The organism is Sphingobacteriales bacterium, assembly GCA_016719635.1.
Taxonomy (GTDB): Bacteria; Bacteroidota; Bacteroidia; order Chitinophagales; family JADIYW01; genus JADJSS01.
In genome coordinates this window covers 1-57,671 of the sequence record JADJYT010000012.1, presented here as the reverse complement: position 1 = coordinate 57,671, position 57,671 = coordinate 1, and the positions used below count along the sequence as shown (strand labels likewise).

Here is a 57,671-nt window from a genome sequence, read left to right as displayed (position 1 = left end):
ACTCATCGGGAATTCCGGTTCAGAAGGAGGTACCTCATTTTGTATCGGTTTTAATGTGCGGATATATGCAATGATGGCAATGATGTCCTCCTTGTCCATATGTGCGTAATACGGGTAAGGCATGACGGGGAAAAACGCTTTGTTGTCGCGGTTTACGCCGCAGGAAATGGCTCTCAGCAATTCACCGTCTGTCCATTTTCCGACACCTGCCGGTGTAATGTTTTTTGCGTAAAAGCTGCCGGGGAATCCAAACTCTTTTGTAAAGGCGTCGCCGCCCATTCCTTCTGTCCCTTCCACCGGCGGGCCGGAGAATTTAGACCAGTCTCGTTTGGAGTGGCAGTCAATACACACCGATACGTGGTTGGCTAAATAGGCGCCTCGGGCAATCACTTCAGGAGTCGCCTCGATTTTCAGGTCATCCGGTTTGCCAACATTGGGTAATGCCAGCGTAAGATAGCCCAGTGCAATTGCTATCAGGAGAACTAAAACAACTGCTATTCGTTTAATCCATTTTATCATAGTTTCTATTTTTGTTAGTGAAAATTATAATTTGTTTAGATAAAATCCAAATTATTATACACTAGGTTCAACAAAATGAACCAAAGGCTGGTTGTTTTGTTTACTATTAATGCAATTCTACAGTTATCTGAAAGTTTTTGGGATTATTCTGCTGTTTATGTACGGTATTTTTTTACTGGCACAGCTGAAAAAGAATAATTCAATCGTCGATATTTTCTGGGGTATGGGATTTGTTGTGATTGTTGTCTATTTTCTGCTTTCTGTAAATGCGTACATTGAAAGCAAACATGTGTTTTTGGTAAAACATGTCGTTAATTTCCTGGTAATTATCTGGGGGCTTCGCTTAGCTTCGCATATTTTCGTTCGCAACATCGGTCAGCCGGAGGATTGGCGATATATTAATTTCCGGAAGCTTTGGACAAAGCACAACATTCCGCACTGGCTGGGTGCATTGCTGCAGGTATTTTTATTGCAGGGCTTCTTTATGTTCATCATAGCACTTCCTGTAATCCATATAAATACCTCGTTCATAAGCATCAGTTTCCTCACTTTTTTAGGATTAATAGTTTGGCTGGCAGGTTTCTTTTTTGAGGCGGTCGGAGATTATCAGCTGACAGTATTTAAAAAGAACCCGGCAAACAAGGGCAAAGCTATGCGCTACGGATTATGGAAATTTACCCGACATCCGAATTATTTCGGTGAAATGATGATGTGGTGGGGTATCTGGATCATGTCAGTAAATTTCTTTGCACCACTACAAACAATCATTGGCTTGTTAAGCCCCGTTACTGTTACCTGGCTGCTTACAAAAGTATCAGGGGTGCCGATGCTGGAAAGCAAATACAGAGATAACCCGGAATACCAGGAGTATATAAAGAATACGCCTGCTTTCATTCCGAAATTTTGGTAAGTAGATAATCATGAAGCAATTTTCTGATATTTATCATGATTATTTATCGCGTCACCTTAAGGTATATCCCGACTATTCTTTTTATTTTTAAAAAATAATTATTCAGTTCGATTGAGAATTGTTGCTGGTTATTTACGATAAGGATTTGAAAAGATGGATATAGACATACAAACGGCTTATAAGGCACCTGATACAAAATATTTTCAGACTAAAGAAGAATTTGATGAAGCCGTTGCCCGTGATTTCTTCTATCATGCCAATCGCTCATTAAAAAGAGGTTATAAGTTTCTGGTCGGTTTATCACACGGGCAGTCACCGGCCGGAGCGTATCAGTATATCATTGATCATTACGGAGAACTCACCAGTTCGCATAATATCTTTTTTTCGTTTGTCAATTCTCCGCTGAAAAGTCAGGAAGGTCTGCAGGGAGTGATGGATGCCGGTTCCTTTTTAAGGACATTGGTGAAGAAAGGATTGATAACAGCAGAGCAGGTGATTGGCAGGGACATTCATACAGATACGTTGGAAGAATATGCTGCAGAGTTCAATGAGCTGCTGGGTCAGTTTCTGCAGCAGAACAATAAAAAGGGATTTGATTATGCTTTTCTGGCCTCCAATCCAAGAGGAAGGGTGGCAGGAATAGAACGCAATTCTAAAACGTTTGGATCAAAGGAAATAGCGGAAATAGTCACTATCAATAAAGAAAAGGAATTAACCACCACTCCCTATTTTTTAATGCAATCCAGACATATCGCATTTTTCGCGACTAAGGCAGATAAACGCCGGCCATTGGCATGGTTGTACTGTACAACAGGTAAACCCGATGAAAGTCCGAGTTTTATAAGGTTTATAGACAATCTGAAGAACAGGGTAACGGTATTCATTGATTATAAAGCACTAACATGGCCGCAGATTGAAATTAACAGGGAAACACCTTACGGCACCAGTACCATACGTTTGGATGTAGCTTATCCATATAAGGAAAATGCTAAGGAAAAATTACCGGTCATTGTTTTAATTCACGGATTTTTAGGCCTCAACTCTTTTGACGGATTGTTAACCTCCATACCATCCACCAGGTATATCGCTGCCGCTATGCATTACGGAACGATTCCGTCGGAATTGCCGGTAGACGACTATTCCAAACATGTGATGAAAAACATAGATGCCGTCGTCGATTATTTTGGTTCCAAAGGGCACCCGGTCTATATTTTTGACCATTCCATGGGCAATATCTATTTCCTGATGATGGACAGGGAGTTTGAAAACCTCAACGGCATTAAAAAGTATTTACACGGAAGGATTGGCGCCAATCCTTTTTTCGGCGAGGAATCCAAACACGCCCTGCTGGGATTTCTGGATAATGTCATTGTTCCGTCCATGAATTTTTCGGATGCGGTCATTCAGAAGCCATTCCTGCTGGCATTCCGAAGGATTATTCCATTGGACAGTAAGGCCGGTGTGCGTAAAAGAGGGATAAACCTTTCCGAGATGCTGATTAACCGGGAAGCCACCGAAAAAAGCAATATCTGGACTGCGGTGAAATCTAGGATTATTTATTTAATGACCAATATGGACTCGTTGCCGCACCTGAACAGGATTCCGATAGAACGGGCATTGAACAAGACACCGTCAAAGGTATTTGCCATACAGACACATTCCGCCTTACAGGAATCTATCGCTTATGACAGTCAGAGAGGCCTGGTAAATATACCAAAATACAATATTCCGGTTCTTATACTGAAAAGCGAACGGGACAGTGTTGCCAAATTTGTACCCAGGTTATACGAAGGAATGAATATTGAAGTGGTCGATATTACCAATTATGAAGAAAATGACCTTTTCCGGGAGCACTTGTATCATATGGTGAACCCGCGGAAAACGGCTAAGATCATAGATGAGTTTGTTGAAAAGGCTGAATTGCTGAGAACGCTGCATCCGTCTTCTTAATTACTTAATATGGACGAAAGAGGCAAAAATCCATTTTACATGTGTAATTTTGTGTCTCAATGAAATTTACAGAACAACAGATATTGCATGCACTTTCTCAGGTAGAAGACCCCGATTTCAAAAAGGATCTGGTTTCGCTGGGAATGATAAAGAATCTATCGTTTAGCGAGGATGAAATAAGATTTACCATTGAACTTACCACACCGGCTTGCCCGCTGAAGGAGCAATTGGAAAATGATTGCCGGAATGCCATCGCCCAGCTGGTTTCCAATGATGTAAAGGTGATAATTGATTTCACCTCGAGGGTTACGACCTTGCGGAATGTGAAATCAGATATTTTACCGAACGTAAAAAACATTATCACGGTAGCTTCCGGAAAAGGAGGGGTGGGGAAGTCTACCGTCGCCGTGAACTTAGCGTTAGCGCTCCTCCGAGCCGGAGCAAGAGTTGGATTAATCGATGCGGATATCTACGGACCGTCTGTACCGACTATGCTCGGGCTGCAAAGTTCCAGACCCGGAATTCAGCAGGTGGACGATAAGAACAAAATTGTTCCGGTAGATTACCTCGGTATGCAGGTGATGTCTATCGGTTTTCTGATACAGGACAAACAGCCTGTTGCCTGGCGTGGCCCGATGGCAACTTCTGCCTTACGCCAGATTATTACCGATGCCTTGTGGAATGACCTGGATTATCTGGTGCTGGACTTGCCACCTGGAACAGGAGACATCCATCTTACATTGGCGCAGTTGGTACCAGTAACCGGAGCCATCGTGGTGACGACACCGCAGGAAGTGGCCCTGATAGATGCACGTAAGGCAATTGCCTTTTATCAGTTGGAATCTGTCAATGTGCCGGTATTGGGTGTGGTGGAAAATATGTCTTATTTCACACCACCGGAATTGCCGGATAAGAAATATTATATTTTTGGAAAAGGCGGTGGCAGGTTGCTGGCACAGCAGTTTGAGGTGCCGTTCTTAGGCGAATTGCCCATTGAACAGGATATCAGGGAAGGGGGAGATTTCGGAAAGCCCATTGCATTGCAAACGGCTACTGCTGCAGCCGTAGCTTTTGAGCAACTGGCACAAAGTGTTGCACAACAAATTGCCATTATTAATAACGCAAGTGTCTCCATAAATTAGTACTTTTATGGTTGCCATGACAATAGACAGTAAGATAGAATTGATGGAAAAAGTACAGGATGCGCTGAATAATATCCGTCCGTTCCTGAATTCAGACGGCGGGGACATCGAGCTGATAGATATTACCGATGACATGGTAGCTCAGGTAAGGCTTTTAGGGAATTGTGATGGTTGCAAGATGAGCGTTTCCACCATGAAAGCAGGCGTAGAGAGTACGGTTAAGAATTTCGTTCCGGAAATAAAATCGGTAGAAGCCATATAACTCATTGCGAGCAGCGCGAAGCAATTGCTATGACCAGAAAACAACTCATTCAGCAGATTAAAAGTAAAAAATCGTATTTGTGTGTCGGGCTCGATACCGATATCGCCAGGATTCCCCCTCATCTGCTGAAATATAAGAACCCGATACTGGAATTCAATAAGCAGATCATAGAAGCCACGCAGGATGTCTGTGTAGCCTATAAACCCAATCTGGCCTTTTATGAAATGTACGGCGCTAAAGGATGGGAGACATTGGATAAAACGATGCAGCTGATACCCGATTCCAATTTCAAGATTGCAGATGCAAAACGCGGAGATATTGGCAATACGTCCAATATGTATGCAAAGGCATTTTTGGAGAATATGAACTTCGATGCGATTACCATTGCTCCCTATATGGGCGAAGATTCCATTAAACCGTTTCTGGAGATCAAAAACAAATGGGTGATTGTGCTGGGGCTGACATCCAATAAGGGTTCCCGGGATTTCCAATTCCTTCAATCCGGTAAGAAACCGCTTTACCAGAAAGTGATAGAGAAATGCATGCAATTTGGCACACCTGAAAATATGATGTTTGTAATCGGTGCCACACACGAAGAGATATTTAAAGCGATTCGTCAGTTTTGCCCGGATCATTTCTTACTGGTGCCCGGCGTGGGTGCCCAGGGCGGAGATTTGCAGAAGTTGTCACAATTCGGCTTGAACAAGGATATCGGCTTGCTGGTGAATGCCACACGCAGTGTCATTTATGCCGGCAATGGAAAAGATTTTGCAGAAAAGGCCCGTGCGGAAGCCCTTCGCATGAATCAGATCATGAAGACATTTCTGTAAGGATGAACGCTCCGGACTCCATACTATCTCAGGATGAACAGCAGCGCTATGCAAGACAGATAGCTATACCGGCAGTTGGATGGCAGGGACAGGAGAAATTAAAAAAAGCAAGCGTCCTGGTCATTGGCTGCGGAGGCCTGGGGTGTCCTTTGCTGCAATATTTAACGGCCGCCGGTATTGGTACGATTGGTATCGCAGACGATGATATTGTTTCACTGTCGAATTTGCAGCGGCAGATATTATTTACACAAGAAGATATCGGAAAACAGAAAGTGGAGGTGGCAAAACATAGATTAGCGCAACTCAATCCGCAGGTGAAAATAGAGATATTTACGGAGCGTTTGACTTCAAAGAATGCATTGAGGTTGTTCGCCGATTATGATATTATTTGTGACGGAACGGATAATTTTCCCACCCGTTATCTGGTGAACGACGCTTGTGTACTGTCCAATAAAATAAATGTGTTTGCCGCTGTCAATCGGTTCGATGGGCAGGTTTCGGTATTTAATCACCAATCAAAAATTAATTACAGGGATTTATTTCCACATCCGCCCAATCCGGATGAAGTACAGAACTGTGCCGAAGCCGGTGTGCTGGGCACTATGTGCGGAATCGTTGCCTCCATACAGGCTAATGAAGTCATAAAACTGATTTTAGGAATAGGCGATACCCTGGATGGAAAATTGCTGAGGATAGATGGATTATCTTTGAACCAGTCAGTTTTTACAATTTCTAAGAATTCAAATATCATTATTGATACATTAATCGATTATGAACACTTTTGTAATATGCAACGGCAGCCGGCTGTAAAAGAAATTACGGCAGATGAACTCCGGAAAATGATAGAGAACAAGCAGGACTTTCAACTAATAGATGTACGGGAGCTTCATGAACATGAATTGCAGCATATTGGCGGGGAATTAATGCCCATGCAATCCATTTTGTCCAATCAGCATATGATTTCCAAAGAAAAAAAAGTGGTGATGTTTTGCAAATCCGGTTTGCGGAGCGCCAATGTTATCCGTTATCTGGAAAAAGAAGGGTATTCTAATTTATATAACTTACAAGGCGGGATAGATCAGTTCTTGAAATAAATGATAAATAAATCCGTTTATACTTTAACTTTGACCCAAATTCATAAAATCACAATTATGCAAAAGACATTTTTCAGCGGATTCATATTTTCATGTATCTGCCTCTTCATTTCCTGTGCCAAAACGGACGACCCTGGCATTGATGATCCGGATGTATATTCGGTTCAGGTGGATTCCACGCTTAAAAGTTTTTATACCGGTCCGGATAATACTTATGAAGCGATTTTTGGATGGGATTTCAATCAGTTTCCATTAAATTTAGATTGCACCATGTTTATCGATTTGTATTGGTATGGCAGCACTTCGATTCACGGCATCTATATCCATTTTAACAATTTGGACGGTGACGTGCTGATGGATAATAATGGATTTGTCAAGGCATTTGATTCCGGTGTAACGATTGATTCGACAACTGCAGGTACCTGGAGCGGTCCGAATGATGCCGTTGTGGCGTATGATTATGTTTCACACCCATCTGCCGATTCGGGGAATCTGGCAGGTAAAGGAGATAAATACATCGCGTTCAGCGCACATACCGGAAATGCAGCCACGTCACATCTGAAACACTACGGTTGGATGCGGGTTCAGGTTTCTGGAACCGGCCGTGTTATGAAGGTATTAGCCATCGGTTTCCAGAAGAAGTCCAATACATCCCTGTACACCGGAGAAATATAAGTATTGTTTCTTGTATATGACATCTAATTAAATTTCATTTTTATGGCCTTACCAAATATGTATGCTATTTCTGTTGCAGATGATTTCATCAGCAGAATAAACAAATTAACACCTGAAACATCCGCAAAATGGGGCAAGATGAATGTCTCTCAGATGCTGGCACATTGCTGTGTAACATATGAATATATTTTTGAGGAACGCTCAGACAGGCCAAACTTCTTCCTGAAGCTGATGCTGAAAACAATGGTAAAAAGTAAAGTGGTCAGTGAAACACCGTACACGCAAAACGGACCTACAGGCCCTGCTTTCATTATTGCCGATGTCAGAGATTTTCAAAAAGAAAAGACACGTTTACTTAACTACATCTGTAAAGTGACGGAAAGAGGCGCAGCTTTCTTTGAAGGGAAAGAATCGGTATCTTTTGGCGAACTCACATCTCATGAGTGGAATAACATGATGTATAAACACCTCGATCATCACCTCAGACAGTTTGGGGTATAATAAAAAGATATTTCCGTGATTTACCTCCCGGAAATATCTTTACAGAGGATATCATTAGTTTATTTTAGCCGCCAGATTGAGCTGTTCGCCAAAAGGGAATCCTAATGTTAATATTGATATTGCATTTGCGGTAAAAGTGTAATTGATGTCACCTTCTTCATTCAGACTGTTTTTCAGGCGGATAACCCCCGGACTTTTCACGAACCAAACAAATGTTTCAATTCTTTCATTTGAAATGACACCTCTGTTGCTGGTGAATTTTCTTTCTACTCCTGTTCCATTTGCTTTAAAGGTAAATTCATGTTTATCCTGAACCCCATTCGAATTTAAACTTGTTACTATCTTTTCCCAGTTGCCCACTAAATTTGTATCAATCAATTTGTCTTCTTTTTTACAGGATGTCGTTCCTGCTAACGTAAAACATACCGCCAATATGGCCAATACACTTTTTGCTAATTTTATTGTTTTCATACTGTTTGTCTTTTTTGTTTTAAATAATTTGATGATGTAAAGTTCGGCAACAACTGCACCAAAGAAATAATGGTAAACAACCGTAAAAAAAATTCAGGGTTTTCCGCCAGGTACTTCCTTGCCATCAAAGTCTCCTGAACGGGACTCTGCGTACAAAAGAATATATACTAATTTTGCAGAGTCCTCTGCAAGAGACTCCTGTTTGGAAACAAGGGTGAGATCGCTTCGTTCCTCGAGATGATGGTTACAAAACAAACTGGACCCGCTGGAAAAACTGCTGGAGATAGAAGGACACTTTATTGCTTAATCCTTATTGTTTACTCCTTCTTTCAAACATGCAGCGCCCTGTTTTCCGTAGCTGCCAATGCCGCTTCTTTAAATGCTTCGGTATAGGTTGGATGCGCGTGGGAGATGCGCCCGATGTCTTCCGCACTGGCACGGAATTCCATGGCTACTACAGCCTCTGCTATCATATCGGCAGCACGCGCACCAATCATGTGTACGCCCAATATTTCATCTGTATCGGCATCCGCCAACACCTTTATCAAGCCATCGATATCCATACTGGCACGGGAACGCCCCAATGCACGCATTGGGAAGGAGCCAACCTTATAGGCAATGCCGTTTTCTTTCAGTTGGTTTTCCGTTTGTCCTACGCTCGCCACCTCCGGCCACGTATATACCACGCCCGGAATTAAGTTGTAGTCGATATGCGGTTTTTGTCCGGCAATGATTTCAGCCACCAGCACACCTTCCTCTTCCGCCTTATGCGCCAGCATCGCGCCGCGTATCACATCACCAACGGCATAAACATTAGGTACAATGGTCTGCAGATGGTCATTCACCTCTATCTGTCCGCGTTGGTTGGGTGTGATGCCTATATTTTCCAATTCTAACCCATCGGTATAGGCTTTTCTGCCAATTGCCACCAGGCAATAATCCGCTTGGATTTTTATTTCCTCGTCTTTTTTATCCAGTGCCGTTACCGTTACCGAATCGCCGTTATTGACCGCGCCCGTCACCTTGTGTGACAGGTGAAATTTAATGCCGAGTTTCTTCAGTGAACGCTGCAGTTCTTTGCCCAAGTCATCATCCATGGCAGGAATGATTTTATCCATAAATTCTACTACGGAAACCTGAGTTCCGAGGCGCTGATACACGGAGCCCAATTCCAGTCCAATGACACCGCCGCCGATAATCACCATGGATTTTGGCAATTCCGGCAATGCCAGCGCTTCTGTGGAAGTGATGATTCTTTTTTTATCGATAGGTAAGAACGGCAGAGTGGATGGTTTGGAGCCGGTAGCAATGATGGCATATTTCGTTTCAATCTGATCTTCCGATCCGTCTGCTTTCTTAACGGCAATGGTTGTGTTGTTAATGAAAGAACCCTGTCCACGGTACACCGTCACCTTATTTTTCTTCATCAGGTAATCGATTCCGCCGCTGGTGGTTTCCACCACTTTGGCTTTCCGGGAAATCATCTGCTGGAAATTGACTGTTGCAGAAGGGATTTCGATGCCATGCTCCCTGAACGTATGCATGGCATTATGATAATGTTCGGAAGAATCCAGCAATGCCTTGGACGGAATGCATCCGACATTCAAACAGGTACCGCCCAGTGTGTTATATTTTTCTATGATGGCGGTATTAAATCCTAATTGTGCGCAACGAATGGCTGCCACATATCCGCCGGGACCGCTGCCTATAATAGTGATATCGTGTTGTGTCATGGTTAATGTGATAATGTGATATTTTGATGATTAGCTAATTAGCTAATTTTATAATTCTAACAGCGCTTTTACCGGATCGCTGCCTGTCAGCATCTTTTCCGGATTTTCCAGAAAGTCTTTGACCATCACTAAAAAACCTACGCTTTCCTTTCCGTCTACGATTCGGTGGTCATACGACAATGCCAGGTACATCATGGGGCGTATTTCCACTTTACCGTTGATGGCCATGGGTCTGTCCTGAATTTTATGCATCCCTAAAATGGCACTTTGCGGCTGATTGATGATGGGGGTACTCATCAGTGAGCCGAACACACCGCCGTTGGTGATGGTGAAGGTGCCGCCCTCCATATCTTCCATTGACAGATTTCCGTCCCTGCCCAGTAATGCCAGGCGTTTCACTTCTTTTTCAATCCCGGCAAACGATAAGCTTTCCGCATTCCGTATAACGGGAACCACCAATCCTTTAGGAGTCGATACGGCAATGGAAATATCGCAGAAATCATGGTAGATGATGTTCTCATCATCGATATAGGCATTGATGGCTGGAAACTTTTGTAAGGCCAGTGCGCACGCCTTGGTGAAAAAAGACATGAAGCCCAGCCCAATGCCGTTCTTTTCCTCAAAGGTTTTTTTGTATTGGTCGCGAATCTGGTGAATGCGAGTCATATCCACTTCGTTGAATGTCGTTAACATCGCAGTTTCATTTTTCACTGCAACCAAACGACGAGAGATGGTTTTACGCATACGCGTCATTTTTTCTACACGTTCGCTACGCGAAAATTTGTCCAAGGTCCACAGCCCAAGGTTCGCCGTTTCTTTAGCTATTTCTGTTTTTTTGTCTGTCGACTGTCGACTATCGACTGTCGACTGTTCTGCTTTTAGCGCATCTTCCTTCGTAATTCTTCCATCCACACCGGTGCCTTTTATTTCAGTGGTTTCTATTCCTTTTTCTTCCAGTATTTCTTTAGCGGATGGGGAAGGTGTTCCGGAGGCGTAAGTTTTTTGGTCAATGGTTGATAGCTCATTGTCAATAGTTTCTTTTTTATCGGACTCAATTTTCTCCGTCACTATTGACTGCTGACCATCGACTGAGGACAGATTTTCTTCTTTTTTCTGTGGACTGTCAACTGATGTCTGTGGACTAAGCACTGCCGGCTTTTCCGGTGCAATTGCATCCGTATCAATATAGGCAACCAGTCCGCCAATTTTAATGTCATCACCTTCCTTTGCCACGCGGGTAATGACGCCTGATACTTCGGCAGGCATTTCAAAGGTAGCTTTATCGGATTCAAATTCTGCCAGCGGCTGATCCAGCTTTACATAGACACCATCTTCCACTAACCAGGCTGCCAGCGTTACTTCTGTAACGGATTCGCCAACGGTTGGTACTTTTATTTCTACTTTGCTCATTATTTATATTGTTAGATGTATGGATTCAAGAATGTTAGACAAATTTAGTGCTTTATTTAGCTTTTGTTGATTGGTGTTTTTTATCGCTTAATAAGATTAGATTATTTTGTTACAACAAAACAAGATTTCTCGCTGCGCTCAAAATGACAGAATGGTGTTATCCAAACGCCAGTTCTACCAGTGCTTTCTGTTCTTTCTCGTGCAGCTTGCTGAATCCGGTGGCAGGAGATGAAGCCTGTGGCCGGGCAATACATTGTAAATATTTAGCTTTATTGTAATTTAATAAAAGGAATGAGTAAGCACCCATGTTAATGGGTTCTTCCTGCACCCAATGGAAACTGGCCTTGTTGTATTTTTTGATGATGGCATCCAATTGTTTGTCTGCCACAGGATACAATTGCTCTAAGCGCACAATAGCAACATCCCTTCGGCCATCCGCTTCTTTCTTCGCCAGCAAGTCGTAATAGATTTTTCCGGTGCAGAACAATACTTTTTTTACATTACCGGCTTCATCCGTGCCATCATCATCTATCACTTCCTGAAATTTACCTTCGTAAATCTTCGAAATGGAATCGATGCATTTTGGATGCCGTAACAACGATTTCGGCGACATGTTAATCATCGGCTTTCTGAATGACCAGGTCAATTGTCTGCGTAATGCATGAAAAAAGTTCGCCGGAGAGGTGATGTTCGTCACGACCATGTTCAACTCGCCGCACAACTGCAGGAAACGTTCTAAACGCGCAGAACTGTGTTCCGGTCCTGCGCCTTCATAACCATGAGGCAGTAATAATACCAAACCGCTCTGGCGGTTCCATTTCGTTTCGCAGGAAGCGATGAACTGGTCGATGATAATCTGCGCACCATTGTCAAAGTCGCCGAACTGCGCTTCCCAAATCGTGAGCGGCGCCGGGGAAGGCAGTGAATAGCCAAACTCGAATCCCAATACTCCGTATTCCGACAAGTGGGAATTATAGATATGAAAGGTACCTTGTTTTCCATCTTCGGCAATATGATTCAACCGGTTGTATTCTTCATTGGTCACTTCATCATACAAACAGGCATGACGATGAGAGAAAGTACCGCGTTTCACATCTTCTCCGCTCAGCCTTACATCTTTTCCTTCCAGCAGTATGGAGCCATACGCCATCAACTCTGCGGCGGCCCAGTCTACCGTATTATTTTCTCGCATCATGATGCGTCTCTGGTCCAGGTATTGCTGGATTTTTTTCAGCGGACGGAATCCTTCCGGCACTCTTACCAGCGCCTTGATGATTTTTACCAAGTCGTCTTTGGATATTTTAGTTTCCAGCGAGTATTCAAAATCTTCCAGTCCGGCTTTACGCAAGGCCTGCCAGGCCAGTTCCGTGGATTGCGGCTTGTATTTTTTTTCCTGTTGTTTGTAATCGTTCAATCTTGCCTGCAGTTCAGCCCAAAATTCCTCTTCCATTTTTTTTGCAAACTCAGCCTCCGCCACACCCCAGTCATAGAGTTTTTTCTGATATAAATCGCGTACGCCGGTATGGTCCTTTATGATCTTATACATCTGCGGTTGGGTGTATGATGGGTCATCCCCTTCATTGTGTCCCCATTTCCTGTAGCAAACCATATCTACAAAAATATCCTTATTAAACCGCTGACGGTATTCTGCCGCCAATTCCGCTACATAAGTAACGCATTCCACATCATCGCCGTTAACGTGAAATACAGGTGCCTGAATCGCAGATGCAATGGATGTGCAATAGTTGGATGTACGTGCATCATCAAAGTCGGTGGTGAAACCAATCTGGTTGTTGATGACAAAATGAATGGTGCCGCCAACGGTATAACCTTTTAGCGACTGCATTTGCAGCACTTCATATACGATGCCTTGTCCTGCCACAGCTGAGTCGCCGTGAATGGTAATGGGCAGGATTCTGTCGTAATCGGAGTTGTAGATGGCATCTGCCTTTGCTCTGCAAAATCCCTGTACAACAGGATTGACCGCTTCCAGGTGGGATGGATTCGGAAGTAACTTGATATAGACTTCTTTTCCATCCATCGTTTCATACTGGGATGAATATCCCAAATGGTATTTTACGTCACCGGTGCCGGAAGAGAAATCGTTCGGGGCAATACCCTCAAATTCAGAAAACACCTGTTCGTAGGTCTTACCGACAATATTACACAACACATTCAACCGGCCGCGATGCGCCATGCCAATCACCACTTCCTGAACTCCGTGATTGGCTGCTACGTTAAACATGGCATCCAGGGCCGGGATGGTGGATTCACCGCCTTCCAGTGAGAACCGTTTTTGGCCAATATACTTTGTTCCTAAGAATTTCTCCAGAACTTCACTTTCGTTGAGTTTGGAAAGAATTCTTTTTTTCTTTTCTATGGGATGCTGGTAGGCGATGTAGCCATGTTCGATTTGTTCTCGAAGCCAGGCTCTTTCGTCGCGGTTCAAGACATAGTTGTATTCCCATCCGATGGTGCGGCAGTATATTTGTTTCAATCTGTCTATGATAGTACTCAGTTTCGCTTTGCCGATTCCTATTTCCTTACCGGCATGGAACTCCGTTTCCAGATCTGATTCATTCAAGCCGAAGTAATGCAGTTCAAGATCGGCATGGCGGTCTCTTCTGGGGCGCAGCGGATTGGTATTGGCCAGCAGGTGTCCTTTATTGCGGTAGCCACTGATAAGTTTTAATACTTTAAATTCCTTAGGAGAAACCACTTCTCCCGTTGCGGTGAGTGTGGAAACGGTTGTATGGTCCGTTTCAATCGCTTTGCCATTCTGCCCGAATTTATAGGCTAAATCAAAGCCTGCAAAGAATTTACGCCATTCCGGATCAATTGACTTGGGGTCTTTTTGGTAATCTTGGTATTGAGCGTCAATAAAGCCGGGGTGTGCATTGGAAAGTATCGAAAAATCGTCCATATTAAATTAATATTAATCAGGTTGCAAATATCGTGGTTTTAGGAGGAAAAAGCCATTAAAAAGCGTTATTTTCTTATTGTATAATCGGGAATTCAAGTAAAAAGTTTACAATTAACCTAAAATTCACTTTTTTTATTATAATCGTTTGAGTATCTTTGCAAACTCAATTAAAAAAAATGGCACATCATAAATCGGCTAAGAAAAGAATCAGACAAACCACGAAACGCAGACTGGAAAACCGTTATTACGGTAAGACGACCAGGAATGCCTTACGTAAATTTTTAGGATTATCTGATAAGGGCGAAGCGGAAAAAACCATGCCTTCTCTCGTGGCTATGGTAGATAAACTGGCTAAAAGAAATCAAATTCACAAAAACAAAGCGGGTCATTTGAAGTCTGAAGTAATGAGACATTTGAATGTGTTGAAAAAATAATTTCCGCGTTTTTATGGAAAATAACTGATTGGTGTATCTCAATGGTACACCAATTCTTATTTTATGTATCCCGAATCCACCAAATTAACGATCAGGCACTGGGCAGAAGAAGACCGCCCACGTGAAAAATTACTTCTAAAAGGCAAACTAACTTTATCCGATGCGGAATTGTTAGCTATCATTATCGGTTCCGGTAATGCAGAACTGTCGGCCGTAGAATTAGCCAGGCAGGTATTGTCTTTCGTACAAAACGATTTGTTTGAACTGGGAAAGAAGTCCGTTGCTGATTTGATGCAGTTTAAAGGCATCGGAGCAGCCAAGGCGATAGCCATCATAGCAGCGCTGGAACTTGGAAGGAGAAGGGCGCAGGCAGAAGTAAAACCAAAAGACAAGATAGTTTCACATCGTACAGCGTTTGAAATGCTGTCGCCTGCTTTATCGGATTTGCCGCATGAAGAATTCTGGATGATATGCCTGAACCGGAATAACCGGTTTATCTCCAAGCATAAAATCAGCAGCGGTGGAATATCCGGCACGGTAGCGGATATGAAAATGATTTTTAATGTGGCGGTCAGGGAACTGGCAAGTGCCATTATTCTTTGTCACAACCATCCTTCCGGTAACCTTCAGCCGAGTGAGCCTGATAAGCAGCTAACGCGCAAAGCAGTAGAGGCAGGAAAGTTGCTGGAAGTGACGGTATTGGACCATATCATTATCGCGCATAATGATTACTACAGTTTTGCAGAGCAGTTGTTGCTTTAGGCAAATGCAGGTATGGTACATGGCGCCGGAAGATGACAAAAATCATCATTATTACTGATAAATCTCCTGTTTTTTTTGGTTCTCATGGTTTAAATTTGAATAAAAATTAAACATGAAAGCTATAATGAAAAAATGGATGTTATTGGTGTTCGTATTCGGTGTAATATCCTGTACAAAAGACGGAGACAAACTTGGCGGACAAACAGATTTGGATTTAACGAAAGTAGAAGGCAGTGATTTTGCTGTATCTATTGCCAGTTCCGGAGAGGACTTTCCAGTAATCAATGCCGGTGTAATTTCCAACAACGGGGGTGATGTGACATTTAGAATTACACTTGATTTTACCGGTCATCCAGATTCGGCCGTCTTAGTGCCTTTAATTCCTGCATACCTTAAAGATGATCAAAACAGGGTAAAACATGACATAAAAATGCGCTTCACATCACAAGGTATACAAGATTATGAAGAAAATCCGGGAGATAAACCATTTACTATTGTGAAATACGATGCAAGAGTAGGGGATACCTATATGTTCAAAACAAATACCGGAGAGGTCTTAACCAGGACGGTGACTGAACGCACAGATGAAAATGACTGGCCATTCACCATGTTTAATATAAAAACCATTAAAGTGGAGCAAAACGAGTTTGATGATATCTGGGAACCAATCATAGAGAAAGTAGTGTGGAGGGCAAATCATAAATATGGTTTGGTTTATATGGAAGCCGTGTTAAAGAATGGTAAAATCTTGAAGGCGGATATCATTCCGTGGCATATAATATAGGCTAGTAGTATTCAATTTCTTTGTGTCCCGTCAAAAAGTACGTATCTGTTTTGCACGGGACACAAGTATTTATATTGTATCCTGCCAAACTACATTGCAGCAGAAACGGGTTCCGTTTATTATACGGATTATAATTAACTCAATCGCAATATCTTATACACATGAATACGTTGTAACATTCATCTAATCAGCGTATCTTTGCAGTTCATTATAAATAATTATTTCTTTATGGAAGGATTTAGAGCCTTAGGATTAAGCGAAGACATTTTAGAAGCATTGGAAAAAAAAGGGTACGAAGTGCCCACACCCATTCAGGAACAAACAATACCACTTTTACTGAACGGTAATTTAGATATTGTAGGACAGGCACAGACCGGTACCGGCAAAACGGCTGCCTTCGGTTTGCCGATTTTAGAACGCTTTGACTCCACTCAAAGAAGTGTCCAGGCATTGGTGCTTGCACCTACCCGCGAATTGGCGATACAGACAGCGGAAGAAATTAAAAGTTTTAAAGGTTCCAAAAGAATCTGGATTACTACCGTATATGGTGGCGCACCCATCAGTTCACAGATGCGTGAATTGGAAAAGGGTACACATGTCGTGGTGGGAACTCCCGGCCGTGTGATTGACCTGATAGAACGCAAGAAGCTGATTCTGGATGAAGTCAACTATGTGGTGCTGGATGAAGCGGATGAAATGCTTAACATGGGATTCATCGATGATATTGAGCTGATTCTGAAATCATGCAATAAGGAGCGCAGAATGCTGCTGTTTTCCGCCACAATGCCGGACAGGATTTTATCACTGGCTAAACGCTATATGGGAAAATTCAACATGGTACAGATTGCCAAACAGGAAATTACCAATATCAATATCGACCAGTCTTATTTTGAAGTTCCGGATAGGGACAAATTTGATGCCCTGTGCCGTGTATTGGATATAGAAGAAGATTTTTACGGCATTATTTTCTGTAATACAAAAGCAGAAGTGGTGGAAATTTCCAATCACTTGAATGACAAAGGATATACCACAGATGCCTTGCATGGCGACATCCAGCAGAACCTGAGAGAAAAAGTGGTCAAACAATTTAAGACCAATAAATTTGGCGTATTGGTGGCGACGGATGTGGCAGCCCGAGGTATTGATATTTCAGACCTGACGCACGTAATCAACTACGGATTACCGCAGGATCCGGAAAGCTATGTGCACCGGATAGGACGTACGGGCCGTGCCGGTAAATTGGGTAAGGCTATCGCGATCATCTCCCCTTCTGAGAAAAGAAAGCTGATATTTGTCGAAAGGATTGCGAAATCCAAAATGAAAAAGGGCAAGTTGCCGGATGCAAACGATATGGTGAAGATTAAAACCCGTCGTCTGACAGAACATATTGAAACCATCATCGGGACAGAGCATTACAGTGAGTACATGGAACTGGCTGCACAGATCTTAGGAGAAACAGAACCACAGGTTATAGTGGCTGCCTTGATTAAGCATTTTGCAAAAGATGAATTAAATCCCAAAGCGTACAAACAAATTAAAGAAGCAGTTAAAGATGAATTTGGAGGCAGAAGCGATCGTTTTGGCAGCAGGGACAGAAGGGATGACAGAGGCGGCAGACGGGATGACAGAAGAAGTGACACCCGAAGGGATAGCGGCAGGGAAAGTGCACCTCGCAGAAGAAATACCTCCTCCGCACGCCTGTTCTTTGCAAAAGGCAGAGTCGATGGGATGACACCGCGTTTGTTGTTGGAAGAGCTGAACAATAATGCAGGTATTGAATCCAGAAGGATTGATGATATCAGAATACTGGATAATTTCTCCTTCTTTGCGACCAGCAGCGACGATGCGGAACAAATCTTGGCGGTGTACAAACGAAATAAAGGCACCGGCAAACCTATGGTTGACCGCGCCAGAGAAAGAGAAGACAGGTAGTTTTCTTAAAAGAAACGAAGCCTTTCGGCTTCGCTTACAAAAAATGAATAAAAAAATGCTTGCTTCTTGAGCGAGCATTTTACTTTTCAAATGCTATTGGTTTTTCATAGTTTTAGAATTCTTCGTACGTAAATGTTTCTTTGCTTCTGTTTTCATCTATAGAGTTTGTAAGGTCATTTCTTTGTAAAGGATAACCATTAAAATCGCCTTCAAATGTGTAGTCTTTATTATTGAGATATCCAAGGTATTTTATTTCGATAGTAGGTAACAAAGCATTAAAAGAGTTGTAATAATATAATAAATTACCTGCAAAATAAGCTTCAGCTTCAAATCCTGAAATCAAGAATGGATTTTTTATACTACTTGAAAGTAAATAACGTGTTTGTAAATATTCGCTACCACCAACAGGTTTATTATAAAGAAATATGGAATCTGCTATGTATTCATTTCTGAAATAACTTCCATCAGCATAAATTTTCTTATCTATCAAACCATCACTATTATATGTAAGGTCTATATCGTCATATCTTGTTATTTTATTGCCTGTCCATATAACTTTATAAGCATAAATTCCTCCACTGGTATATTTTGTAACTACACTATCTAGTTTATTAGCAGCTGTATAAACACAATATGTTGTTTTATATAATGCACCATTATTTTCATGAATAATTTTAGAAATTTTATTTGCACTGTTGTACTCAATAGTATATTTATCTAAAGCTGCTGGTATTCGCGCATAGTAATCATGTGTATATGTTTTTAAACGCGTTTTTTTTGCTTTGTTATCATCTTTACTGCAACTGCTAATAAAAACAGAAAGAACAGTAAGTGTAAAAATTATTCTTTTCATTGTATTAAACTTTATAGATCATTAATTCGCCAGAAACTGTTGCTGTTCCATCTTGCTCACCTTTATTATACATCATGCTTGGCTGCAACGTAAGGTTTGAAAAAGTACATTTTATTTCATTGCCATTTACAACAAAATCTAATTTGCCTGTTTTGTCATCGCTTTCCCAAATCATGGTTGATGTACTTCGCATATCAGCATAACTAACTGTAACGTGTCTGGCATCTTTATCATCAATATTATATTTGGTAATTTTGTAAGTTGATGTAGCATCCGGCAATTTATCAGCAGTGAAATTGATTGTGAATGTTTTTGCAGGAAAACTATCGTCAGGCACAGCAATGGTTAGTGAACCCATGGATGTAACGGCACCGCAAACACCATTTATTTCATATGTTTTTCCGTTGCATTGCAAAGTAATTTTGCCTTTTCCGGCTTGTCCTTGTTCTGCAGTAGATGATTTTATTTCATCCATGTTTTGTTCGATAGTGGTTTCAGCACTATCGGTTTTGTTTGATTTGCATGCAGTGAATAATACACTGCATGCAAAAAAACAGCTTAGCATTTTTTTCATTATTTTTAATTTTAGAAATCAATACTTGCACTGTTTACAAATGGATTTAAAGAACCACCACCGGTTTGGTCTAACGGAAGATTATTAATAGTAATCTTTTTACCGGACACAGTGATGGTTTGGCTGCCATCCGGATCAAATGTTAACCCGTCAATACCTACTCCAGCTTCGCCGGATGGAACATTTAAACTGAAATCTGCTACATCAAACGTGCCACCTGCTTCAGCTTCAGCCTGGTTGTGAAATGTAACCTGAATTAATTTGTAAGGATCGTCTTGTTCGCATAAAACAGAATAATTGTCATTTACAAAAGTCTGTGTACTGGTTTCGCCAGAATAGGAAGCACCGTCAATAGTGAAAGTACCAGTTTTTCCTGTGGTTCCACCACCTTTTTCTTTTTTGCAAGACGTTGCTGCGATTGCTACTGCAAAGAATAGCAAGATGGAAAGTGTTTTGATTGTGTTTTTACTCATGACTTTATTTTTTAAGTTTTTGAGTTCGTGAATCTGTGATTTCATTTTTTGTAATTTTTAATGATGAATAAATATATTGAGTTGTTTATTTGAATTTTATAATCTATTTAAGTTCTATAGTATTGCAATAACCTGGAGACAATAGTTCTGAAGACAAAGATTTAGTGCCACTAAAATATATAGCGCCAGTTTGATCTTTACAAAATAAAATTGGATTTTCTTTATGCAGTAAACCAAGCTGTACTGAAATTGCAGTTGTGTCATCACAAGATGGTGCAGTCGTCCAAAATATATCATCTACAGTTGATGTTGCTACTGCTTTATAGTTTACATAAAAAGTAAGTGTATCAGCACCATCATATAGTAGTTGTCTTGAGGTTTCTTCATCAAACCAAAATACTACTTTGTATCTGTCTGCAACATCAAATATATCTCTTGTGCAAGAACTAAGCAACGTAATTAGTAGTGTAAAAAAGAATAATGAGATTGTTTTATTTAGAGATTTCATTTTTGTAATTTTAAGGTTTGTAATTGTTTTTATGGTTATTATGGCTATTTTTGTTTATTTACTAAAATCAAAAGGCAATTCATTACCACCATTAGAACCAGCCGTATTGCTAAATGCATCGCTGAAATCAATTGGTGGATTGTTTAATTGAAATGATGGATTGTTGGTGCTTTTGCCAATTCTTTCAAGAATGTATATTTTTTGTGCATCAAAATCAAAGAAATAGTATAAATCATTATTGTCATTTTCTCCAGTGCAAGTAACAGCATCAATATTTTTCCAGCTTATAGTGTTACAAGTTGGACAAATCAGCGGCAATGTATTTTCTATTATCAAATCGGCACCAGTCCTAAATCCATAGTATACATACTTCTGATTTGGAAAATCATAAAAAATATACGTACTGGTTTTTGAATTATTATCATATGCTTGCTCTGAAGAAAATGTGGCTGCACTAAATTTATTGATTGAATTATATGCAGCAGGCATATCAGGAAATTCAAAATCAAATGTGTTAAAAGTTTTAAATCCAACCGGTTCGCCTAAAAGCCATCTTAAATTTCCCTGGTTATAAACTTTGTTATCAGCTGGATTAAAAAGTCTAACATTTGAAGTCAAGAATGCATTGCTGTTATCAATAGGCATTTGAAATGCGCTTGGAGTGACGATATTTTTTAAATAAAATTTTGTGTAATCATCTGGTGACATTTGCACAATGCGCCATTCATTGCCTTTCTTTTGATAGAAATCCAATGTAACCATGTTGCCATTGTTATCTAATGTTGTATTTACTAATTTGGTAAATTGCCAGCTTTCTGGAGTTGTTGTTTCTTTTTTGCAAGAAAAGAAAAGAGTACTAAGTAAAATAATACTTGTACTAAGTTTTGTAATTGCTTTCATAAATTCATTTTTTGTTGATGTAAAACTGCATCATACAAAAAGCGAAGCAAAATGAAGTATTTTAATTTTGTGAGTAGGTTTTGTGAAGTATGTTTATTAACTAATTATAAATCAATTGGTTGATAGTGTGTTTTAATCTCATTTTTAAGCTAAATTTTGTTCAATTTCTTGTTTTAGCCATAAATAAACAGAAACTAATTTGAATTCAATTGGTGTAGTTTCTTCAAATTCATTAATTGCATTCTGTAACAATTTTATATCTTTTGAAGACATCTTTTTCAGCAAAGCATTCTTTTGTTTTGCTGTATATAATTTTTTGTATAGAATTGAAATGGGTTTATGATGAGACATTTTATCCGTTGCTACCATTTGTATTACGCTTGTAATAATTGACAGCGCTGTATCATAGTCTTGCGTTAGGTAAAAATATACTGATTTGATAAGTTTTAAAACGTGGTTTTGTGGAAATGGTGCAGCATCCAGATCATAAGAAATATAGTTTGCAAGGTTTTTGTATCGCGCAAATACATGTAGCATAGCAACCTGTTTTGTAAAAGCATGTTCTTGTATAATATATTATCCGTAGAAAATTCATGATCCAGTATGTAAATAACATCCTTGTAAAGTTTGCTCTTTACTAAATTGGTAATATAGTTTACATAAAATATAGTTCTGTGATGATGATATAAATGATCGATATCTTGTTTAATGCTTTTAAGTACAGCATCTGCTTCCCGAAAATAACCGTTCGCAGAAAATTCTCTTCCTTTTGCCATTAGTGCAACCACTCTGTTTTCTTGCAGTAGTTTATTGTTTTTATAGACAGGCTCAATATTTTCCAACGCAGCATCCAGACTTTCTATCTGTGTATTCAAATTCTTCTCGTCCGCATCTGTGAGTGAAGCGCCTAAGTAATTATTAAAATTACTGATAGGGTTTTTAGGCAACAAGCATTCATAGGTGTCTGAAATAAGAGTTTCACGACCTTCAAATTGATGATTGTAAACAATCCAGTTGATGTATGATTTATGTAAGTTCACTTGAGCGCAATAAGAAGCTAGCAGGTCTTTCAATATTGCCTCACAATTCTGTAAAGATTCGGAATAACTTTTTCTGCGTTTATCGATATCAATAATTTTATAACGCAGGTTGTGCAGTTGTATAAAACTGGCGTCCAGTACATATTGGTAGGAAGCGAAGTTGTCTTTTTGTTTTATTAACAATTCTGTTTTCTCGTCAATACCTTCATCATATTCTAATTTTTTGAAAGCATGTACTAATAGCCATTCGTTATAAGCACTGTTATTCTTAGAATGATATTCGTGTTCTGTTTTTATTAAGAAGCTTTCTAAATCTTCTTTTAACAACCGAATCTCATTTCGCCACAAATAATCATTTTTTTCAGAATAGGTTTTTGTAAACAATTTTTTAAATAACAATCTTTTATCCAGTTGTCCGTCGTTTTTTGCAATAGTAATAAGTTTGTAAAATTTTTCAGTTCGTTTTTTTTTAGAAACAGCAAAATATTTCTGAATTTCTTTCGTATGGTGTAATTCAATCTTTTGAACAAGCAGAACAATGGGATGATGTTTCATATCAACAAAAATATGAGAATTAATTGGTTTTGTATATAACTGAAAGAGGTAATTACTCTCTCTTTTTCCTTACATATTCTGATGCAAACGTAAATGTAAGATTAACGGTATGCGCCTGCAAATGGTTCGAACGGTAATAGTAGGAATACCTGAAAAGGATATTTTCAAAAGATAATCTATGCTGTCTCTTCCCCATTGGCAAGAATTTTAATTCCATACCTGCTTTGTACGTCTTCATGCCTGATAAGTCGTAATCGGAGGTATAATAGACTTCACTGGTCAGGTGTTCTTTATAGGGTTTGAAAAACTTTGAACCTGACTGATGATAAATTCTTACAAACGGACTTAATGTGAATTGCGGTACTATTTTTATGGCACCTTGCAGTTCGATGGCATTCGCAATGATTCCGAAATTGTCCGCATAAAATGAATACTGGCTCTTCAGGATAAACCGTTTGCCCAAAAATGCATTTAGTTTTATAGAAAGTGGAAACTTGAACCTTTGTTTCGGCAGATTTTCTACACGCAGGCTGCTGTCAGAAAAATAGACTCTGTGAAACGGCGTAGCCAGTAATCCTTTCTGATAGACAAATTCCGGGAAAATGCCCAGAATCATTTTCCTTGACAATACTTGTGTAAAGCCAAATTTGATATTGTAAGAATCCCTTCTGTACACATCATACCATTCTTTATACCTCAGTTCTTCCGGATATACGAGACTTTCCGGGCGCATATAATCAGGGTTTAACCTGCCCCACCGCAAGTCATCAAAAGACAGGAACACACCCATCTGATAGGATCGCATTTCGGATGGTTCGGTATATTGCATGGAGAATGATACGGGAGCAGAAAGATAATCCGATTCCAGGGCAACACCAGCTCCTCCTCCCATCACCAGATTTACATTCTTCAATCGTCGTTGGAATCCTGCATCCAGATGAAAATGGTTGTCTTTAATGGATGCAGAAGAACGGATATGGTCAATCTTGTCAGTCGATGCCGAACTGATAACATCAATTCCGGCAGAGAATGAAAGCTTATTGAACTCCTTGAACTGATGCCGGATGGTCAGACCTGTCGCATAAACGGACAATTTTTCTGTTCCTGTTCCGCCTGTTACCGCCGAATTATTTCCATCCTGATTATAATAAGAAAAGGTGAATTCAATATCTGTCCTGGATATTTTTTTTCTTTCAAAAGCACTGCTGTCAGGAAGCTGTGCCTTCAAAGGATAGTAAAAGGCCATTAAGCCAAATATGAAAAACTTCTTCTTCATTGTAATTAGTTACAGCCACACCCGCCGCTGGTGTATATGCCTCCCGCCGGTGCTGCGCCTTCTCTTATGCCTTCGGCATTTTCTTCAAATTTCCCGGAAATACCATTGCTTATCTGCATTTCCCGGTCGTTCAGATATACCCGCTGATATGGTTTTACCGGATGGCAGCTGCAGGTAAGTGAACTTACCGTCAATACTAAAAGGGATATCTTAAAGAGTGCCATGCTCTATGTTTATATGCTTGGATAAAAATACACAATTTTCAGAATTAATGACGATAGCATGTGTGTCCGGTAATTGATTGATAAAATGGATACCGGCATCTGCGCCCATCACATATACTGCCGTTGCCAGTGCATCACATAATTCTGCACTGGAGTGGATGATGCTGACGCTTTTGATGCCTGTGAGCGGCAGTCCCGTTTTCGGATGTATGGTGTGGGAATAGCGGATGTCATTCTTCGTGAAATACTGCTCATAGTCACCGGATGTCGCTGTTGCGCCGTGCTGCATGGGAATGGAAAAGACCATCTGATTCCTGTCATCAGGGTGTGAGATGCCAATCTTCCATAAATCTCCGTTTGCCCTTTTTCCAAAAACCGTCAAATCTCCGCTTGCATTGATGACACCGCCTTCCGCATTTTTTTCTTTCCATAATTTCCTGACACAGTCAGCGGCATATCCTTTACCTATGGCTGCAAAACTGATCTGCATTCCCTTTTGGGATAAATAAACTTTATTGTTTTCCAGCAATTGCAGAAATTCATACCCTACCATTTTTAAGGTATCCCGGATTTTCTTCTTATCCGGAAATGTAAAATCCTGCTGTTTGAAATTATACAGTTTCTTTAACGGGCCAACCGTAATGTCAAAAGAACCCTGAGTGATCTTTGACAAATGTTGAATGCGTTTTAATAATTGATATACCTCCTCCGGTACCTCAACTGGACTGATGCCGGCATTCTGATTAATCAAGGCAGTGATGGAAGTTGCTGCAAATTCGGTTAACAAAGATTCAATGCGTTTTATTTCCTGAATCCCCTCTTCTATAAATCCCTGAGCAGCAGTTTTTGTGTCAGCCGTTACAATAAGCTCAAAAACAGATCCCATCAATTTTGTTGTAACCTTTTGTTCAATCATCATGGCAGAATGGATTCCATTGCAGCTTTCAGTTTATCTGTAAAACCGGCGGCAGTTTCATGCTGAAAACTAATCGTTGCCGTTCTTTGATTGGGGCTGACTAAAATAAACAGGGGAAAAATACCGTTGGGGTTGTATCGTTCCGCTAATAATTCATTTTGTCGGATCAGTTTTTCCGGCAATTTTTTCTTTTGCGGGAAGTCGGCCTTTAAAAGCAATAAATTTTCCCGGACAAAATGTTGAAAGGAAGAGTCCTTCATAATTCCTTTTTCAAACTGTATACAATTTTTACACCAGTCAGAGCCTGAAAAAACAATTAAGACAGTTTTGTTTTCAATTATTGATTTTTGGAAAATACTGTCTTTGTCAATATAAGGTTGAGCGGGCGAAATTTCGAAAAGAAAAATCAACAATGGCAGGATGTAGTGTTTAATTTTCAGCTTCATTCTTTCAAATATGCATCAAAATTCAATCAAATTTATTGAATTGATGGGTTAAACGATACCGAACCCGCTATTTTTATTGAATTTATTTCCACATGGTGCATAACCTAATGTGCATTCCCAACCCTTATTCTAATTACACTTTTCATAACATTTCCACATTCAATCCACATCTAAATTTGAGATATGCACATTTTTTGACTTATTAACATGATTATCAATGGTAAAAAGTGGAGTAAAGTGGGAATTTGTGTGACTTTTATTTTATTTTTGTTCATCAAATCAGCAAAATCGCAAATGATAGGATTAACCGGACATTATGAAGTAAAAGTGGACAGCAAAGGCAGGTTGCGTTTGCCGACCAATCTTTTACAGCAGATTCCGGAGGATACGCGTACACATTTTGTTTTGAACAAAGGCATGGGTAAATGTTTGCGCTTGTTTCCCAAAACACAATGGGACAGTGTAACACAGGAAATGGGCAAGTTCAGCTATTTCAGAACGGCTGAACGTGACTTTCTGCGCTCTTTCTATCAATTGGCGACCCAGGTGGAGATGGACGGCAACGACAGAATATTATTATCCAAGCGTCTTACGGACAATGTGGGCATCACGGATGAAGTGGTTATCACCGCCTTCCACGATGTGATTGAGATTTGGGATAGTAAGACCTATCACGCTACCATCAAAGAGCCGGAGAATTTTGCGGATATGGCAGATGAGGTGTGGGCAAAATTAAACTCCGGTAAATAGTTCTTGAACAGATAACATAAAAAAGTGCATGTATCATATTCCAGTAATGCTCAGAGAGTGTATAGAAGGGTTGGACATTCATCCGGACGGAATATATGTAGATGTCACTTTTGGAGGCGGCGGGCACAGCAGGAAAATACTCGAACAACTGAGTGAGAAGGGAAAACTGTTTGCATTTGACGTGGATGAGGATGCCAGACAGAATGTGCCGGATGACAGGCGGTTCGTATTGATACAGGCAAATTACAGACACCTAAAACGATTTTTAAAATTGCACGGCATAATTCGGGTAAACGGCATCTTGGCAGACTTTGGGATTTCATCTCATCAGATAGACGAACCCACCAGAGGTTTCGCCACCCGTTTCGATGCCATGCTGGATATGCGCATGAACCGGAAAGAAGGGATAACTGCTAAAGATGTGGTGAATTCGTATACGGCTGAGCAGCTTCAGCATATTCTTGGTTTTTACGGGGAAGTGATCAACGCCAGAACGCTGGCGAATAGAATTGTGGAACAACGTGCCATTCAGCCGATAGAGACCACAAAAGATTTAGTGGAAATCTGCAAAATAGTTTCCAAAGGGATAGAAGTGAAATATTTTTCACAGGTCTTTCAGGCCATCCGAATTGAAGTGAATGATGAATTGAATGCCATTAAAGATTTTTTGAAACAAAGTGAAGAAGTATTGGAAACCGGCGGAAGGCTGGTCATTATGAGCTACCATTCCCTGGAAGACAGATTGACGAAAAATTTTATGAAGAATGGCGTCTTTGAAGGCGAACCGGAGAAAGATGTTTTTGGAAGATTCGAGCATCATCTGAAGGTGATTACCCGAAAACCGATAGAGGCGGGAGCGGAAGAATTGAAGGCTAATCCCAGGGCGAGGAGTGCTAAGTTGAGAATAGCTGAGAAAACAAACTGATGCCGGAAGAAGAGATATATAACGAAGTGGCTGCTGTGCCTGAAAATCGTATACAACGGATGGTCGAGTCTGTGTTACGGGTGTTTGGTGTGAATGATTTTATTTCTTACGCCCAGGTGATGCATAATTATCTGTTCGTGGCGGCTATAGTCTTTATTGGTGTTCTGGAAATATTTAATACGCATCTGGCAGTTCGCCTGAATCGGAATATCGCTAAAAAGCAAAATGATATAAAAGAACTGAGGTGGGAATATATAGGTGTTAAAACAGAACTGAACCTGAAAAGCAAACAATCGGAACTGCAAAGAGTGTTGGAACCTTACGGATTAAAACCCCTCCAGGAACCACCGAAGAAAATAGAAGTGAAGCAAGGACTGTTAATGGAAGAATGAATGGATTAGCAAACGGCAAACGATAAATAAACCAATGAATATTAAATCCAATATACTGATTCGAATCTACCTGATAGGCGGGTTCTGTACGGTATTTGGCATTATAGTATTGGGAAAGGTATATCAGATACAGACCTATAAAAACGGTCACTGGAAATCTCTGGCAGACAGTTTGACGACAGACTATTTTGAAATTCCGGCAGAACGTGGCAATATCTACTCTTCGGACGACAAGTTGCTGGCGACTTCTGTTCCGTTCTTTGAATTGCACGTGGATTTTGCCTCCAAGGCAATGAGCGATGACATCTTTCAGGAGAATGTGGATTCGCTCGCCTATTATATGTGGAGTAAGTTCAATCAAAATACAATAACCGGATACAAACGGCAGTTAATTAATGCCAGAAAAAATAAAAAACGTTACTTCTTATTATGCAGCAAAGCTGACTACAGCTTATTAAAAGAAATCAAACGATGGCCGTTGTTCAGGGAAGGAAAATTTAAAGGGGGATTGATTGTTGAAACCCGGCAGGAACGCACAAACCCTTATGATTACCTGGCACAGCGAACTATCGGATTGATCAGGGATAATGCTAAGGATATAGGGCTTGAAGAAGCCGCTGATTCATTACTGAGCGGCGCCAAAGGAAAAATCCTGAAACAGAAAATCGCCGGAGGCGAATGGATTCCTATCAACAGGAACGGGCAGATTGAACCTAAGAACGGGTATGATATAATATCCACGCTGGATTTAGGTCTGCAGGATATTACGGAAACAACTTTGTTGCAGGCGGTTACTCAATATCAGGCGGAATATGGTTGTGCCATATTGATGGAAGTTAAGACGGGAGCTATCAGGGCAATGGCAAACCTGGGAAAAAACAAAAACAGCGAAGGGTTCTCGGAGAATTATAATTATGCGCTTGCACTCCGATATGAACCGGGTTCTGTCTTTAAAACGGCCGCCTATCTCGCGTTGTTTGATGATGGAAACCTTACAATGGCAGATTCCATTAATTCGAATCACGCGTCTGCTAAATTCGGCAATGTGGTACTGACGGATGACGGACATAATACCCAATATGCGTTTTTGACACCGGGCAAGGCACTTGCCATCTCATCCAATGTGGCTATTGCAAAATGGATTGTCCAGTTTTACGGCAGAGACAAACAGAAATTCTACGATAAACTGGAACAATTTGGACTGACGTCTAAAACACAAATAGATTTAAAAGGAGAGGTTTCGCCATTGGTTCTAAAACCTGACAAATGGAGTGCCATCTCGTTACCGTGGATAGCACACGGATATGAAGTCAAGTTTACCCCGCTTCAGTTGCTTACATTTTACAATGCCATTGCCAATAACGGAACGCGTATGAAACCATATCTGATACAAAGTGTGTTGGATAACGGGAAACAGGTACGTGAATATAAACCGCAAAGCACCCAACATAAAATCTGCAGTCCTAAAGCTGCTGAGTTTGCAAAAGAAATCCTGCTTCGTGTGGTCGAAGATGAAAATGGCACGGCCAGAAAAATCAAATCGCCTTATTACCGTATTGCCGGTAAAACAGGCACAGCAAAAATGAGTACAGATCATAGCGGGTATTCAGAGAAGAACCTTTCTACATTCGTCGGTTTCTTCCCGGCAGATAAGCCATTGTATTCCTGTGTCGTGGTGATAGGAGGTGCGGAAGGCCCCGGAACTACAGGTGGTGTGGTGTCTGCGCCCATATTCAAGATAATGGCTGATAAGATTATTACCTCGAATATCAGATCGAATAAGGCCATTAACAAGGATTCATCTTTGTTGGAGAAGAAATTGCCGGCTGTTGCGGGTACGACGAATGCCATTAAGGAATTGAATAAAAAATTCAATATCAGCTACGATTTCAAACAGAACTGGGAATATGCAAAATTGAAAAGGGATACCAATAAGCAATTTTTCGTTTCAAAAATTCAGCTATCCAATAATAAGGTCCCGAATGTAAAAGGAATGTTGCTGGATGATGCCGTTTCTATATTGGAGAATTTAGGTTTAAAGGTGGGTTTTGTTGGAAAAGGCAAGGTAATCGGACAGTCTGTTCCGGCGAATACCGCTGTGATAAAAGGAAGTTACATACAATTAGTGTTGAATTAGTGAAAAGATTAAAAGACATAATGGAAAATGTTCAGCCGCTAAAGATAGTGGGTGAGGATGCTGTTGTTGTAAACACATTGCAACTGGATTCCCGTAGGGTGGGAAAAGGAGATGTTTTTTTTGCAATAAAGGGAACAGCAGCGGATGGCCATTCCTTTATTCCAAAAGTGATAGAACAGGGTGCAAGTGTCATTGTCTGTGAAACGATTCCTGCAGAGTTGTATCCGGAGGTCACCTATGTGGAAGTGAAGGATGTAAGAAGAGCATCCGCAATGATGGCTTGTAACTTTTACAAACATCCTTCTAAATCCGTGAAGTTGGTGGGTGTAACCGGAACAAACGGCAAGACATCCGTGGCTACTTTACTGCATCAGATTTATACAGAACGAAAATATAAGACTGGGTTGCTCTCCACCATCGTCAATAAGATTAATCAGACTGAAATCCCTTCCACCCACACTACACCGGATCCGATTGCTATCAATGCTTTGATGCGTAAGATGGCAGACGATGGCATAGAGTATGTGTTCATGGAAGTCAGCTCACATGCTGCCAATCAGGACAGGATTTACGGATTACATTTTGCCGGTGGAATTTTTACCAATATCACACATGATCATCTGGATTATCATAAAACATTCCAGGAATATATTTATGCAAAGAAAAGATTCTTTGACCTGCTTCCGGAATCCGCTTTTGCCCTTACGAATATCGACGATAAGCGCGGCGAGGTAATGCTCCAGAATACGAAGGCAAAAAAGTATACGTATGCCATCAAGAGTCTGGCGGATTTCCGTTTCAGGATTTTAGAGAATGCCTTTACGGGACTGGTTGTTCAAAACGAAGAAACGGAAGTGCATCTAAAGATGACCGGCCGGTTCAATGCCTATAATTTGCTGGCAATTTATGCCACCTGTGTATTGCTGGGAATGGAAAGGGAGGAAGCGTTGATTGCTATTTCTGCATTAAAAGGTGCAGAGGGAAGGTTTGATTGCTTCACTTCATCTGTTCAAAAAATTATTGGAATCGTCGATTACGCACATACACCGGATGCATTGAAGAATGTGCTGGATACCATCAATGAGATCAGGACGCATAACGAACAGGTGATTACCGTGGTGGGCTGCGGCGGCAACCGTGATAAAGCAAAACGACCGGATATGGCGCTTATTGCCAGTGAGCTGTGCTCCAAAGTGATTCTGACATCGGATAATCCACGCAATGAAAAAGCGGATGATATCATACAGGAAATGAAGGCGGGAGTTCCTCCTCATAATTATAATAAAGTGATGTCCATTACCGACAGACGGGAAGCAATACGTGTTGCCTGTAATCTGGCAAAAGAACGTGATATCATTCTGCTCGCAGGCAAAGGACATGAAAAATACCAGGAGATAGATAATGTGAAATACCCTTTTGATGATAAGGCAATATTGCTGGAAACTTTTAAGGAACTGAATAAATAAGATAGTATGCTTTATTACTTATTTAAATATCTGCAGGAAACATTTGGATTGACAGGCTCAAGACTGTTCCAGTACATCTCTTTCCGTGCGTCTCTGGCAATCATCCTGTCACTGGTTATTTCGATGCTCATTGGACGGAGCATTATAAAATGGCTTCGCAAAATGCAGATTGGTGAATCCGTCCGTGATTTGGGGCTGGAAGGACAGATTCAAAAGAAAGGGACACCTACCATGGGCGGTGTGATTATTATTGCCGCAATTGTGATTCCAACGCTGTTGTTTGCCCGTTTGGATAATGTGTATGTCATATTGCTGCTGGTTTCTACTGTCTGGATGGGTGGTATCGGGTTTTTAGATGATTACATAAAAGTATTTAAAAAGGATAAGGAAGGATTAAGAGGTATGTTTAAAATCCTAGCACAGGTGGTGCTGGGACTGGTGGTCGGTTGTGTGTTGTATTTCCATCCTTCCGTGAAAGTGAGAGATTTTGATAATGTGTTCATCTATAAGATTGACAGCAAAGGAGAGGTTGACTGGGATAAACCCGAACAGGTGGTTTCTTCCGGACATGTGATGTATGAAAATAAAGGGATCAGGGTCGGAAATGAGTATCTCTCGCATGAAACGAAAGCACTCAAAACCAATATTCCTTTTTTCAAGGATAACTTACTGGATTATTCCTATTTCCTGAAACCATTTACACAAGATTATCAGAAATGGGGATGGATATTCTTTATTCCGTTTGTGATTTTTGTCATTACCGCTGTATCGAATGCTGCAAACCTTACCGACGGCATTGATGGCCTGGCGGCAGGGGTGTCTGTAATTGTATTGACCACTTTAGCCATATTTGCCTATGTGTCCGGTAACGTAAAAATTGCGGATTACCTGAATATACTTTATATACCCAACTCGGAGGAAGTCGTAATTGTTTGTGCCGCATTGATTGGGGCAACCATCGGATTTCTCTGGTATAATTCATTCCCGGCCACGGTCTTCATGGGAGATACGGGTAGCCTTATGCTCGGCGGTGTCATTGCAACCGTGTCCTTAATTGTTAGAAAAGAATTGCTGATACCCATCCTTTGCGGCATCTTCTTTATTGAAAATGTTTCCGTAATGCTGCAGGTAGGATACTTTAAATATACCAAAAGAAAATATGGTGAAGGCAGGCGCATTTTTAAAATGGCTCCGCTGCACCATCATTTTCAGAAAGAAGGTTACCATGAGGCGAAGATTGTACTGCGGTTCTGGATTATAAGTATCCTGCTGGCCGTCATTTCATTTGTAACCCTGAAAATCAGATAACCCGATAATCGAAAAATGCCATCAGATAAGATAGTCATATTGGGAAGTGGAGAAAGCGGGGTAGGTGCCGCTATCCTTGCACAAAAGCAGGGTATGGAGGTCTTTGTGTCTGATTTTGGAACCATCAAACAATCCTATAAGGACGAACTGACTGCTCTGCAAATTCCATTTGAGGAGGGAAGACATACGGAAGAAATAATATTAACGGCAACAACCATCATCAAAAGCCCCGGCATTCCGGATAAAGCACCTGTTGTCAAAAAGATCAAGGAAAAGAATATCCCGATCATATCTGAAATAGAATTCGGATACCGATTTACAAGATCCAAAGTGATTGCCATTACCGGAACAAACGGCAAGACAACGACCACTTCATTGACGTATCATTTGCTGGAGAAGGCGGGATTGAATGTGGGTCTGGGAGGGAACATCGGAACGTCTTTCGCCAGACAGGTGGCAAACGGTGATAAGGATTATTTCGTATTAGAAGTCAGCAGTTTTCAGTTGGACAATTGCATGACATTTAAGCCGTTCATCTCCGTATTGTGCAACATCACGGAAGACCACTTAGACCGGTACGACTACAAATTTGAAAATTACATTGCTTCAAAATTCAGTATCACCCGCAACCAGAATGAAAATGATTATTTCATCTATTGTGAAGATGATGCAGTAACCATGCAATATCTGAATACTGCCAATCAGCAGGTTCAGAGAGTACCCTTCTCTTATTACCACCAACTAGGCAACGGAGCTTATGTAGAAAATAAACAATTAATTATCGAACTCAATAAAACCAACTTTACCATGCCAATCAGTGAACTCTCTATCCACGGAATCCACAATTCCTACAACTCTATGGCTGCTGCCATTTCCGCTAAATTAGTCGGCGTACGTAATGACAAAATCCGTGAAAGCCTGGAAGATTTTAAAAACCTGGAACATCGTCTTGAATTTGTTGCTACCATCCGGAACGTTGACTTTATTAATGACTCTAAAGCAACCAATGTCAATTCGACATGGTATGCGCTGGAATCCATGACCAAGCCAACTGTTCTGATTGCCGGCGGTGTTGATAAGGGTAATGACTACACGTTGATAAAAGAACTGGTCAACAAAAAAGTAAAAGCAATCATCTGTCTGGGGAAAGACAATGAGAAACTCCATGAAGCATTTGCTTCTGAAGTCGGATATATTGTCGATACTCAAAGTATGGAACAGGCCGTCCAGATGGCTTACAATATGGCAGATAAGGGCGATGTGGTTTTGCTGTCCCCCTGCTGTGCAAGTTTTGATTTGTTCGAGAATTATGAAGACAGGGGAAAGCAATTCAAACGTAATGTTTTGAACCTTTAATTAAAGACACCAGTGATAGGCAGGATTATTAATAATATCAAAGGAGATAAATATGTGTGGTACATCGTTGCCATACTGAGCGCTATCTCTCTGCTGTTGGTTTATAGTTCAACCCGTTCGCTCGCATATAGGGACACCGGCGGTGATACGGAATATTATTTGCTGAGACATGGTTTTATTTTAGCGGCAGGATTGTGTATTACCTATTTTATACACCGTATCGACCATCGGTATTTTTCACGAATGGCTCAGATGATGCTGGTCTTGTCCATCCCGCTGCTGCTGTATACCACATTCTTTGGGGTTCGAATTAATGATGCCAGCAGGTGGGTGCGCATTCCTTTAGTTGGATTGACCTTCCAGTCGTCTGATTTTGCCAGATTGGCTTTGATTATGTATACTTCCCGTATGCTTTCCAAGAAGCAAGGTGTAATTAAAGATATCAGAGAGGTGGTGTTACATATTATGTTACCTATAGTGCTTATTTGTGGATTGATTATGTTGGATAATTTCTCTTCTGCAGCTATCCTGTTTGCGACTTGTATTGTTGTACTGTTTGTGGGAAGGGTAAGCACTAAGTTTATGCTTGCTATCGTTGCAGCCGGAGCATTGGCGGCAGGCCTTATATTTGCCGTTTCTTGGTACGCATTTCCCGACCATGGACGGGCAGATGTATGGCTGAAGCGGATTGAAAACTGGAAAAACCCGGATTACAATTCAGACGAATATTATCAGCAGAAACAGGCCAATATTGCAATTGCTAAAGGAGGTTTGGTTCGAATCGCACCGGGAAAAAGCACACAGTGCAATTTTCTGCCGGATGCATTCTCTGATTTCATTTATTCTACACTAATCGAAGAATACGGATTGCTTGGAGGTGCATTCGTCTTATTCCTTTACCTCTTTTTTATGTGGCGGCTGATTAATCTGGTGAAGAACAGCCCCAGAGCATTCGGGGCATTGATGGCGGTAGGCTTAGGTATTAGTATGGTATTACAGGCCATCATTCACATGGGTGTTAATGTGCATTTATTGCCAAATACCGGAATTACGCTTCCTTTTATCAGTTGGGGTGGTTCCAGTATATGGTTTAACTCTTTTGCATTGGGAATTATATTAAGCGTGAGCCGGCATGTAAATGAACGTGCTGAACAGAAACCTCAGACTGCGGTAAAAAGACAGAAACTGGAGGAAATGGATGTATAGATTTTAAAAAAAACAGGAAGAATCAAACAGTGGTAACTAAGACATATAAATATATCATAGCAGGCGGAGGCACCGGAGGACACATCTTTCCCGCAGTTGCAATTGCGGATGCACTAAAGCAAAGCCAGCCGGATTGCCAGATTCTATTTGTGGGTGCCAAAGGAAGAATGGAAATGGAAAAGGTGCCACAGGCAGGATATGATATCGTTGGATTGGAAGTGGTTGGCTTGCAGCGAAGCCTGACATTTAAAAACCTTTTTTTTCCATTCAAACTGCTGAAGAGCTTATTTCAAGCCTTCAGGGTACTGAGAAATTTTAAACCGGATGCCTGCATTGGGGTAGGCGGATATGCCAGCGGACCGGTTCTGTTTATTGGTGCGTTAACTGGTACGAGGATTTTTATCCAGGAACAAAATTCATATCCCGGCATTACCAATAAGATATTATCGGGGTTTGCTGCTAAGATTTTTGTGGCATACGATAATTTAAACGCGTTCTTTAAATCAGAAAAGACCCTGCTGACCGGAAACCCGGTGAGAAAAGATATAACTGTTGAATTGCCTGACAAGAAAGATGCGTTGGCCTTTTTTCAGTTAAAAGAAATTAAAAAAACGATTTTGATTATTGGCGGCAGCCTTGGAGCCCGCACCATCAATACATCCATAGAAAAAAACATGGACTTGTTTATTCAGCAGGGCTATCAGCTGCTGTGGCAGACCGGTAAGGCATATTACGATGGAATAAAGGAACGAACAGGATCTAAAGACCTGACGTGTGTGAAAATTCATCAGTTTATTAGGGAGATGAATCTGGCATACAGTGCGGCGGATATTATTATTTCAAGAGCAGGCGCATTGTCGATTTCAGAATTATGTATTGTAGGAAAGCCAACCGTCCTGATTCCTTCTCCAAACGTTTCTGAAGATCATCAGACAAAAAATGCGATGGCATTAGTCAGTAAAGGTGCGGCAGTATTGATCAGGGATGCAGAGGCTGTAGAAAAAACGGGAGAGGTAGTCTCTGCATTGATGCAGGATGAACAGAAGATGTGGAAATTGTCAGCGAATATTAGATCGCTGGCAAAAACGAACGCAGCACATGAGATTGCCGGATATATCATCAATAATTTATCGCTCTGACAATGGATTTAACCAATATACATCGTATTTACTTTTTAGGCATCGGCGGTATCGGTATGAGTGCACTGGCACGCTATTTCAATCTGCACGGGAAAGTGGTAGGCGGGTATGATAAGACAAGAACAGCATTGACGGATGAACTGGAAAGGGAAGGAATTGTCATCACCTTTGAAGATAGTATTGAAACGTTGGATGCCCATGCGGATATCGTGATTTACACACCGGCCATCCCCAAAGACCATGTTCAATACAACTGGTATTTAGAACATCCGTTCAAAGTGGTGAAAAGAGCGGAAGTGCTTGGTATGGCTGCCAACTCCGTGTTTAACATATCTATTGCGGGTTCACACGGCAAAACATCCACTTCTTCCATTACGGCACATCTGCTAAAGACGGCAGATAAAAGTGCAGCCGCATTTTTAGGCGGGATATGTATAAATTTCAAATCCAACTTTATTGACGGAAACCAATATGCCATTGCGGAAGCCGATGAATTTGACCGTTCTTTTCTCCATCTCGAGCCCAACATAGCACTCATTACGTCGGTAGATACGGACCACCTTGATATTTACGGAAATCTGGAAGCAATAGAAGATTCCTTCCGTCAGTTTTGCGGTAAAGTCAGAAAAGAGGGTGTTCTAATAACGAACATGTCCGTTCCGGAAAAGATTTTGAATAAAGAGGTGAAGAATTACCGCTATAGCCTTTCTGACAATAATGCCGATTTTTATACAAAGAATTTACAAATTGAAGCGGGGGCCTATATATTCGACGTGGTGCATCCCGATGGGGTTATTGAAAATATTAAGTCCTACTATGGCGGAAAGCATAATATCGAGAATGTCGTCGGTGCTGTCGCCATCGCGCTGCAGCTCCGTATTTCACACGAGAAGATTAAAGAGGGTATAGCAACGTTTAAGGGTGTCAGGAGACGATTTGAAACACAGGTGCGAAATGAGAAGTATGTTTATATTGATGACTACGCGCATCATCCGCGGGAGCTGGATGCCACGATAGCCGCTGCAAAGGAATTATATCCGGATAAGAGGCTGACGGTTATTTTTCAGCCACACCTGTTCAGTCGAACCAATGATTTGTGTGATGAATTTGCAGCGTCGTTATCGCATGCCGACGACCTGATTCTGCTGGATATTTATCCGGCCCGGGAAAAACCAATAGTAGGAGTAACCAGCAAACTGATTTATGATAAGGTAACGATTCCTCATAAACTGCTAGCGACAAAAGAAGGTTTGATAGAAATACTCAAGACGAGAAATGATTTGCAGGTAGTGCTGACGGCAGGTGCGGGAGATATTGATACAAAAGTAGCAGAAATAAAAAACTTGTTAAGCATTTAAACTAAAGTAAGACGGGAAAAATTTCTCGGGAAGGAATGAATAAGACAGCCAGGAATATCATTATCCGCGTTTCGATGTTAATCGGACTGACTGGCTTTGTTGTGTTGGCGGTATTGGCAAAACGAAACAGGGAGCTGAGCGAAATAAAGAATATCCATATCAGTATTGATGAATGGTCGGGTAATTTTTTTGTAACGAAAGATCAGGTGTCAGCTATTATCGATGATAAGTTTGTTGTGAAAAACCGCATCCTCTCCGGCAGAGACCTGGAAAGAATCGAGCAGTCGCTGAGAGTCATTCCACAGGTACTTCATTCCAATGCATATACGGACAATGCAGGGAATCTGAATATAAAGATTGAACAACGCAAACCTGTATTGAGGGTATACAATCTTCAGGGGGAGTCTTATTACATCGATGAGGACGGGGTTAAGTTTCCAACGGTTAATCATTTTGCTGCAAAGGTTCCGGTAGTAACCGGCTTCATCACGGAAAAATATACTGTCCCCAGAAAAGCGGGCAGTACTGAGCTGAAGAGAGTAATTAAAATCCAACAAGAGGCCGGTAAAAATGATCTCTGGAAAGAATTGATTGGTCAATACAATATCAATGAAAAAAAACAAACGGAGCTCATTCCGCGCATAGGCAGTGCGGTCGTATTGTTTGGCGATGATAAGGATGCAGAATCAAAATTCAGACGCCTGGAGGTTTTTTATTTCGAAGTTTTGAGAAAAGTAGGCTGGGACTACTATAAGGTTATCAACATAATGTATAAAGATCAGGCCGTTTGTCTGAAATAAAAATAATAAATATGCAAGTTAATAATGTAACGGACTCCGGTATGGAAAAGAAATCAGTACAGCCATCAGACAATATCGTGTGTGCCATTGACATCGGCACATCCAAAGTGGCAGCGCTCGTCGGCAGAAGAAATCAATTCGGGAAAATTGAAATCCTGGGTATTGGCAACTGTCCTTCGTTCGGTGTGCAGCGCGGGGTGGTCATCAATATTGCCAAAACGGTAGAGTCGATTAAGAAGGCGGTTCTGTATGCAGAGCAGCAATCCGGCGTCCGATTCAAGAAGGTGCATGTCGGTATAGCAGGCCAGCATATCAAAAGTCTGCAGCATCGCGGCATCCTGACGCGCAATAACAATGACACGTGGATCAGCAATGAGGATATCCAAAAGCTGAAAAATGAAATGTACAAGCTTGCGCTGCCGCCGGGAGACAGAATCCTGCATGTACTGCCGCAGGAATATATTGTGGATAATGAGCCGGGAATCTACAGCGAACCTATCGGCATGATGGGTATCCGTTTGGAAGGAAATTTCCATATCATCACCGGAGCGGAAACGGCCATTCAGAATATTGAACGTTGTATCCATATTGCGGGACTGGAAGTGGCCAGCATTGAATTGGAACCGCTGGCTTCCGCTGATGCCGTCTTAACGAAAGAAGAGTTGGAAGGTGGTGTTTGCCTGGTGGATATCGGTGGTGGTACAACGGATATTGCCATCTTTGAGAATTTTGTAATCCGTCACACAGCCGTTATACCATTCGGAGGAAATATTATCACTGAAGATCTGAAAGATTTTAAAATCCTGAAAGACCAGGCGGAAGTGCTGAAAAAGAATTATGGCAGTGCCATTCCGTTTGACGGATTGAAAAATCAGCATGTTTCCATTCAGGGTGAAGGTTCCCGCTCCATCGGCACCCGGGAGGTGAATCTGCTGGCCGTATCTAAAGTTATATCAGCCAGGGTGAAAGAGATATTGGCCCATGTAGCCTACCAGATAAAATTATCCAACTTTGAAAGAAAACTGATTGGCGGTATCGTCCTGACAGGCGGTGGTTCTCAGTTAAAACACCTGGCTCAGCTCACGGAAGCTGAAACCGGACAGTGCGCCAGATTGGGATTGCCAAGAGAACATCTGGCATCTACTAAAATGACGGATGTTGATAGTCCCATTTATGCTACCGGTATCGGGTTGCTCATTCGCGGTTTCAAACTAAGGGATGAACAACAAATAGTGGAGATAGAGAAACCGATTGTAATGGAACCTACAGACATAGTTGTAAAACCTGAAACGATTACAACGCCTGTAAATGGCGATACAGAAGTGGATATTAATGATACAAAAGAAGAGGAAGTAAAGGAAGAGAAAAATTTAACACCTAAAAGACCAAAAATTTCAATAGAATCTACGTGGAAGAAAGTAACGGCATGGATGCAATCCGATGTAGATGATTTTGATACAAAATAATAAACCATAAAAATATATAGTCATGGAATTTGAAATGTTCAGCGAAAATAACTCTATCATCAAGGTACTGGGAGTTGGTGGTGGAGGCTGTAATGCCGTCAATTATATGTACGAGCAGGGTATTCCCGGCGTAAACTTTGGTGTCTGCAATACAGATAAGCAGGATTTATTGAAGAGTCCGGTTCCTTCAAAGATTCAACTTGGTACCAATTTACTAGAAGGATTAGGAGCAGGAGCGGATCCTGAAGAAGGACGCCGAGCTGCACTGGAAGCTGAAGAAGAAATCAGAATGTATCTTTCCAATAATACCAAAATGGTATTTGTGACTGCCGGTATGGGAGGCGGAACGGGTACAGGCGGAGCGCCAATTGTAGCGAAGATTGCAAAAGAATTAGGCATCCTGACGGTGGGTATCGTTACAATTCCATTCTCCAACGAAGGGAAACCTAAACGTGATAAGGCGGAAAGAGGCATCCAGAATATGAAAGAAAATGTAGATGCGCTGATAGTTGTATCTAATAATAAATTGTACGATATCTTCCCGGATCTGGATATTGACGAAGCTTTCTCAAAAGCAGATGATATCTTAACCACTGCGGCTAAAGGGATAACGGAGATCATCACCAAGCCCGGAAAGATAAATGTTGACTTCAATGACGTTCGAAGGGTAATGTCCAACAGCGGAGTGGCCATTATCGGTATTGGCAAGGGAACCGGCGAAAACAGGGCATCACAGGCTATTCAGGAAGCCATGAATTCCCCACTTTTGGAGGATGCGGATATCTTTGGAGCCAAAGGTGTTGTCTTGTATATCACATACGGAACCGGTATTAAAATGCGGGAACTGGATATGATTACGGATTGCGTTCAGGCGCAGACACAGACAGACTGTGAAATCATTTGGGGGGTTTGTAAAGATGAGGAGTTGGGAGATGATATCGCTATTACCCTGGTTGCAACCGGCTTCCAGACAGGCGAAGTAAGCCGAGAGCGTAAACACGTACAGCGTCAGCAACAGGAAAAAGTGGTCTATACCCTGCAAACAAAGGCATCAGAAGAAACGGCAAATGTGGTGCATAAGGGAGACATGGATTCTTCAGTGGATCAGAAAAATCCGGAGACTGAAGTTGCAGTCAATCCATTAGTTGCAAAAATCAACGAGCAGAAGGAGGACGTCTTTACACCTCAGATGGAACAGGAAGTTGTAAGAGATAATGAGATTGAGTTTGAAATCAATCTGACCGCTCCGGAATCAGACATTCAAATAGTGGATAAACCGAGAATGCATCTGGTACAGGAAATGGAAGAAACGGAGTATGCGAAAGCTGCCTCTACGGAAATGCAGTTTTCCCTGTTTGAGACTTCTGATAAAAAATCAGAAGAACCCATGGATGACCAGGCTTTAGAACGGGATTTAATAAAAAAACGTATAACTTTGGATATGCAAAAGCATCATATCAGTTTATACGAATTGGAGAAAGAACCTGCATACAAACGATACGGCATGGAGTTGGATAACAGTCTGCCGTCCGACCAGTCTGATTTTTCCAACTATATGATTTATAACAACAGCGAAGATCCGAGCAAGATTGAGATACGCCCCAATGCTATGAAAGATATTACCTTAGATTAGGCCGCTTTGGCTTAATTATCTGTTCCCCAGATTGGCTACACCGCAATGGTGTAGCTTTTTTTATTTTAACGAATCACAGATATGCTGACAAAATCGATTCATTAAAAAAGCCACGCAGTTTCGCGTAGCTTCTGTATGTTTGGACGTTTGTATTTTTATTTTATCAGTGCTAATCCGTCTGTAGCGGATTTGTCTCCGGGCATGACCATCAGTACTCTGTTAAACAGCGTTTTTGCATCCGCTATCTTTTCCAGAAAGTAGGTCGTCCACGCACTCATGAGGAGTGTGTTGTAATCCAACGGATATAATGACAGTACAATATCAAAATATTTTTTGGCAACGGTATAGTCTTTACCATAGTAAGCACTTAACCCTAAACGATAATTGGCGGTCGTGTTTTTGGGGTCCAATGAAATGATTTTCTGATATACGCCCTGTAAGTCCGTCCACTTCTTCAGTTCCGCCAGGGGATAGGTGATTCCCCAGAGCGGCTCAGTTGCCGCAGGTCTTAAAGCTATCGCTTTTGTGTAATACGTAACGGATTCATTGTGTTTTCCGGCTGAATAATACAGCCATCCCAATCGTACATTCGCTTCATAATTTGTAGATGTTGCCAATGGTTTCAACACATCAACGGCATTGGTATAATCCTGTTTGTTTTCAAAGGCAATACTCTTCTGAAATGCATCTAGCAGGGTCTTGCTGTCCTCCGCAAAGGTGTTGACAGAAATAAAACATATCAACACGAACATGGTTCTTTTTAGAAATTCCATAGTAAACTTGTTTTTATTGAGTGATTAAAATAATTTGACGGTTGACTGTTAACAACAAGACCGGCCAATTCTTTTATGTAAAATTGGGTAGTCCGTTCTCTATGCTGAAAATTATATTCGAGCCCCAACTGAAAATGTTTCTTGATATAAAAATTAAAGTTAATACCGGCAAGTAGCTTAATCGGATCTGAAGTATTATAGGTTAAGAACCCGTTGTTGCTGATATAATTAATCATCGTATTGCCATAATTAAAGTTAAGCTCATTCCACCACCAATTTAATACTTTAAATCCTATTTTTTGACCGATGACATATTGATTTTGTGAGCCATTCCTTAAATAAGTGCCGGACGTCTTGCCGTAGAAAGTATAATTACCCAAAGGATAATATGTTAATCCGGCTTCCGCCTGTAATTGCGTTACGTTATTCAGGTTAGAACCCGACAACTGAATGTACGGCTGCACATGTTTGCAGCGCTTGCTGACGGTTACTGAACCTAAGAATGAATTGATGGCAGTAGTGTCACTGATGATTGGTATCCGGTTGTTTATAGTATCCGGTTCAACAGCGGTGAATGTATTTCCTTTAATTCTGTAAAATCCAAAGCCGGCTGCAATTGTCCATTCCTTTTGGGTCGTATAGGAGAGTCCGAAGTTATATTGAAAATTCAGGTTGTTAAATTCGCTTTTTGCCTTAAATCTGTTAAAAGGCAATAAGACTTCAATTTCATATAAGGCCTGCGTATAAAAGAACGAAAATGAATTGTTGATGTGCAGTCTGTTCTTAACGGTATTCTGGAAGAAAAAATCTCCGAAAAATAAATTCCCATTTAAGGTACGTTCCGACTTTCCTAACACCGCATCTGTTTTGAAAATCTTACCCCTGTTGGATGTGATATTACTCGTTATCATGGCACCTCCGTCAATACCTACAAAATCAAACGGTTTCTTCTTATAGCCAACCTTGCGCTGGAAGCTTTCTGTTTGTTTGGAGGCAAAGTCATGCGCGGTTTCTTTCCTGTCGGAAAATAAATAAGCATAATACAGATACTCTTTTGACAAGGTATCGCTTGGGAAAAATTCGAGTGTCTGTCTGAATTGCGGTATGGCATACTCATAGTTCTTGTTGTCATAAGCAAGGATTCCTGCCCGAAGCCGCAGGTAATAAAAGTCAATCTTGTTTTCCAGCGCCTGTTTTAATGTCGTTTTCAGCTCTTTAAACTGCTTCTTTTGAAACTGTTCAAAAGAGATCCTGTCAACTTCATCTTTGTGCAGGCTTTCTTGTGCCGTCAATTGAAGACAGCTGAAGGCAAAAAGAAAGAGAGTGAACATCAATGCTCGCATAGATATAGTTTTTTATGGTTAGTCTGCTGAATGGAAAATTGATGGATCTGATTATCTTTCAGGATTATATCAAATTGGATTTCATTCAATCTGGTATTGAAGACCGAAGCGGTCACTTTTGACTTCATTTCAATAATCTCAGGAGCGTAGGTATTGTCTGCAAATATAAAATTGGATTGGTAGCTGGCTTTTGTAAAGAGATAGAAGGGTGCAAAAAAGTCCTGGATAAACGTCACAGCCTTGTTGTTAAAATGAATGAGCGGTAGTTGATCGTTTGTTTGTATATCCGGATAGTATCCTAATAGGACGCGATAAAATGCAAGGTAAAAATAAAACAATAAGGAATCTTTATCGCCCTCAAAATCGTAAAAATAAAACATTGTTTCGTCGTTGGTGAAATAGGCATACGATTTTGACTGTGCGCAATAAAGATAGGACCTGTTCCAGGCATCTGTAAACACTTCCCACTCGGTTTTATTTTTTGTATCCTGTTCAATAAATGATAGTCTCTTTCCCGGAGTCAGACCAAATGCATTTTCCAATAGGGGGGTTGTCTCCACATTGCTGATGTACGAATCTTGTGCAGGAACTTCTGAAATCTTTAAATAGGATTTATTATTCTTTGTTTCTATAAAATAGGCAACCGGATAATGCAGAGTCTTTTCCCCTGATTTGGGTGTCGATTGAAGTTGGAAATGAATATGAGGCTCCGGTGAACGGCCGGAATTTCCGCAGGCGGCGAGCATGGTTCCTTTGGTGACATAGTCGCCGCTGTTTACTTTGAAGGAATCTTTCTTAATGTGGCTGATTTGAGAAAATAATCCTTCTGCATGACTTATGATGATGGTGTTTCCCCAGTTTTTGCTGGTATTCACATCGGATATGTCGTTGTCATCCACCGTATTGATGATCGTATGCACATAGCCGTCCATTGGAGCTAAAACGGGTTTGTTATAACAATAGAAATATTCCCTTTTTGTACCATCGTTATTGAAGGTTTTGCCTTGTTCATCTTCTATGACAAAATCCAATGCTTTACTCCAGTCTCCGAGATGGGTGATGGTGCCATCGTATCCCTGACTTACTTTCCAGGTTCCCCAAAACGGCAATGCCATCTTTAATGGTTGTTTGTTGTCAAAACGGCTGGAAGAACTCAGGTATTTGTAAATCGTCTTTTCTGCAGAGTAATACTGGATGGTAACAAGGTGTAAATATCTTTGCAGCCACCGCTGATGCAGAAAATATAAGAACATCGTTACGAGAATACTGAATGAAATCGTATATCCGCTGAGCTGCACGACGCTCACCAGTTTGCCAAAACAGAACAACAATAGAATAAGTATGGGGGTTAATAATACTACCATCAGGTAACTGAAAATGTTCGGCACTATAAAGAAACCACCAATGGCTATGGCCATTAAGATAAAGTTGGACCCAACGAGATAATAGCTCAGGAAGTCAGTATCAGCTCCGAAAAACTTAAAAAATGCATAAGCGGAAATGAAACCGATGATGCTGAGTGTAAAGGTGATGCGGGAGTGAATCAGCAACCCGATACTGATAAGGACTCCTCCTAAGGTGCTGCTCTGAAAGAAGATGCCATCCAGAGTTTTAAAATAGACCGCTAAAAAGGCAGGTAGTCTTATCGTATCCAGCGAATGAGCAAAACGGTTTAAAAGATTTGACGTGTCATAAAGATTGTACAGGTGGTTGGTGTCAAACTGAAGATTTTTAAAATTTACACCTGCCAGGGAAATGATCCAGAAGGTAAATAGAAATGGAAAGACCAGATACGGAAGATTATTTTTTTCAAAGAAGCCGTTTATGCCAACCGTTATTACCAGCAGAAGCAGCACAGAAAAAAGAAAGAGAATACCGAAACTACTGGAAAACTGATAGGTGAAACCAAGCGCAATGCCCAATAATAAGGCATTAAACCCATACAGCCCCTGTCGTATGGATTCTTTATTTAATCCGAACAGTAAAGCGAGAATATTGATTAATACAACGGCCGCAAACCCTGATGCACCGATTTTGATATCAAAAAAAGTGACGGCTAAGATGATAAAAGCAAATGGTTTGTTCAATGAAAAAAACAACTGGCTGTAACTGTACAGCAGGCTGTCTGTCCAGAATTTCAATATGTTTTGTGGTTGCTGCATATAAAATCGAAAAGATGACTACGCTGCTTTCAGTACATTATTGACTAAATGTTTGGGTATGCTTTCCAATGAATTCATGGTGTCCGTTGTTTCTCTGTCTCTGATGAGATGCACCTTCCCGCTCATATCAATCAATACCACTCTCGGACGCATGTGTATGAACTGCATCCATTGCGTTACATTGTAAGCGCCTACGCGATGCACCACCACGTCATCATTCTTATTCAGCAGCGGCAAGCTTACATTCTCACGGATGCAGTCGATATTCATGCAAAGGGGGCCGTATACCACCATCTCTTCCGAATGTGCCGAGAATTCCTGCGCGGGAGATATCTTGTGATTGTACCAGAAGGAGGTAAATAGAAGGTTTACGCCAAAGTTCATGATGGTCGCCCTGCGCCCGTCACTCAATCGTTTGGTGGCAACAACCGAACCCAGCAGATATCCCGCATCATCTATCAATGCTCTGCCGGTTTCTAAAAATAATGTCGGTAAATCCTGTTTGCTGAAGCCAAAATTTAAAATGGTTGTCGTAATGGCTTCTGCATAGTCATCAAATGTGGGGATGACGTCTGCACCTTGTAAATAGGAACCTTTCAGGGTATTGGCAGAACAAAATCCCCCTCCCATATCAAGGTACTGGATGACCTTGCTCCATTTCTGCCTGATGTTCATGGCGAGGTCACACAATTTCCAGGCTGCTACAGAATAGGCATTGGCAGATAACATATAGGTTCCGATATGGCAATGCAAACCAACGAGTTCCATCTCATCGTGTGACATGATTTTATTGATAACACTCCAGGCTTGTCCGTTTTCATAGTTGAATCCAAACCTGTCCCACATAGGATAAACACCTGTGTCCATATTGATTCGGATGGCAACCCTTGCTTTTTTCTGCATGGATTTGAGCACATCCATCAGCTCATATAATTCGTCCAGATGGTCAATATGAATCATGGAGTTATTTTCTACGGCTGTACGCAAATCAGCAGCTGATTTTTCAGGGCCGTTGAAAATGATTTTCGTTCCGGGTACTCCGTTTTGGATGGCTTTCTCATATTCAAATATAGAAACGACTTCCGCCCACGAGCCTTCCTGATGGAATATGTTGCAGACAGCATTGAGGTAATTGGTCTTGTAGCTCCATGCAAACTGCACTTTCGGATAGCGCGTCTTGAAAGCTCTTACCGCATCCTGGTAGGTTTTGCGAATGGTGCGTTCGGAAAATACGAAACACGGGGATCCATGTTCTTCCATAATTCGTTTTACAGGAACGCCGTCAATCTGAGTTACCGGATTGAATTCGGTACGATTGCCAAACTTATTCATAGTGCCGGTATTCAGTTTTTGAATATACGGTCGTTCATAGTGCTGCTTTGTCATGAGTACTTTTTTACAATTGATTTATTATAGTTCACCTATGGTGGAGATTTTTTCAAATTCTGATAAGTTGACAATCAGGTCATACGAATAGCGGATAAACAGTTTCCCTTTTTCGAATGAGGTGAAGGGATTTAACTGCTCACCCAATGCCATCTGCACCAGCGCTTCCGGATGGTTTTGTCCGCAGCCTACGGATAAATACACCCATGCCGGGAATCTGGGGTTCATTTCCAATAAGTAATATCTATTGTCGTTCGTTTTGATAAATTCCAATTCACAGCCACCTCTCCATTTCGAGTTGCCTATAACGCGGTTGGTGATCTTTATTAACTCTTCATCATCCAGTGAAACTCCTGCCCAGGCTTTGCCTTTATCGGTGATATAGAGTTTTCGCATCGGTATTGCACCGATACATTTCCCGTTGCCGTCTCCGATTGCCGTTACGTTCACCTCATTGCCTGAAACAAATTCCTGAACAATAATCGGCAGGCCCCATTTAGCGCTGATTTTATAAAAATAATTGACAGCCTGCTCCGGCGTTGCGGCTATGGAGGCGTCGTAGTATTTTCCTTTAATCACCAAAGGGTACGTGAATTCATCTTTGAGCTGATGTATTTCAGAAGCGTTGAAAATCATCTTGCTGTAAGGTACTTTTACATTGTTTTTTTCTCCGAACTCAAATAATACGGATTTGTGCCTGGATTCGAATTGTTCCAAAGTTGGCAGAAATGTGGCAATGCCCAACTCGCTTTTTAATGTCGGAGATAGTTTGATGAAATTGTGCAGTTCTGCATCAAAGTTTGGAATGACCACATCTATATTTTCTGTACCATTAATGTATTTTAAGCGATCCAGTAATATGCCGGTACCGGCGGATGGCATGGGAATCTGATAAACCTTATCTACCAGTTCGTGCATATAAATGCCGGGCTCTAAAGTTTCATAAGACAATCCGATAATCCGAATCTCGTAAATGGTGCTTTCCTTCAATGCCCTGATGACGGGAATTCCCGGCCCCGGACTGTCGATATTATTAAGTCCGGTTACAGCTACCGTTATGTTCTTTTTACTGCTCATCGTATTGAATCAGTTGGTGCATGGAAAGCATTTGTAAGAAATCATTTACGTCCTTTTCTAAGGTCGAAGCGTCGACAGTATATTTTTCCAGCAATTCACCTAAAACAGCCTCTTTAGGTTTACCCTCTTTAAGGATACGGATGATTTCAAGTCCAATTGGATTGGCGGAAAATGAATCGCCGGAGGATGGATTGAAGATAAAACCCGAATCGCTGATGGCTATATTTTTATTGACTTGCATGCGGTGCATTTTATATGATCAAAGATGTGAAGATTATTTCTTTCCGGCAAATGGAATCGGTGAATGAGTGGAATGTATAGGTAATTAGTTGAAATTGTAAAGAAATGCAAAATTGCACCGGCCTTCAGTTCCTTTTAGATAAAGGATCCGTGTAGAATGAAATGATTTATTTATATCGTAGGGTACAAATAGTAACTACAATCGAGGAAGGGATCAACTCCAGTCTTTGGTATAAGTGGAAAAGAAGTCCGCTTCATATTTGCCGCTGACAGGGATTTCTGTGTTTGCAAGCTGTATACTTCTGCCTCTGACGCTTTCTATTTTATTTAACGCAGCGATATAGGAACGATGCACCCGGATGAAATTATTTTTGGGCAGTTTTTCTTCAAATACTTTCAATGTGCCGAGTGTCATGACAGGCTTTTTCCCCAGCAGATGAATTTTTACATAATCATCCGTACTTTCTAAAAACAAAATCTCATTACAGTCAATTTTGACGAGTCTGTAATCTGCCCTGACAAAAATGAAGTTAGTGTCGTTCGATTCTTTCCTGTTGAATTCGTGAAATTCCCTTGCCTTATTGACCGCCTTTTCAAATCTTTCCGGAGAATACGGTTTCAGCAGGTAATCTATGGCATTCAGCTCAAAGCCTTCCACGGCGTATTCACTGTGGGCGGTGGTAAAGATGACCATCAGCTTTTCATCCAATGATTTATAGAATTCTATTCCGGAAATATCCGGCATATTGATATCGAGAAATAGCAGGTCAACCGTATTGCTGCGAAGATGTTTGAGCGCATCGGATGTCTTGGTAAAGGTTCCCTGTAAGTGAATGGAATCTATTGTTTCACAATATGCACGGATAAGTTCCAGTGCTAACGGTTCATCATCGATGGCTATGCATTCAATCATGACAGATTCAGTTTTAAGATGGCAGTATAGCTCGTATCATTATTTTCTATCGTTAATTCATGTTTGTCCGGATAAATCAAATTTAGCCGTTTTTTGGTATTCTTTATGCCGATTCCTGATTGTTCTTCCTCTCTTAATGCTGTTTTGTATTTATTGTTTCGGACATTCATCAGAAGCTGACTGTTCGAGATATCAATGGTGATTTTTATAACGCCATCTTCTTCCGTGCTGATGCCGTGTTTGAATGCATTCTCAATAAATGTAATTAATAGCAGCGGCGCAATCATAAGATCCTGTTGTTGGATATTCAGCTGATAATCCACTATTATGGAATTGGAAAGGCGCATTTTCTGCAAATCAATGTAATCAGATACATAGCCAATTTCCTTCTCCAACGGGACGAGCGGATGATGGCCTTCACTGATAACATACCGCATAATAGATGATAGCTTCATGATGGATGGTGCTGTATTTTCCGCTTTTCGAATAGCCTGCACATAGATGCTGTTCAGTATATTGAATAGAAAATGCGGATTAATCTGCGATTTCAGGAATAACAGTTCCGCCTTATATTTTTCTTCTTCCGCTGTCTGCCAGTTGCGGTAGATTTTCAGCGCTATGGATATCAGGAATACCAGAAGAAATTTTAGAAAGAAGGTTGCATATAAAAATATTTTCTCACCCATCAGTGTTACATGAGGCGGCGCCTGAACGGGAGAAGGTGGTGCCAAAGGGTTTTCTCTGAATTCCGGAATTCCTTTTATGTTGGTCGGTATTTCCGAAGGTGGAGGATGAAGTTGGTTGATCTTTACGACAACAAACAATGACAATCCCAGACAAGCCGTTAAGAGGAAAAGATAGCGGATGTATTTTTTTTTAAAGTATAAGACAGGCAGTAAAAAATAGGAATGCAGATAAAAGAACGCCACAGCCAGGCCATTGACAACAAACTGGTCAATGCAGAAAGGCGTCAATTTGCCGTCTTTTATAAAAAGCTCCTGCCTGGGGAGCAGGATGAACTGAAAACCTATGAACGCCAGCCATCCTGCTAAGTGGAATAGGAAATACGGCCGTCTCTTGGTCAGGGCATTCATTTGCGGGAGTAAAGTTAACAGATAATACTAAAATAGATAAAAAAAGTGGCGCGCCGGAGGCGCGCCACAAGATTTTACTAACCAAATAAAATCCAAGTTATTTTTTATTTCTTCACCGCTTTCTTAGTAGCCGGCTTTGCTGCTGCTTTCTTTGCAGGAGCCGTTGCCTTTTTAGCGGGTGCTTTCTTTGCCGGGACTGCCGCCTTTTTTGCCGGAGCCTTCTTGGCAGCTGTAGCTGCTTTCTTTGCCGGAGCTGCGGCTTTTGCCGCTTTTGTAGCACTAGCCTTCACTTCTTTAGATACTTTCTGCAGGTTGCTTTCCACTTTTTTAGTCACCTTGCTAAGTCCCTTATCCACCTTGTTGGAGAGAATCTCTACGTCTTTCTGTAATATTTTTGTTGCCTTTTTTACTTCTTTCTCCAAATTCACAGAAGCCTTTTCAGCTTTTTTTGAGAATTTAGTAGCGGCAGTCTTTGCCCTTTCTTCACCCTGATTCACCTGCTCATTGATGTATTGGAATACTTTTTCTATTCTCACTTTAGCGTCGTCTACCAGGTTTTCAGCTTCCGCCAATACGCTGGCACGCACTTTATCTACATCTACTATCTGATTGATTCTGCCTTTAATCTTTTCACCATACTCCTGAAGGTTTTCTTTCTGACCCTCAACCTGTACTTTGACATCCGAAGAAAGATGCTGGATGTTTGATCTTACTTCTTCTACCTTAGCATTAAAATCTTTCATTAATGCGTCGAATGCTTGTTGGAACTTTTTAGATGAATCCATAATAATTGCGTTTTTTTGCTACTACAAAATTAGAAGTAAGGGATTAATCGAGCGTTATAGGCATATTAATAATTTCTGAATTAAAACCCTTTGATTTTAAATTAGTTCGAGTAAAATGCAAAATTCAGGTTAAGGAAAATTGATTTGCATCAATAATATTCAGATAGTAAGCCTGTTTATTTTCCAAATTCACGGATATTCTCCGCCTGTCTGTATTAATTTGCTTATCTTCGCCAAAATTTTTATATGTTATTAGTAATGAAAGACATGGTAGTGAGTGTTCACTACGAATTAAAGGTAGATAACAGCGGTGAGTTGATCACAGCCGATAAATCTAAACCTGAGCAGCCATTGGTTTATATACATGGCTCCGGGATGTTATTGCCTGACTTTGAAACCAACCTGGCAGGTAAAACGGTGGGCGATTCCGTAGATTTTATCGTTTCGGCAGAAAGAGGGTATGGTGTCCGCAACGACCAGGATATTGTGAGTATTCCATTGGATAGTTTTAAAGACAAAGACGGCAATATTGATACGAATATGATTCGTGTAGGTAATGTGTTACCGATGATGGACGATCAGGGCCATCAGTTCCAGGGTATCGTTTGTGAGGTGACAGATGATGTAGTAGTGATGGATTTTAACCATCCGATGGCAGGTAAAGAACTGAATTTTTCCGTTACGGTGGTGGATGTTCGTCCGGCAACTGCGGAAGAATTGGAACACGGCCACGTTCATGGACCGGGCGGCCATCATCACTAATTAAATAATTCTTAGGCTGATTCCGGTTGTTTAGGAAATAGATACACTTAAAAATAAGAAGACTTATCAGGTTCAATCAACCGACAGGTCTTTTTTTTATTGTAATGCCTCCATCATTGCTTTGGCTTTGAGCAGGCATTCCTCGTATTCCTTCTCTGCAACGCAATCGATGGTGATGGCGCTGCCTGCCTGTATGGAGATGTATTTGGCTTTTTCGTTATACAAGATGCTTCTGATGACCACATTGAAATCGAAATTGCCCTTTGGGGTAATATAGCCCACACATCCTGAATATAAGCCACGCTTCGTTCGTTCATATTTTTCAATCAACCGCATGGCGGCCATCTTGGGTGCACCGGTCATACTGCCCATTGGGAATATGGCCTGCATAATGGCTGAAAATGAAATGTCGGGATTTACGGTACAGGAAATAGTGGAAATCATCTGATGAACCTGCTCAAATGTATAGATTCCGAATAGTTCTTCCACCTTTACCGAATCTTGTTGTGCCACTTTTGAAAAGTCGTTCCGTACCAAGTCCACAATCATGACATTTTCACTTCTTTCTTTTTCATCCAAAAATAATTCCTGCATTAACTCCTTATCTTGTTTCACCTCCTGCAGCCTCCTGCGGGTACCTTTTATGGGCTGGGATACGAGTATGTTCTGTATGCGTTTTAGGAATCGCTCAGGGCTGGCGCATAACAGGTATCTGCTTTTGTTTTTTAAGTAGCAGCTAAAAGGGGCTTTGGATAGCTGGTTCAACTTTTGAAAAACCCTGACGGGTTCTATTTCAGCACCCTCAGCGTAGAATTCCTGGCAATAATTCAATTCATATATTGCTCCACGCTGTATGTGTTGCCGGATGGTTTCAACGGCGGTAACATATTCCTGTTTGGATAAGCGATGCTGAATATTTGCAAGGGTTGGATAATCTGAAACCGGTTCTCTTTTTTTCAGCAGTTGTTTGAATTCTGTTAACGATATTTCTTGTTCATGTTTATCGTTACCAATGATTCCGATTTCAATTTTTCCGATTTCAATCTTTACCAGGTATTTCGGAACAAAGAAATGCAGTAACGGGTTCTGGATGCCGTCATGGTTGTGCGAAGACAGCGCGGGTTCAATCTCATTCTTTACGTCATAGCTGATATAACCGAAAAGCCAATCCTGCTGTTTCTTGCGAAAGGATTCCAATTCTTTCAGGCAATCTTTATCTACGGATATCGACGCAATCGCATCAATGGCAAAGAATGAGCCAAAAGTGGAGTAGGGGTAATCGGGATAATTATTGCTGTCCAGAAAACAAAAATGTTCGAACAGATGGGCAGATTGCAGCAGGTCGTGCTTAAATCTTTCAATATCATTTACAGGAAATGGAAAGAATGTCCTCATCTGCTATTTTTTGCTTTGTACGGAGTGACAAGATGTGCATTATGCCAACAGCGTTCCTTCCGTCAAATCTATCAGGGCTTCCCTTGCCGCACCATTGGAAACCATGGCTACAGGAACTTTCAAATAATCTTCCAGAAAAGCCACGTATTGTTTCAGTTCATCCGGAAGTGCCCGGTTGCTGTCGATATTACCCCAACTTTTGAAGGTTCTGTTTTTGGGTATAATGATCTTGTTAACGATATCGTACGGTAAGTCTCTGGTTGTTTTGCCTTCAATGGTATAATCCGTACAAACGCCGAATTCATCAAATGCATTTAAGATATCCGCTTTGGTGATGCAGAGTTTTGTTACCCCGTTTACCATGCAGGCATAGTGCAGGGCAGGCAAATCAATCCAGCCGCAACGTCTTGGCCTGCCGGTGGTCGCTCCGAATTCAGCGCCTTCCTTTCGTAATTTTTCACCAACTTCATCCGTTAATTCTGAGGGAAACGGTCCGCCGCCTACGCGGGTGCAGTAGGCCTTGGTGATACCGATTACTTCCCCGATGTGTTTAGGGGAAATGCCTAGTCCGGTGCAAACCGCTGCAGATATTGTGTTGGAAGAGGTTACAAACGGGTAAGTGCCAAAATCAATATCCAGCATGGAGCCCTGTGCGCCTTCTGCGAGTATCTTTTTCCCTTCCTTTAATGCATTATTGATATAGTAGACGGATTCCGTCTGCTGATAGTCTTTCAGCCGTTCAATCGCTGCCATCCATTCTTGTTCGGCTTGTTCCAGCTCATAGCTGAAGTTGTAAATCTGCAGCAGTTGCAGGTGCTTGTTTTTGAGTAATTCGTATTTAACTACAAAATCATTTTCTAAAATATCTCCAACCCTTAATCCGTTTCGACCGGTTTTGTCCATATACGTCGGACCAATCCCTTTAAGGGTGGAACCTATTTTGGAAGTGCCTTTGTTGGCTTCTGAGGCAGCATCCAGAATTTTATGGGTAGGCAAAATCAGGTTGGCGCGTTTGGAAATTATAAGCCTTTCCCTTACCGGAACGCCGTCTTTTCGAGCGTGTCAATTTCTTTCAGCAAGGTGATGGGATCAATCACCACGCCATTGCCGATAAAATTTATTTTGCCCTCCGGAAGATTCCGGAAGGAATGGTGTGTAGTACACGTTTCTTACCATCTATCACCAAGGTATGGCCGGCGTTAGGGCCACCCTGAAACCGGGCAATAATATCGTATTTGTCGGCGAGGTAGTCAACGATCTTTCCTTTTCCCTCATCGCCCCATTGCAGTCCGAGAATTACATCTACTTGCATAAAAATGATCGGTTATTTGTTTGAAGTTGCTTGATTTATTCAAACTCTGAAATTGAGAAAATTATTCAGCAAATGCAATTAATGTAGATAAAATCTATGTTACTGTTAAAAAGAAAGTTAAACCTGGCCGTCTGCAATTTATCACTGCGACATTAGTTTGCCGGATATGGTTCGTTCGTTAAAAATAGAAAACCCGATTTAATGCAGGGATTTATAGATGGTGTAGGTACTTACGGTGATAATCAGCAAACCAACCAGCCGCATGATTGTTTTGGGCCGCATAAAGCGTAGGATGTAGGCACCAATCGGGGCGGCAACCACACCACCGATGATGAGTGCAAGTACCGGTTTCCAGCTGTCGATGCCCAGAAAGAAGATAAAGACGCCAGTGCTGAAAAAGGTGACGAAAAACTCCGCTGTATTTACGGTTCCTACCACTTCTTTCGGGGAATTTCCTTTGTCGATTAGATTGGATGTAACTATCGGTCCCCAGCCTCCGCCGCCTATGGAATCAAAGAAGGCACCTGCAAACCCTAGATAGGGTAAACCTCCAGTTACTCCTTTTAACCGGTATATTCCGGAAACTTTCATCAGGATGTAGAATCCTAATAAAATCAAATAGCCGGCTATATATGGTTTTATAATTTTACCATCCAGGATTCTTGAAATCAGGAATGCTCCGATGACTGCACCTGCGACACTGGTGAATACCAAACGAAAAAAAGGCGGTTGTCTATGTTTTTCATCGCAATGTGACAATCCGGATACACCGGACGTAAATACTTCAGCGGTGTGTACACTGGCGGATGCAATGGCAGGCGGAACACCTATGCTCAGCAACAGAGTGGAGCAACTAACACCATAAGCCATACCCAAGGCTCCGTCAATAATCTGGGCGATGAAGCCAGCACCTATAAATAAGATAAATTCCTTGTCAAAGCTGAAGGTATATAGCGGGTTGGGGTACGTATTGAAAATTTTCCAGAATAAAAATGAAATCAATGCTACTTTTAAAGTAACAATAGTTGCGGCAACATATTTCAGGTTAATTTTTTCCATATATTATTATTTAGATTTTTTGCATGAAATATTAAAATTATTTATAACGCCAAATCTCACAATGTGTCTGCTGATAAACGTGTCGCCATTGCCTTGTTGCTGAATCCAGTAGATATATGCGGCTTCTATACCAATATATTTATTGATATTATATTGCACACCAAAGGAAGTTCTGTTCTGATCAAATATATTTCTGCCTACTTTCTTCTTTCCTGCATTTATCATGACTTCATTAAAGGTTGCTGAATTCAAGTAATAAATGCAATTTTGTTTAAAATAGGTTTATCGTTAGTAAAAATAGCATTTGCTATTTCATTTGGGGTATAAAAACTGAGTTTTTTTCTAGGTCTGTTGTTGAGTTTTACTTCTATTTCGTTCAACCTTTCTTGTGTTAAGTTCTCAAAGGATGATTTTTTAGGAATATATCTGCGAATAAGACCGTTGGTATTTTCCACGGTTCCACATTCATAGCTGGAGTAGGGATGTGTAAAATAGTATTGAATATTCAGCTCCTTTGCTATTACTTGATGCATAGTAAACTCTTTGCCATTATCGGATGTAATAGTGTGTAGATAAGGTTTATATTTTTTCAGGGTTTTTATGGTTTGTTGGGACAATTGCATGGCATTTTTGCTTTCCAACAACACTAATTTGGTGAATAATGTCTTTCTATCCACCAAGGTTAAAATGGCTCCTTTGTGATTAGCACCGATGATGGTATCTTGTTCAAAGTCTCCGAAACGCATCCTGTTGTTGGCGGCTTCCGGACGCAGTTCAATACTGATTTTATTCGCTATCTGCCCCCTGTATGCTGTCTTATTCCCACGTTTTTTTCTGCCTCTTTGCTTGCGAGCCAGGTATTGATAAAGCACACCACCCTGTTTTTTGTTCTTCCAGATATACTGATAAATGGTTTCATGGCTGACCGTAGGTTTCCCCTTCCAGTGTCAGGCGACAGCTGATTTGCTCCGGGGATAATTCCTGCTGTAAAGATGGTCTACTTGAAGTTGAACGGAGGAGGTGAAATTGGTATGCTTCTGCTTAGTCTGATGCCTGAACACAGTATACTGATGCGCGTTTGCAGCGTCATACTTGCCTGAGTACATCTTATTCCTGCGAATTTCTCTGCTAACACAGGATTCACTCTTGCCAATATAGCGCGCAATCTGTTTTTGTCTGAATTGTTTTGACAATAAGGTCGCGATTTGATACCTTTGCTCTGCGGTGAGTTGTTTAAATGTACGATTCATTTGCAATTAAGTTTAAGCACTTCAAATATAGTGGGTGAAAGCCCACTATATTTGAAACTTTCAATTGCATTTATGATTTGAACTCAG

The 57,671-nt window shown here is 41.1% G+C and carries 56 protein-coding genes and 1 pseudogene (1 of these 57 running past the window's edge); 26 read left to right on the top strand and 31 right to left on the bottom strand.

Translation table 11 applies throughout. The features are described from left to right. On the bottom strand, nucleotides 1–519 hold the 5' portion of the coding sequence (locus IPM95_14195; GenBank protein ID MBK9330414.1) for a cytochrome c. 447 nt of this gene lie to the left of the window's left edge; only the first 519 of its 966 coding nucleotides appear in the window; it begins with the start codon at nucleotides 517–519; its stop codon lies beyond the left edge, outside the window. A 109-nt stretch (nucleotides 520–628) separates the two neighbouring features. Between IPM95_14195 and IPM95_14190 the strand changes: the two genes are divergently transcribed. The 8 genes from IPM95_14190 (at nucleotide 629) to IPM95_14155 (ending at nucleotide 7,883) form a co-directional block, all read left to right on the top strand. Next, nucleotides 629–1,429 (top strand): DUF1295 domain-containing protein, encoded by an 801-nt coding sequence (locus IPM95_14190; GenBank protein ID MBK9330413.1) that lies wholly within the window; start codon nucleotides 629–631, stop codon nucleotides 1,427–1,429. Nucleotides 1,430–1,582: 153 nt separating this feature from the next. Then, entirely contained in the window at nucleotides 1,583–3,379 is a 1,797-nt protein-coding gene (locus tag IPM95_14185; GenBank protein MBK9330412.1) for a 6-phosphogluconolactonase, read from the top strand. Between the two features lie 59 nt (nucleotides 3,380–3,438). Beyond that, nucleotides 3,439–4,521 (top strand): Mrp/NBP35 family ATP-binding protein, encoded by a 1,083-nt coding sequence (locus IPM95_14180; GenBank protein MBK9330411.1) that lies wholly within the window; start codon nucleotides 3,439–3,441, stop codon nucleotides 4,519–4,521. A gap of 22 nt (nucleotides 4,522–4,543) precedes the next feature. Further along, on the top strand, nucleotides 4,544–4,783 hold the full coding sequence (locus IPM95_14175; protein MBK9330410.1) for a NifU family protein: 240 nt from the start codon (nucleotides 4,544–4,546) through the stop codon (nucleotides 4,781–4,783). A 29-nt stretch (nucleotides 4,784–4,812) separates the two neighbouring features. Further along, complete coding sequence (gene pyrF, locus IPM95_14170; GenBank protein ID MBK9330409.1) at nucleotides 4,813–5,613, top strand: orotidine-5'-phosphate decarboxylase; 801 nt, start codon at nucleotides 4,813–4,815, stop codon at nucleotides 5,611–5,613. 2 nt (nucleotides 5,614–5,615) lie between these two features. Further along, nucleotides 5,616–6,707: a molybdopterin-synthase adenylyltransferase MoeB gene (moeB, locus tag IPM95_14165; GenBank protein ID MBK9330408.1), complete on the top strand. Its 1,092-nt coding sequence runs from the start codon at nucleotides 5,616–5,618 to the stop codon at nucleotides 6,705–6,707. 57 nt (nucleotides 6,708–6,764) lie between these two features. After that, nucleotides 6,765–7,382, top strand: a complete 618-nt coding sequence (locus IPM95_14160; GenBank protein MBK9330407.1) for a hypothetical protein — start codon at nucleotides 6,765–6,767, stop codon at nucleotides 7,380–7,382. A gap of 42 nt (nucleotides 7,383–7,424) precedes the next feature. Then, a complete protein-coding gene (locus tag IPM95_14155) occupies nucleotides 7,425–7,883 on the top strand; it encodes a DUF1569 domain-containing protein (GenBank protein MBK9330406.1) in 459 nt (152 codons plus the stop codon). A 54-nt stretch (nucleotides 7,884–7,937) separates the two neighbouring features. Here IPM95_14155 and IPM95_14150 read toward each other — a convergent pair whose 3' ends face one another. The 4 genes from IPM95_14150 to IPM95_14135 form a co-directional block, all read right to left on the bottom strand. Next, complete coding sequence (locus tag IPM95_14150; protein ID MBK9330405.1) at nucleotides 7,938–8,354, bottom strand: hypothetical protein; 417 nt, start codon at nucleotides 8,352–8,354, stop codon at nucleotides 7,938–7,940. A gap of 329 nt (nucleotides 8,355–8,683) precedes the next feature. Beyond that, entirely contained in the window at nucleotides 8,684–10,087 is a 1,404-nt protein-coding gene (gene lpdA / locus IPM95_14145) for a dihydrolipoyl dehydrogenase (GenBank protein MBK9330404.1), read from the bottom strand. 48 nt (nucleotides 10,088–10,135) lie between these two features. Then, a complete protein-coding gene (gene odhB / locus IPM95_14140; protein MBK9330403.1) occupies nucleotides 10,136–11,497 on the bottom strand; it encodes a 2-oxoglutarate dehydrogenase complex dihydrolipoyllysine-residue succinyltransferase in 1,362 nt (453 codons plus the stop codon). A gap of 157 nt (nucleotides 11,498–11,654) precedes the next feature. Next, nucleotides 11,655–14,420 carry a 2-oxoglutarate dehydrogenase E1 component gene (locus IPM95_14135; GenBank protein MBK9330402.1) on the bottom strand — a complete coding sequence of 922 codons (2,766 nt, stop codon included), beginning with the start codon at nucleotides 14,418–14,420 and terminating at the stop codon, nucleotides 11,655–11,657. A gap of 176 nt (nucleotides 14,421–14,596) precedes the next feature. Here IPM95_14135 and IPM95_14130 point away from each other — a divergent pair, with 176 nt between their 5' ends. The 4 genes from IPM95_14130 (at nucleotide 14,597) to IPM95_14115 (ending at nucleotide 18,332) form a co-directional block, all read left to right on the top strand. After that, on the top strand, nucleotides 14,597–14,854 hold the full coding sequence (locus tag IPM95_14130; protein MBK9330401.1) for a 30S ribosomal protein S20: 258 nt from the start codon (nucleotides 14,597–14,599) through the stop codon (nucleotides 14,852–14,854). A gap of 63 nt (nucleotides 14,855–14,917) precedes the next feature. Further along, nucleotides 14,918–15,616 (top strand): DNA repair protein RadC, encoded by a 699-nt coding sequence (gene radC, locus IPM95_14125; protein MBK9330400.1) that lies wholly within the window; start codon nucleotides 14,918–14,920, stop codon nucleotides 15,614–15,616. A gap of 112 nt (nucleotides 15,617–15,728) precedes the next feature. After that, nucleotides 15,729–16,400 carry a hypothetical protein gene (locus IPM95_14120; GenBank protein MBK9330399.1) on the top strand — a complete coding sequence of 224 codons (672 nt, stop codon included), beginning with the start codon at nucleotides 15,729–15,731 and terminating at the stop codon, nucleotides 16,398–16,400. 228 nt (nucleotides 16,401–16,628) lie between these two features. Continuing rightward, on the top strand, nucleotides 16,629–18,332 hold the full coding sequence (locus tag IPM95_14115; protein ID MBK9330398.1) for a DEAD/DEAH box helicase: 1,704 nt from the start codon (nucleotides 16,629–16,631) through the stop codon (nucleotides 18,330–18,332). A 112-nt stretch (nucleotides 18,333–18,444) separates the two neighbouring features. On the opposite strand, the gene IPM95_14110 is transcribed toward IPM95_14115, so the two are convergent. The 11 genes from IPM95_14110 to IPM95_14060 all read right to left on the bottom strand — a co-directional run bounded on the left by IPM95_14110 (nucleotide 18,445) and on the right by IPM95_14060 (nucleotide 26,097). After that, the gene (locus IPM95_14110; GenBank protein MBK9330397.1) at nucleotides 18,445–19,185 is read right to left on the bottom strand and encodes a hypothetical protein; all 741 of its coding nucleotides are present in this window, start codon (nucleotides 19,183–19,185) and stop codon (nucleotides 18,445–18,447) included. 4 nt (nucleotides 19,186–19,189) lie between these two features. Beyond that, nucleotides 19,190–19,759 (bottom strand): hypothetical protein, encoded by a 570-nt coding sequence (locus IPM95_14105; protein ID MBK9330396.1) that lies wholly within the window; start codon nucleotides 19,757–19,759, stop codon nucleotides 19,190–19,192. An 11-nt stretch (nucleotides 19,760–19,770) separates the two neighbouring features. After that, nucleotides 19,771–20,277, bottom strand: coding sequence for a hypothetical protein (locus IPM95_14100; protein MBK9330395.1), 507 nt, complete (start codon nucleotides 20,275–20,277; stop codon nucleotides 19,771–19,773). Between the two features lie 58 nt (nucleotides 20,278–20,335). Continuing rightward, the gene (locus IPM95_14095; protein ID MBK9330394.1) at nucleotides 20,336–20,740 is read right to left on the bottom strand and encodes a hypothetical protein; all 405 of its coding nucleotides are present in this window, start codon (nucleotides 20,738–20,740) and stop codon (nucleotides 20,336–20,338) included. 54 nt (nucleotides 20,741–20,794) lie between these two features. After that, complete coding sequence (locus tag IPM95_14090) at nucleotides 20,795–21,640, bottom strand: hypothetical protein (protein MBK9330393.1); 846 nt, start codon at nucleotides 21,638–21,640, stop codon at nucleotides 20,795–20,797. Between the two features lie 144 nt (nucleotides 21,641–21,784). Continuing rightward, nucleotides 21,785–22,009 (bottom strand): hypothetical protein, encoded by a 225-nt coding sequence (locus IPM95_14085; GenBank protein MBK9330392.1) that lies wholly within the window; start codon nucleotides 22,007–22,009, stop codon nucleotides 21,785–21,787. Between the two features lie 77 nt (nucleotides 22,010–22,086). Further along, nucleotides 22,087–23,064: a hypothetical protein gene (locus IPM95_14080; GenBank protein ID MBK9330391.1), complete on the bottom strand. Its 978-nt coding sequence runs from the start codon at nucleotides 23,062–23,064 to the stop codon at nucleotides 22,087–22,089. Between the two features lie 223 nt (nucleotides 23,065–23,287). Further along, complete coding sequence (locus IPM95_14075) at nucleotides 23,288–24,511, bottom strand: DUF3570 domain-containing protein (protein ID MBK9330390.1); 1,224 nt, start codon at nucleotides 24,509–24,511, stop codon at nucleotides 23,288–23,290. Nucleotides 24,512–24,516: 5 nt separating this feature from the next. After that, nucleotides 24,517–24,735, bottom strand: a complete 219-nt coding sequence (locus IPM95_14070) for a DUF4266 domain-containing protein (protein ID MBK9330389.1) — start codon at nucleotides 24,733–24,735, stop codon at nucleotides 24,517–24,519. Next, nucleotides 24,722–25,651, bottom strand: a complete 930-nt coding sequence (locus IPM95_14065; GenBank protein MBK9330388.1) for an FAD:protein FMN transferase — start codon at nucleotides 25,649–25,651, stop codon at nucleotides 24,722–24,724. The genes IPM95_14070 and IPM95_14065 overlap by 14 nt, the downstream gene beginning before the upstream one ends. Next, on the bottom strand, nucleotides 25,651–26,097 hold the full coding sequence (locus IPM95_14060) for a thioredoxin family protein (protein MBK9330387.1): 447 nt from the start codon (nucleotides 26,095–26,097) through the stop codon (nucleotides 25,651–25,653). The genes IPM95_14065 and IPM95_14060 overlap by 1 nt, the downstream gene beginning before the upstream one ends. Nucleotides 26,098–26,391: 294 nt before the next feature. On the opposite strand from IPM95_14060, the gene mraZ reads away from it, so the two are divergent. The 13 genes from mraZ to ftsZ are packed head-to-tail and all read left to right on the top strand — an operon-like array spanning nucleotide 26,392 to nucleotide 42,033. Further along, nucleotides 26,392–26,847: a division/cell wall cluster transcriptional repressor MraZ gene (gene mraZ / locus IPM95_14055; protein MBK9330386.1), complete on the top strand. Its 456-nt coding sequence runs from the start codon at nucleotides 26,392–26,394 to the stop codon at nucleotides 26,845–26,847. Nucleotides 26,848–26,875: 28 nt separating this feature from the next. After that, on the top strand, nucleotides 26,876–27,772 hold the full coding sequence (gene rsmH / locus IPM95_14050; protein MBK9330385.1) for a 16S rRNA (cytosine(1402)-N(4))-methyltransferase RsmH: 897 nt from the start codon (nucleotides 26,876–26,878) through the stop codon (nucleotides 27,770–27,772). Further along, nucleotides 27,772–28,164: a hypothetical protein gene (locus IPM95_14045; protein MBK9330384.1), complete on the top strand. Its 393-nt coding sequence runs from the start codon at nucleotides 27,772–27,774 to the stop codon at nucleotides 28,162–28,164. Before rsmH ends, IPM95_14045 begins: the two co-directional genes overlap by 1 nt. Before the next feature lie 34 nt (nucleotides 28,165–28,198). After that, nucleotides 28,199–30,301, top strand: coding sequence for a PASTA domain-containing protein (locus IPM95_14040; protein MBK9330383.1), 2,103 nt, complete (start codon nucleotides 28,199–28,201; stop codon nucleotides 30,299–30,301). A gap of 20 nt (nucleotides 30,302–30,321) precedes the next feature. Beyond that, on the top strand, nucleotides 30,322–31,767 hold the full coding sequence (locus IPM95_14035; protein MBK9330382.1) for a UDP-N-acetylmuramoyl-L-alanyl-D-glutamate--2,6-diaminopimelate ligase: 1,446 nt from the start codon (nucleotides 30,322–30,324) through the stop codon (nucleotides 31,765–31,767). A gap of 6 nt (nucleotides 31,768–31,773) precedes the next feature. Beyond that, nucleotides 31,774–33,075: a phospho-N-acetylmuramoyl-pentapeptide-transferase gene (locus IPM95_14030; protein ID MBK9330381.1), complete on the top strand. Its 1,302-nt coding sequence runs from the start codon at nucleotides 31,774–31,776 to the stop codon at nucleotides 33,073–33,075. 15 nt (nucleotides 33,076–33,090) lie between these two features. Then, nucleotides 33,091–34,431, top strand: a complete 1,341-nt coding sequence (gene murD / locus IPM95_14025; GenBank protein MBK9330380.1) for a UDP-N-acetylmuramoyl-L-alanine--D-glutamate ligase — start codon at nucleotides 33,091–33,093, stop codon at nucleotides 34,429–34,431. Between the two features lie 12 nt (nucleotides 34,432–34,443). After that, on the top strand, nucleotides 34,444–35,637 hold the full coding sequence (locus tag IPM95_14020) for an FtsW/RodA/SpoVE family cell cycle protein (GenBank protein ID MBK9330379.1): 1,194 nt from the start codon (nucleotides 34,444–34,446) through the stop codon (nucleotides 35,635–35,637). Nucleotides 35,638–35,690: 53 nt separating this feature from the next. Further along, on the top strand, nucleotides 35,691–36,776 hold the full coding sequence (murG, locus tag IPM95_14015; protein ID MBK9330378.1) for an undecaprenyldiphospho-muramoylpentapeptide beta-N-acetylglucosaminyltransferase: 1,086 nt from the start codon (nucleotides 35,691–35,693) through the stop codon (nucleotides 36,774–36,776). Nucleotides 36,777–36,778: 2 nt separating this feature from the next. After that, nucleotides 36,779–38,134: a UDP-N-acetylmuramate--L-alanine ligase gene (locus tag IPM95_14010; GenBank protein ID MBK9330377.1), complete on the top strand. Its 1,356-nt coding sequence runs from the start codon at nucleotides 36,779–36,781 to the stop codon at nucleotides 38,132–38,134. A 35-nt stretch (nucleotides 38,135–38,169) separates the two neighbouring features. Then, nucleotides 38,170–38,934 (top strand): hypothetical protein, encoded by a 765-nt coding sequence (locus IPM95_14005; protein MBK9330376.1) that lies wholly within the window; start codon nucleotides 38,170–38,172, stop codon nucleotides 38,932–38,934. 41 nt (nucleotides 38,935–38,975) lie between these two features. Continuing rightward, nucleotides 38,976–40,400 carry a cell division protein FtsA gene (ftsA, locus tag IPM95_14000; GenBank protein ID MBK9330375.1) on the top strand — a complete coding sequence of 475 codons (1,425 nt, stop codon included), beginning with the start codon at nucleotides 38,976–38,978 and terminating at the stop codon, nucleotides 40,398–40,400. Nucleotides 40,401–40,422: 22 nt separating this feature from the next. After that, a complete protein-coding gene (gene ftsZ / locus IPM95_13995) occupies nucleotides 40,423–42,033 on the top strand; it encodes a cell division protein FtsZ (protein ID MBK9330374.1) in 1,611 nt (536 codons plus the stop codon). 155 nt (nucleotides 42,034–42,188) lie between these two features. Here ftsZ and IPM95_13990 read toward each other — a convergent pair whose 3' ends face one another. The 9 genes from IPM95_13990 to IPM95_13950 all read right to left on the bottom strand — a co-directional run bounded on the left by IPM95_13990 (nucleotide 42,189) and on the right by IPM95_13950 (nucleotide 51,806). After that, nucleotides 42,189–42,806, bottom strand: coding sequence for a tetratricopeptide repeat protein (locus IPM95_13990; protein ID MBK9330373.1), 618 nt, complete (start codon nucleotides 42,804–42,806; stop codon nucleotides 42,189–42,191). Next, entirely contained in the window at nucleotides 42,794–44,149 is a 1,356-nt protein-coding gene (locus IPM95_13985) for a hypothetical protein (protein ID MBK9330372.1), read from the bottom strand. The genes IPM95_13990 and IPM95_13985 overlap by 13 nt, the downstream gene beginning before the upstream one ends. Further along, nucleotides 44,137–46,311, bottom strand: a complete 2,175-nt coding sequence (locus IPM95_13980) for an urea transporter (GenBank protein MBK9330371.1) — start codon at nucleotides 46,309–46,311, stop codon at nucleotides 44,137–44,139. Before IPM95_13980 ends, IPM95_13985 begins: the two co-directional genes overlap by 13 nt. Before the next feature lie 18 nt (nucleotides 46,312–46,329). Then, a complete protein-coding gene (locus IPM95_13975; GenBank protein ID MBK9330370.1) occupies nucleotides 46,330–47,697 on the bottom strand; it encodes an alanine racemase in 1,368 nt (455 codons plus the stop codon). 24 nt (nucleotides 47,698–47,721) lie between these two features. After that, entirely contained in the window at nucleotides 47,722–48,774 is a 1,053-nt protein-coding gene (locus IPM95_13970) for an ATP-grasp domain-containing protein (GenBank protein MBK9330369.1), read from the bottom strand. Beyond that, nucleotides 48,764–49,015, bottom strand: a complete 252-nt coding sequence (locus IPM95_13965; GenBank protein ID MBK9330368.1) for a PqqD family protein — start codon at nucleotides 49,013–49,015, stop codon at nucleotides 48,764–48,766. Before IPM95_13965 ends, IPM95_13970 begins: the two co-directional genes overlap by 11 nt. 213 nt (nucleotides 49,016–49,228) lie before the next feature. Continuing rightward, nucleotides 49,229–49,927, bottom strand: a complete 699-nt coding sequence (locus IPM95_13960; protein ID MBK9330367.1) for a response regulator transcription factor — start codon at nucleotides 49,925–49,927, stop codon at nucleotides 49,229–49,231. Continuing rightward, on the bottom strand, nucleotides 49,924–51,021 hold the full coding sequence (locus IPM95_13955) for a histidine kinase (protein ID MBK9330366.1): 1,098 nt from the start codon (nucleotides 51,019–51,021) through the stop codon (nucleotides 49,924–49,926). The genes IPM95_13960 and IPM95_13955 overlap by 4 nt, the downstream gene beginning before the upstream one ends. Nucleotides 51,022–51,125: 104 nt before the next feature. Continuing rightward, entirely contained in the window at nucleotides 51,126–51,806 is a 681-nt protein-coding gene (locus IPM95_13950; protein ID MBK9330365.1) for a hypothetical protein, read from the bottom strand. A 246-nt stretch (nucleotides 51,807–52,052) separates the two neighbouring features. Here IPM95_13950 and IPM95_13945 point away from each other — a divergent pair, with 246 nt between their 5' ends. Further along, nucleotides 52,053–52,568, top strand: a complete 516-nt coding sequence (locus tag IPM95_13945; GenBank protein ID MBK9330364.1) for an FKBP-type peptidyl-prolyl cis-trans isomerase — start codon at nucleotides 52,053–52,055, stop codon at nucleotides 52,566–52,568. A 96-nt stretch (nucleotides 52,569–52,664) separates the two neighbouring features. Here IPM95_13945 and IPM95_13940 read toward each other — a convergent pair whose 3' ends face one another. The 6 genes and pseudogenes from IPM95_13940 to IPM95_13915 form a co-directional block, all read right to left on the bottom strand. Next, nucleotides 52,665–53,963 carry an anthranilate synthase component I family protein gene (locus IPM95_13940; GenBank protein ID MBK9330363.1) on the bottom strand — a complete coding sequence of 433 codons (1,299 nt, stop codon included), beginning with the start codon at nucleotides 53,961–53,963 and terminating at the stop codon, nucleotides 52,665–52,667. A gap of 39 nt (nucleotides 53,964–54,002) precedes the next feature. Beyond that, a pseudogene (locus IPM95_13935) lies at nucleotides 54,003–55,275 on the bottom strand (adenylosuccinate synthase). A gap of 198 nt (nucleotides 55,276–55,473) precedes the next feature. Next, nucleotides 55,474–56,334: a sulfite exporter TauE/SafE family protein gene (locus IPM95_13930; GenBank protein ID MBK9330362.1), complete on the bottom strand. Its 861-nt coding sequence runs from the start codon at nucleotides 56,332–56,334 to the stop codon at nucleotides 55,474–55,476. A 6-nt stretch (nucleotides 56,335–56,340) separates the two neighbouring features. Next, complete coding sequence (locus IPM95_13925; protein ID MBK9330361.1) at nucleotides 56,341–56,586, bottom strand: DUF2490 domain-containing protein; 246 nt, start codon at nucleotides 56,584–56,586, stop codon at nucleotides 56,341–56,343. After that, a complete protein-coding gene (locus IPM95_13920) occupies nucleotides 56,583–57,245 on the bottom strand; it encodes an IS30 family transposase (GenBank protein MBK9330360.1) in 663 nt (220 codons plus the stop codon). Before IPM95_13920 ends, IPM95_13925 begins: the two co-directional genes overlap by 4 nt. A gap of 36 nt (nucleotides 57,246–57,281) precedes the next feature. Further along, on the bottom strand, nucleotides 57,282–57,584 hold the full coding sequence (locus IPM95_13915) for a helix-turn-helix domain-containing protein (GenBank protein ID MBK9330359.1): 303 nt from the start codon (nucleotides 57,582–57,584) through the stop codon (nucleotides 57,282–57,284). Nucleotides 57,585–57,671: the final 87 nt, after the last annotated feature.

Excerpts from the sequence above, each read along its gene's own strand:
- IPM95_14190 (MBK9330413.1), top strand. The coding sequence starts at position 629 with ATGCAATTCTACAGTTATCTGAAAGTTTTTGGGATTATTCTGCTGTTT.
- IPM95_14185 (MBK9330412.1), top strand. The coding sequence starts at position 1,583 with ATGGATATAGACATACAAACGGCTTATAAGGCACCTGATACAAAATAT.
- IPM95_14180 (MBK9330411.1), top strand. The coding sequence starts at position 3,439 with ATGAAATTTACAGAACAACAGATATTGCATGCACTTTCTCAGGTAGAA.
- pyrF (MBK9330409.1), top strand. The coding sequence starts at position 4,813 with ATGACCAGAAAACAACTCATTCAGCAGATTAAAAGTAAAAAATCGTAT.
- moeB (MBK9330408.1), top strand. The coding sequence starts at position 5,616 with ATGAACGCTCCGGACTCCATACTATCTCAGGATGAACAGCAGCGCTAT.
- IPM95_14160 (MBK9330407.1), top strand. The coding sequence starts at position 6,765 with ATGCAAAAGACATTTTTCAGCGGATTCATATTTTCATGTATCTGCCTC.
- IPM95_14155 (MBK9330406.1), top strand. The coding sequence starts at position 7,425 with ATGGCCTTACCAAATATGTATGCTATTTCTGTTGCAGATGATTTCATC.
- IPM95_14150 (MBK9330405.1), bottom strand. The coding sequence starts at position 8,354 with ATGAAAACAATAAAATTAGCAAAAAGTGTATTGGCCATATTGGCGGTA.
- lpdA (MBK9330404.1), bottom strand. The coding sequence starts at position 10,087 with ATGACACAACACGATATCACTATTATAGGCAGCGGTCCCGGCGGATAT.
- odhB (MBK9330403.1), bottom strand. The coding sequence starts at position 11,497 with ATGAGCAAAGTAGAAATAAAAGTACCAACCGTTGGCGAATCCGTTACA.
- IPM95_14135 (MBK9330402.1), bottom strand. The coding sequence starts at position 14,420 with ATGGACGATTTTTCGATACTTTCCAATGCACACCCCGGCTTTATTGAC.
- IPM95_14130 (MBK9330401.1), top strand. The coding sequence starts at position 14,597 with ATGGCACATCATAAATCGGCTAAGAAAAGAATCAGACAAACCACGAAA.
- radC (MBK9330400.1), top strand. The coding sequence starts at position 14,918 with ATGTATCCCGAATCCACCAAATTAACGATCAGGCACTGGGCAGAAGAA.
- IPM95_14120 (MBK9330399.1), top strand. The coding sequence starts at position 15,729 with ATGAAAGCTATAATGAAAAAATGGATGTTATTGGTGTTCGTATTCGGT.
- IPM95_14115 (MBK9330398.1), top strand. The coding sequence starts at position 16,629 with ATGGAAGGATTTAGAGCCTTAGGATTAAGCGAAGACATTTTAGAAGCA.
- IPM95_14110 (MBK9330397.1), bottom strand. The coding sequence starts at position 19,185 with ATGAAAAGAATAATTTTTACACTTACTGTTCTTTCTGTTTTTATTAGC.
- IPM95_14105 (MBK9330396.1), bottom strand. The coding sequence starts at position 19,759 with ATGAAAAAAATGCTAAGCTGTTTTTTTGCATGCAGTGTATTATTCACT.
- IPM95_14100 (MBK9330395.1), bottom strand. The coding sequence starts at position 20,277 with ATGAAATCACAGATTCACGAACTCAAAAACTTAAAAAATAAAGTCATG.
- IPM95_14095 (MBK9330394.1), bottom strand. The coding sequence starts at position 20,740 with ATGAAATCTCTAAATAAAACAATCTCATTATTCTTTTTTACACTACTA.
- IPM95_14090 (MBK9330393.1), bottom strand. The coding sequence starts at position 21,640 with ATGAAAGCAATTACAAAACTTAGTACAAGTATTATTTTACTTAGTACT.
- IPM95_14085 (MBK9330392.1), bottom strand. The coding sequence starts at position 22,009 with ATGGTAGCAACGGATAAAATGTCTCATCATAAACCCATTTCAATTCTA.
- IPM95_14075 (MBK9330390.1), bottom strand. The coding sequence starts at position 24,511 with ATGAAGAAGAAGTTTTTCATATTTGGCTTAATGGCCTTTTACTATCCT.
- IPM95_14070 (MBK9330389.1), bottom strand. The coding sequence starts at position 24,735 with ATGGCACTCTTTAAGATATCCCTTTTAGTATTGACGGTAAGTTCACTT.
- IPM95_14065 (MBK9330388.1), bottom strand. The coding sequence starts at position 25,651 with ATGATTGAACAAAAGGTTACAACAAAATTGATGGGATCTGTTTTTGAG.
- IPM95_14060 (MBK9330387.1), bottom strand. The coding sequence starts at position 26,097 with ATGAAGCTGAAAATTAAACACTACATCCTGCCATTGTTGATTTTTCTT.
- mraZ (MBK9330386.1), top strand. The coding sequence starts at position 26,392 with ATGATAGGATTAACCGGACATTATGAAGTAAAAGTGGACAGCAAAGGC.
- rsmH (MBK9330385.1), top strand. The coding sequence starts at position 26,876 with ATGTATCATATTCCAGTAATGCTCAGAGAGTGTATAGAAGGGTTGGAC.
- IPM95_14045 (MBK9330384.1), top strand. The coding sequence starts at position 27,772 with ATGCCGGAAGAAGAGATATATAACGAAGTGGCTGCTGTGCCTGAAAAT.
- IPM95_14040 (MBK9330383.1), top strand. The coding sequence starts at position 28,199 with ATGAATATTAAATCCAATATACTGATTCGAATCTACCTGATAGGCGGG.
- IPM95_14035 (MBK9330382.1), top strand. The coding sequence starts at position 30,322 with ATGGAAAATGTTCAGCCGCTAAAGATAGTGGGTGAGGATGCTGTTGTT.
- IPM95_14030 (MBK9330381.1), top strand. The coding sequence starts at position 31,774 with ATGCTTTATTACTTATTTAAATATCTGCAGGAAACATTTGGATTGACA.
- murD (MBK9330380.1), top strand. The coding sequence starts at position 33,091 with ATGCCATCAGATAAGATAGTCATATTGGGAAGTGGAGAAAGCGGGGTA.
- IPM95_14010 (MBK9330377.1), top strand. The coding sequence starts at position 36,779 with ATGGATTTAACCAATATACATCGTATTTACTTTTTAGGCATCGGCGGT.
- IPM95_14005 (MBK9330376.1), top strand. The coding sequence starts at position 38,170 with ATGAATAAGACAGCCAGGAATATCATTATCCGCGTTTCGATGTTAATC.
- ftsA (MBK9330375.1), top strand. The coding sequence starts at position 38,976 with ATGGAAAAGAAATCAGTACAGCCATCAGACAATATCGTGTGTGCCATT.
- ftsZ (MBK9330374.1), top strand. The coding sequence starts at position 40,423 with ATGGAATTTGAAATGTTCAGCGAAAATAACTCTATCATCAAGGTACTG.
- IPM95_13990 (MBK9330373.1), bottom strand. The coding sequence starts at position 42,806 with ATGGAATTTCTAAAAAGAACCATGTTCGTGTTGATATGTTTTATTTCT.
- IPM95_13985 (MBK9330372.1), bottom strand. The coding sequence starts at position 44,149 with ATGCGAGCATTGATGTTCACTCTCTTTCTTTTTGCCTTCAGCTGTCTT.
- IPM95_13980 (MBK9330371.1), bottom strand. The coding sequence starts at position 46,311 with ATGCAGCAACCACAAAACATATTGAAATTCTGGACAGACAGCCTGCTG.
- IPM95_13975 (MBK9330370.1), bottom strand. The coding sequence starts at position 47,697 with ATGACAAAGCAGCACTATGAACGACCGTATATTCAAAAACTGAATACC.
- IPM95_13970 (MBK9330369.1), bottom strand. The coding sequence starts at position 48,774 with ATGAGCAGTAAAAAGAACATAACGGTAGCTGTAACCGGACTTAATAAT.
- IPM95_13965 (MBK9330368.1), bottom strand. The coding sequence starts at position 49,015 with ATGCAAGTCAATAAAAATATAGCCATCAGCGATTCGGGTTTTATCTTC.
- IPM95_13960 (MBK9330367.1), bottom strand. The coding sequence starts at position 49,927 with ATGATTGAATGCATAGCCATCGATGATGAACCGTTAGCACTGGAACTT.
- IPM95_13955 (MBK9330366.1), bottom strand. The coding sequence starts at position 51,021 with ATGAATGCCCTGACCAAGAGACGGCCGTATTTCCTATTCCACTTAGCA.
- IPM95_13950 (MBK9330365.1), bottom strand. The coding sequence starts at position 51,806 with ATGGATTCATCTAAAAAGTTCCAACAAGCATTCGACGCATTAATGAAA.
- IPM95_13945 (MBK9330364.1), top strand. The coding sequence starts at position 52,053 with ATGTTATTAGTAATGAAAGACATGGTAGTGAGTGTTCACTACGAATTA.
- IPM95_13940 (MBK9330363.1), bottom strand. The coding sequence starts at position 53,963 with ATGAGGACATTCTTTCCATTTCCTGTAAATGATATTGAAAGATTTAAG.
- IPM95_13930 (MBK9330362.1), bottom strand. The coding sequence starts at position 56,334 with ATGGAAAAAATTAACCTGAAATATGTTGCCGCAACTATTGTTACTTTA.
- IPM95_13915 (MBK9330359.1), bottom strand. The coding sequence starts at position 57,584 with ATGAATCGTACATTTAAACAACTCACCGCAGAGCAAAGGTATCAAATC.